The 57,671-nt window shown below is 61.6% G+C and carries 53 protein-coding genes and 1 riboswitch (1 of these 54 cut by a window edge); of the genes, 17 read left to right on the plus strand and 36 right to left on the minus strand.

Annotation, left to right across the window (positions count from 1 at the left end):
• Positions 1-82 precede the first annotated feature (82 nt).
• From rocF to NE851_RS31265, 4 genes are all read left to right on the plus strand, one after another.
• On the plus strand, positions 83-1,018 hold the full coding sequence (gene rocF / locus NE851_RS31250) for an arginase (protein ID WP_028756020.1): 936 nt from the start codon (positions 83-85) through the stop codon (positions 1,016-1,018).
• 74 nt (positions 1,019-1,092) lie between these two features.
• The gene (gene rocD / locus NE851_RS31255) at positions 1,093-2,292 is read left to right on the plus strand and encodes an ornithine--oxo-acid transaminase (RefSeq protein ID WP_028756021.1); all 1,200 of its coding nucleotides are present in this window, start codon (positions 1,093-1,095) and stop codon (positions 2,290-2,292) included.
• 197 nt (positions 2,293-2,489) lie between these two features.
• The gene (locus NE851_RS31260) at positions 2,490-2,966 is read left to right on the plus strand and encodes a chemotaxis protein CheW (protein WP_011427049.1); all 477 of its coding nucleotides are present in this window, start codon (positions 2,490-2,492) and stop codon (positions 2,964-2,966) included.
• Positions 2,967-3,256: 290 nt separating this feature from the next.
• Positions 3,257-5,026 (plus strand): methyl-accepting chemotaxis protein, encoded by a 1,770-nt coding sequence (locus NE851_RS31265; protein ID WP_047615524.1) that lies wholly within the window; start codon positions 3,257-3,259, stop codon positions 5,024-5,026.
• A 116-nt stretch (positions 5,027-5,142) separates the two neighbouring features.
• On the opposite strand, the gene NE851_RS31270 is transcribed toward NE851_RS31265, so the two are convergent.
• The 10 genes from NE851_RS31270 to soxR form a co-directional block, all read right to left on the minus strand.
• On the minus strand, positions 5,143-6,798 hold the full coding sequence (locus tag NE851_RS31270) for an OFA family MFS transporter (protein WP_028756023.1): 1,656 nt from the start codon (positions 6,796-6,798) through the stop codon (positions 5,143-5,145).
• 214 nt (positions 6,799-7,012) lie between these two features.
• The gene (locus NE851_RS31275) at positions 7,013-7,249 is read right to left on the minus strand and encodes a formate dehydrogenase subunit delta (protein WP_028756024.1); all 237 of its coding nucleotides are present in this window, start codon (positions 7,247-7,249) and stop codon (positions 7,013-7,015) included.
• Entirely contained in the window at positions 7,239-8,063 is an 825-nt protein-coding gene (gene fdhD, locus NE851_RS31280) for a formate dehydrogenase accessory sulfurtransferase FdhD (RefSeq protein ID WP_028756025.1), read from the minus strand. The genes NE851_RS31275 and fdhD overlap by 11 nt, the downstream gene beginning before the upstream one ends.
• Positions 8,064-8,100: 37 nt before the next feature.
• Entirely contained in the window at positions 8,101-10,980 is a 2,880-nt protein-coding gene (gene fdhF, locus NE851_RS31285; RefSeq protein ID WP_047615527.1) for a formate dehydrogenase subunit alpha, read from the minus strand.
• Between the two features lie 57 nt (positions 10,981-11,037).
• Positions 11,038-12,594, minus strand: a complete 1,557-nt coding sequence (locus NE851_RS31290) for a formate dehydrogenase beta subunit (RefSeq protein WP_254959696.1) — start codon at positions 12,592-12,594, stop codon at positions 11,038-11,040.
• On the minus strand, positions 12,591-13,070 hold the full coding sequence (locus NE851_RS31295; protein WP_047615529.1) for a formate dehydrogenase subunit gamma: 480 nt from the start codon (positions 13,068-13,070) through the stop codon (positions 12,591-12,593). Before NE851_RS31295 ends, NE851_RS31290 begins: the two co-directional genes overlap by 4 nt.
• 134 nt (positions 13,071-13,204) lie before the next feature.
• Positions 13,205-14,098, minus strand: a complete 894-nt coding sequence (locus NE851_RS31300) for a LysR family transcriptional regulator (protein WP_254959699.1) — start codon at positions 14,096-14,098, stop codon at positions 13,205-13,207.
• Between the two features lie 70 nt (positions 14,099-14,168).
• Positions 14,169-14,510, minus strand: a complete 342-nt coding sequence (locus tag NE851_RS31305) for an ArsR/SmtB family transcription factor (RefSeq protein ID WP_028756030.1) — start codon at positions 14,508-14,510, stop codon at positions 14,169-14,171.
• A gap of 102 nt (positions 14,511-14,612) precedes the next feature.
• A complete protein-coding gene (locus NE851_RS31310) occupies positions 14,613-15,437 on the minus strand; it encodes an SDR family NAD(P)-dependent oxidoreductase (protein ID WP_174824499.1) in 825 nt (274 codons plus the stop codon).
• Positions 15,438-15,516: 79 nt separating this feature from the next.
• A complete protein-coding gene (gene soxR / locus NE851_RS31315) occupies positions 15,517-15,981 on the minus strand; it encodes a redox-sensitive transcriptional activator SoxR (RefSeq protein WP_254959701.1) in 465 nt (154 codons plus the stop codon).
• 83 nt (positions 15,982-16,064) lie between these two features.
• On the opposite strand from soxR, the gene NE851_RS31320 reads away from it, so the two are divergent.
• From NE851_RS31320 to NE851_RS31350, 7 genes are all read left to right on the plus strand, one after another.
• A complete protein-coding gene (locus NE851_RS31320) occupies positions 16,065-16,640 on the plus strand; it encodes an NADPH-dependent FMN reductase (RefSeq protein WP_254959703.1) in 576 nt (191 codons plus the stop codon).
• Positions 16,641-16,828: 188 nt separating this feature from the next.
• Positions 16,829-16,942: riboswitch (TPP riboswitch) on the plus strand.
• Positions 16,933-17,565, plus strand: a complete 633-nt coding sequence (locus NE851_RS31325) for a YkoF family thiamine/hydroxymethylpyrimidine-binding protein (RefSeq protein ID WP_254959705.1) — start codon at positions 16,933-16,935, stop codon at positions 17,563-17,565. (Overlaps the previous riboswitch by 10 nt.)
• Positions 17,566-17,655: 90 nt before the next feature.
• Positions 17,656-18,462 carry an ABC transporter permease gene (locus NE851_RS31330; protein WP_047615999.1) on the plus strand — a complete coding sequence of 269 codons (807 nt, stop codon included), beginning with the start codon at positions 17,656-17,658 and terminating at the stop codon, positions 18,460-18,462.
• Positions 18,459-19,259 (plus strand): ABC transporter ATP-binding protein, encoded by an 801-nt coding sequence (locus NE851_RS31335; RefSeq protein WP_028755835.1) that lies wholly within the window; start codon positions 18,459-18,461, stop codon positions 19,257-19,259. The genes NE851_RS31330 and NE851_RS31335 overlap by 4 nt, the downstream gene beginning before the upstream one ends.
• 80 nt (positions 19,260-19,339) lie before the next feature.
• Positions 19,340-20,350: an ABC transporter substrate-binding protein gene (locus NE851_RS31340; RefSeq protein ID WP_047615541.1), complete on the plus strand. Its 1,011-nt coding sequence runs from the start codon at positions 19,340-19,342 to the stop codon at positions 20,348-20,350.
• Between the two features lie 224 nt (positions 20,351-20,574).
• The gene (locus NE851_RS31345; protein WP_254959709.1) at positions 20,575-21,795 is read left to right on the plus strand and encodes an acyltransferase family protein; all 1,221 of its coding nucleotides are present in this window, start codon (positions 20,575-20,577) and stop codon (positions 21,793-21,795) included.
• A gap of 167 nt (positions 21,796-21,962) precedes the next feature.
• Positions 21,963-22,700, plus strand: a complete 738-nt coding sequence (locus NE851_RS31350; RefSeq protein ID WP_028755838.1) for a sugar transferase — start codon at positions 21,963-21,965, stop codon at positions 22,698-22,700.
• A 148-nt stretch (positions 22,701-22,848) separates the two neighbouring features.
• On the opposite strand, the gene NE851_RS31355 is transcribed toward NE851_RS31350, so the two are convergent.
• The 13 genes from NE851_RS31355 to NE851_RS31415 form a co-directional block, all read right to left on the minus strand.
• Positions 22,849-23,256: a F0F1 ATP synthase subunit epsilon gene (locus NE851_RS31355; protein WP_028755839.1), complete on the minus strand. Its 408-nt coding sequence runs from the start codon at positions 23,254-23,256 to the stop codon at positions 22,849-22,851.
• Complete coding sequence (locus tag NE851_RS31360; protein ID WP_028755840.1) at positions 23,256-23,495, minus strand: hypothetical protein; 240 nt, start codon at positions 23,493-23,495, stop codon at positions 23,256-23,258. Before NE851_RS31360 ends, NE851_RS31355 begins: the two co-directional genes overlap by 1 nt.
• Positions 23,495-24,931, minus strand: coding sequence for a F0F1 ATP synthase subunit beta (gene atpD / locus NE851_RS31365; protein ID WP_028755841.1), 1,437 nt, complete (start codon positions 24,929-24,931; stop codon positions 23,495-23,497). Before atpD ends, NE851_RS31360 begins: the two co-directional genes overlap by 1 nt.
• Before the next feature lie 23 nt (positions 24,932-24,954).
• Positions 24,955-25,839: a F0F1 ATP synthase subunit gamma gene (locus tag NE851_RS31370; RefSeq protein WP_028755842.1), complete on the minus strand. Its 885-nt coding sequence runs from the start codon at positions 25,837-25,839 to the stop codon at positions 24,955-24,957.
• 28 nt (positions 25,840-25,867) lie between these two features.
• A complete protein-coding gene (gene atpA / locus NE851_RS31375) occupies positions 25,868-27,397 on the minus strand; it encodes a F0F1 ATP synthase subunit alpha (protein WP_028755843.1) in 1,530 nt (509 codons plus the stop codon).
• A complete protein-coding gene (locus NE851_RS31380) occupies positions 27,397-27,963 on the minus strand; it encodes a F0F1 ATP synthase subunit delta (protein WP_028755844.1) in 567 nt (188 codons plus the stop codon). Before NE851_RS31380 ends, atpA begins: the two co-directional genes overlap by 1 nt.
• A 255-nt stretch (positions 27,964-28,218) precedes the next feature.
• Positions 28,219-28,608 (minus strand): AGROH133_08824 family phage infection protein, encoded by a 390-nt coding sequence (locus NE851_RS31385; protein ID WP_028755845.1) that lies wholly within the window; start codon positions 28,606-28,608, stop codon positions 28,219-28,221.
• A 78-nt stretch (positions 28,609-28,686) separates the two neighbouring features.
• Positions 28,687-30,903, minus strand: a complete 2,217-nt coding sequence (locus NE851_RS31390) for a primosomal protein N' (RefSeq protein WP_028755846.1) — start codon at positions 30,901-30,903, stop codon at positions 28,687-28,689.
• A gap of 106 nt (positions 30,904-31,009) precedes the next feature.
• Positions 31,010-31,900 (minus strand): ABC transporter ATP-binding protein, encoded by an 891-nt coding sequence (locus NE851_RS31395; RefSeq protein WP_047615555.1) that lies wholly within the window; start codon positions 31,898-31,900, stop codon positions 31,010-31,012.
• The gene (locus NE851_RS31400; RefSeq protein ID WP_028755848.1) at positions 31,897-32,931 is read right to left on the minus strand and encodes an ABC transporter ATP-binding protein; all 1,035 of its coding nucleotides are present in this window, start codon (positions 32,929-32,931) and stop codon (positions 31,897-31,899) included. Before NE851_RS31400 ends, NE851_RS31395 begins: the two co-directional genes overlap by 4 nt.
• Before the next feature lie 4 nt (positions 32,932-32,935).
• Positions 32,936-33,793: an ABC transporter permease gene (locus NE851_RS31405; protein WP_028755849.1), complete on the minus strand. Its 858-nt coding sequence runs from the start codon at positions 33,791-33,793 to the stop codon at positions 32,936-32,938.
• Positions 33,794-33,799: 6 nt separating this feature from the next.
• Positions 33,800-34,804, minus strand: coding sequence for an ABC transporter permease (locus NE851_RS31410; RefSeq protein ID WP_097543616.1), 1,005 nt, complete (start codon positions 34,802-34,804; stop codon positions 33,800-33,802).
• Positions 34,805-34,871: 67 nt separating this feature from the next.
• Positions 34,872-36,773: an ABC transporter substrate-binding protein gene (locus NE851_RS31415; RefSeq protein WP_127431279.1), complete on the minus strand. Its 1,902-nt coding sequence runs from the start codon at positions 36,771-36,773 to the stop codon at positions 34,872-34,874.
• A gap of 349 nt (positions 36,774-37,122) precedes the next feature.
• Between NE851_RS31415 and NE851_RS31420 the strand changes: the two genes are divergently transcribed.
• On the plus strand, positions 37,123-38,748 hold the full coding sequence (locus NE851_RS31420; protein ID WP_254959718.1) for a GH39 family glycosyl hydrolase: 1,626 nt from the start codon (positions 37,123-37,125) through the stop codon (positions 38,746-38,748).
• Between the two features lie 59 nt (positions 38,749-38,807).
• Here NE851_RS31420 and NE851_RS31425 read toward each other — a convergent pair whose 3' ends face one another.
• Entirely contained in the window at positions 38,808-39,479 is a 672-nt protein-coding gene (locus tag NE851_RS31425) for a GntR family transcriptional regulator (protein WP_028755853.1), read from the minus strand.
• Positions 39,480-39,507: 28 nt separating this feature from the next.
• Positions 39,508-40,533, minus strand: a complete 1,026-nt coding sequence (locus NE851_RS31430; RefSeq protein WP_063473451.1) for a Gfo/Idh/MocA family protein — start codon at positions 40,531-40,533, stop codon at positions 39,508-39,510.
• 243 nt (positions 40,534-40,776) lie between these two features.
• Here NE851_RS31430 and NE851_RS31435 point away from each other — a divergent pair, with 243 nt between their 5' ends.
• From NE851_RS31435 to NE851_RS31445, 3 genes are read left to right on the plus strand one after another with little or no spacing between them, the layout of a single operon-like run.
• Positions 40,777-42,486 carry an IlvD/Edd family dehydratase gene (locus NE851_RS31435; RefSeq protein ID WP_097543612.1) on the plus strand — a complete coding sequence of 570 codons (1,710 nt, stop codon included), beginning with the start codon at positions 40,777-40,779 and terminating at the stop codon, positions 42,484-42,486.
• Complete coding sequence (locus NE851_RS31440) at positions 42,486-43,358, plus strand: amidohydrolase family protein (RefSeq protein ID WP_254962466.1); 873 nt, start codon at positions 42,486-42,488, stop codon at positions 43,356-43,358. The genes NE851_RS31435 and NE851_RS31440 overlap by 1 nt, the downstream gene beginning before the upstream one ends.
• A 14-nt stretch (positions 43,359-43,372) precedes the next feature.
• Positions 43,373-44,305 (plus strand): dihydrodipicolinate synthase family protein, encoded by a 933-nt coding sequence (locus NE851_RS31445; RefSeq protein WP_254959722.1) that lies wholly within the window; start codon positions 43,373-43,375, stop codon positions 44,303-44,305.
• Here the strand turns inward: NE851_RS31445 and NE851_RS31450 are convergent.
• Positions 44,286-44,750 carry a GNAT family N-acetyltransferase gene (locus NE851_RS31450; protein ID WP_254959724.1) on the minus strand — a complete coding sequence of 155 codons (465 nt, stop codon included), beginning with the start codon at positions 44,748-44,750 and terminating at the stop codon, positions 44,286-44,288. The genes NE851_RS31445 and NE851_RS31450 overlap by 20 nt on opposite strands.
• 14 nt (positions 44,751-44,764) lie before the next feature.
• Positions 44,765-45,715, minus strand: a complete 951-nt coding sequence (locus tag NE851_RS31455) for a GNAT family N-acetyltransferase (protein ID WP_254959725.1) — start codon at positions 45,713-45,715, stop codon at positions 44,765-44,767.
• A 139-nt stretch (positions 45,716-45,854) separates the two neighbouring features.
• Here NE851_RS31455 and NE851_RS31460 point away from each other — a divergent pair, with 139 nt between their 5' ends.
• Both NE851_RS31460 and NE851_RS31465 read left to right on the plus strand, forming a co-directional pair.
• Positions 45,855-46,790, plus strand: coding sequence for a tyrosine recombinase XerC (locus NE851_RS31460; RefSeq protein WP_097543609.1), 936 nt, complete (start codon positions 45,855-45,857; stop codon positions 46,788-46,790).
• Between the two features lie 102 nt (positions 46,791-46,892).
• Positions 46,893-47,969 (plus strand): TraB/GumN family protein, encoded by a 1,077-nt coding sequence (locus NE851_RS31465; RefSeq protein ID WP_254959728.1) that lies wholly within the window; start codon positions 46,893-46,895, stop codon positions 47,967-47,969.
• Positions 47,970-47,981: 12 nt separating this feature from the next.
• On the opposite strand, the gene NE851_RS31470 is transcribed toward NE851_RS31465, so the two are convergent.
• The 9 genes from NE851_RS31470 to sucD form a co-directional block, all read right to left on the minus strand.
• Positions 47,982-48,482 (minus strand): cytochrome b, encoded by a 501-nt coding sequence (locus NE851_RS31470; RefSeq protein WP_047615571.1) that lies wholly within the window; start codon positions 48,480-48,482, stop codon positions 47,982-47,984.
• Between the two features lie 105 nt (positions 48,483-48,587).
• A complete protein-coding gene (lpdA, locus tag NE851_RS31475) occupies positions 48,588-49,994 on the minus strand; it encodes a dihydrolipoyl dehydrogenase (protein ID WP_047615572.1) in 1,407 nt (468 codons plus the stop codon).
• A gap of 97 nt (positions 49,995-50,091) precedes the next feature.
• A complete protein-coding gene (locus tag NE851_RS31480; protein ID WP_097543605.1) occupies positions 50,092-50,844 on the minus strand; it encodes an SDR family oxidoreductase in 753 nt (250 codons plus the stop codon).
• Positions 50,841-51,368, minus strand: coding sequence for a hypothetical protein (locus tag NE851_RS31485; RefSeq protein ID WP_097543604.1), 528 nt, complete (start codon positions 51,366-51,368; stop codon positions 50,841-50,843). The genes NE851_RS31480 and NE851_RS31485 overlap by 4 nt, the downstream gene beginning before the upstream one ends.
• Positions 51,365-52,114 (minus strand): DUF4241 domain-containing protein, encoded by a 750-nt coding sequence (locus tag NE851_RS31490; protein WP_097543603.1) that lies wholly within the window; start codon positions 52,112-52,114, stop codon positions 51,365-51,367. Before NE851_RS31490 ends, NE851_RS31485 begins: the two co-directional genes overlap by 4 nt.
• 13 nt (positions 52,115-52,127) lie before the next feature.
• A complete protein-coding gene (odhB, locus tag NE851_RS31495) occupies positions 52,128-53,390 on the minus strand; it encodes a 2-oxoglutarate dehydrogenase complex dihydrolipoyllysine-residue succinyltransferase (protein WP_047615577.1) in 1,263 nt (420 codons plus the stop codon).
• A gap of 39 nt (positions 53,391-53,429) precedes the next feature.
• The gene (locus NE851_RS31500) at positions 53,430-53,738 is read right to left on the minus strand and encodes a YciI family protein (RefSeq protein ID WP_047615578.1); all 309 of its coding nucleotides are present in this window, start codon (positions 53,736-53,738) and stop codon (positions 53,430-53,432) included.
• 15 nt (positions 53,739-53,753) lie between these two features.
• Positions 53,754-56,738: a 2-oxoglutarate dehydrogenase E1 component gene (locus NE851_RS31505; protein WP_254959736.1), complete on the minus strand. Its 2,985-nt coding sequence runs from the start codon at positions 56,736-56,738 to the stop codon at positions 53,754-53,756.
• 172 nt (positions 56,739-56,910) lie between these two features.
• A protein-coding gene (gene sucD / locus NE851_RS31510) for a succinate--CoA ligase subunit alpha (RefSeq protein ID WP_063473779.1) crosses the window boundary here: on the minus strand, positions 56,911-57,671 show its 3' portion. 142 nt of this gene lie beyond the right edge of the window; only the last 761 of its 903 coding nucleotides appear in the window; the start codon falls outside the window, past its right edge; its stop codon occupies positions 56,911-56,913.

Here is a 57,671-nt window from a genome sequence, read left to right on the forward strand (position 1 = left end):
TTTCTGACAATTTTCCATCTTTTTGCCGTCAGCCCTTTATCTCACTATCGGTCGAAACAGGCCTGAACACGGAGCCCCAGACATGAATGCCCAATCGCGATCCGTCACCCTCATCGGCGCGCCGCTGGAAGAAGGCTCCGGCCGCAGAGGCGCTGCCATGGGGCCTGCCGCCTTGCGCATTGCCGGCGTCGATCAGACGTTGATCGAGCTTGGCCATGACGTCGCCGATATCGGCGATCTCAGGATCGTGCCGGCGATGGATCTGCCGAACCATCCGAAAGCCCACAATCTGAGGATCGTCGGCGCCTTCACCCGCGCGCTCGAAAGCAGCGTCCATGACGTCGCCGCCGCCGGCCGTTTCCCGCTCATTCTCGGCGGCGACCACAGCCTTTCCATGGGCAGCGTCTCCGGCATGGCCCGTTATGCCGCCAGCAAGGGCCGCCCGCTCTTCGTCCTCTGGCTCGATGCCCATGCCGACTTCAATTCTCCGGCCACCTCGCCCTCCGGCAATATTCACGGCATGCCCGTCGCCTTCTTCTGCGGCGAGGCCGAATTCGCCGAGATCCTGCCGAAGGACCGTCCGTTCGTCGATCCGAAGAATGTCTTCCAGGTCGGCATTCGTTCGGTCGATGCGCGTGAGCGCGAAGAAATCCACGAACATGGCGTCAACGTCTTCGACATGCGCGCGATCGACGAGCAGGGCATCGGCGCCATCATGCGTGAGATCCTGGACGTCGTGACCAAGGCGAACGGCCTGCTGCATGTCAGCCTCGACCTCGATTTCCTCGATCCCGAGATTGCCCCTGGCGTCGGCACGACGGTCCCGGGCGGCGCGACCTTTCGCGAGGCGCATCTGGTGATGGAAATGCTTTCGGATAGCGGCCTCGTCTCGTCGCTCGATCTCGTCGAACTCAATCCGTTTCTCGACGATCGCGGCAAGAGCGCCCGCATCCTGGTGGAGCTGACGGCAAGCCTCTTCGGCCGCCGCATCTTCGATCGTCCGACACGCGCGGCATAGAGCATGTCGCGCAAAACTGTGCAGCAGTTTTGCGATCACGACATGCGGAAACCAAAGACTAAGGGAGAACGGCCATGACCACTTCGGAAAAACTGATCGCCACCGAACAGCGGCTCGGCGCCAACAATTACAAGCCGCTCGACGTGGTATTGACGCGTGGCGAAGGCGTTTATGTCTGGGATACCGACGGCAACCGTTATCTCGATTGCCTCTCGGCCTATTCCGCCGTCAACCAGGGCCATTGTCATCCGAAGATCCTTGCCGCCATGGTCGAGCAGGCGGGCAGACTGACGCTCACCTCCCGCGCCTTCCGCAACGACCAGCTCGCCTATCTCTACGAAGAACTCGCCGCTCTCACCGGCTCACACAAGATCCTGCCGATGAATTCCGGCGCCGAAGCCGTGGAGACCGCCATCAAGGCGGTGCGCAAATGGGGATACGAGGTCAAGGGCGTGCCGGAGGGCAAGGCGGAGATCATCGTCTGCGCCGATAATTTCCACGGCCGGACGCTGAGCATCATCAGCTTCTCCACAGATCCCGATGCCCGCATCGGCTTCGGCCCCTACACGCCGGGCTTCCGCACCATTCCCTTCGGCGATGCCGAGGCTTTTGCCGCGGCAATCAATGCCAATACGGTGGCCGCCCTGATCGAGCCGATCCAGGGGGAAGCCGGCGTCATCATCCCGCCGGCGGGTTATTTCACCCGCATTCGTGAACTCTGCACTGATAACAACGTCACCCTCATTCTCGACGAGATCCAGACCGGCCTCGGCCGCACCGGCAAGCTGCTGGCTGAGGAACACGAAGGCATCGAGGCCGACGTGACGCTGATCGGCAAGGCGCTCTCCGGCGGCTTCTACCCCGTGTCAGCAGTGCTTTCGAATTCCGAAGTCCTCGGCGTGCTGAAGCCCGGCCAGCACGGCTCGACCTTCGGCGGCAATCCGCTCGCCTGCGCGGTGGCACGCACCGCACTGAAGGTGCTGACGGAAGAGGGCATGATCGAGAACGCTGCGGTCATGGGCGATTATTTCCTCGATGGCCTCAGGTCGATCCGCTCGAACATCGTCAGGGACGTGCGCGGCCGCGGTCTGATGATGGCCATCGAACTGGAACCCGAAGCCGGCGGCGCGAGGCAATATTGCCATGCGCTGAAGGAGCGCGGCCTGCTCGCCAAGGATACCCACGACCATACGATTCGTCTCGCTCCGCCATTGGTCATAACAAGGGAGCAGGTGGATTGGGCAGTCTCGCAGATCGAAAAGACCATAGGCTGAGGTAAATCGGGGCTGAAAACCTTCGCAACCCCCCTCCCGATTTAGATTTGGGCAACACTCTTTCGCTAATGTCGTCGTAACCGTAACGATGCTTCGCCGAGCGCAAAGCCATCGCGTGGTGTGAAGGCAAGGCTCGTCAGCGCCAATGGTGGCGCACCCGCTTCTGCTTTGGCTTACGACAGTTGGGAAGAATTCTAATGGCCACGATCAATTCCACTAGCTTCAGCGGCGATACGCTCGAGATCATTGCCTTCCGCCTGCATGATCAGGAATTCTGCGTCAAGACCACGACCATCCGCGAAATCCGCGGCTGGGCGCCGTCGACGCCGATCCCGCACGCCCCGGCCGATGTCATCGGCGTCATGAACCTGCGCGGCTCGGTGATCCCGATCATCGATCTTGCCTACAAGCTCGGCATGAAGAGCACCGTCGCCAACGAGCGCAGCGCCATTGTCGTCGCCGAAGTTCACAGCATGGTCATCGGCATGCTCGTCGACCGCGTCTCGGACATTCTCACCATCTCGTCCAGCCAGGTCCAGCCGGTGCCTGAGGTGACCGCCTCCTTCGACCGCGCCTATTGCGAAGGCATCATCGCTTCAGAAAATGGCATGATCTGCTTCCTGAACCTCTCCAAGATGTTCAAGGAAAACGAGACCGATGATCTGGCGGCCTGATCGGCCTAGGCATTCGTTCTAGACAATTCGCATTTGAAAAACCGCCTATCCGGGCGGTTTTTTTATTATGTACCGCAAGGCTCTTCCGCACGGCTCAATATTAGTTATTTCTTTTATACGAGATATTAACCACGTCCTATCATCATACGACACACAAGGATGATACGTTTTCCGCAAATCTCGGAGGAATGACAGACGATACGGCTGTCATTCCATCACCGGCATTCTTCGTCCGACACGCTTCGTCTTATCAGCCGAAGCAGCAGAACGCGCATTTCAGAGGGGCAAGGATGTTTGGTCTATCTTCCGACTCGAAATATATTCTCAATGCCATTTCCAAATCGCAGGCGATCATCGAATTCGATCTCAATGGAAATATCCTCACGGCGAACGAGAATTTCTGCAATGCGCTTGGTTATCGCCTGAGCGAGATCGTCGGCAAGCATCACAGCATGTTCTGCGAGCCGGCCTATACGGCAACTCCTGACTATCGCGCCTTCTGGGCGCGGCTCGGGCGCGGCGAATATGATGCCGGCGCCTACAAGCGTCTTGCCAAGGGCAACCGCGAGATATGGATCCAGGCTTCCTACAATCCTGTTTTCAAGGGCGGAAAGCCATTCAAGGTGGTGAAATTTGCAGCCGACATCACTGCCGCCAAGAAGCAGGCGGTCGAGGATTCCGGCAAGCTGCAGGCGATCTCGCGTTCGCAGGCGGTGATCGAATTCAGCCCGATGGGCGAGATCCTGACCGCGAACGAGAATTTCTGCAACGCCATGGGCTATTCCCTGGCCGAGATCAGCGGCAAGCATCACAGCATATTCTGCGATCCGGCCTATGTCGGCACAGAGGATTACAAAAGCTTCTGGCGGCGTCTGGCCAATGGCGAATTCATCGCCAACGAATTCGTCCGTTTCGGCAAGGGCGGTCGCGAAATCTGGATCCAGGCAGCTTATAACCCGATCGTCGATGCCGACGGCAAGGTCTACAAGGTGGTGAAGTTCGCCACCGACGTCACCCAACGCATGAGCGCGATTTCTTCGCTCGGCGGCGCGCTGCGTCACCTATCCGAAGGTGATCTGACAAGGACGGTCGACACGCCCTTCGTCCCCTCGATGGAGCAATTGCGCCACGATTTCAACACGACGATCAAAGTCCTTGCCGAGACGATGAAGACAATCGGCGAGAATGCCGGTGCGATCGCCATCGGCTCACGCGAGATCGGCGCATCGGCCGATTCCTTCTCCAAACGGACGGAACAGCAAGCCGCATCGATCGAAGAAACCGCCGCCGCGCTGGAGGAAATCACCACCACGGTCAACGATTCCAGCCGCCGCGCCGATGAGGCCGGCCGCCTCGTCGCCATGACCAAACAGGGCGCCGAGCAATCCGGCACCGTGGTCCGCAATGCCGTTGCCGCCATGGGCCAGATCGAACAGTCCTCGCACGAGATCACCAACATCATCGGCGTCATCGACGATATAGCCTTCCAGACCAACCTCCTGGCATTGAATGCCGGCGTCGAGGCGGCCCGCGCCGGCGAAGCCGGCAAGGGCTTCGCCGTGGTGGCCCAGGAAGTCCGGGAGCTCGCTCAGCGCTCCGCCAAAGCCGCCAAGGAGATCAAGGCGCTGATCAACACGTCGGGCGAGCATGTCAGGAACGGCGTCGGCCTCGTCGGCCAGACAGGCAAGGCGCTGGAGGAGATCGTCGCACAGGTCGGCGATATCGACGGCAACGTCGTCGCCATCGTCGAGGCCTCCAGGGAGCAGGCAACCGGCCTCAAGGAAATCAACCACGCGGTCAATACGCTCGATCAGGCAACGCAGCAGAATGCCGCCATGGTCGAAGAGAGCACCGCCGCCAGCCATAGCCTTGCCAAGGAAGCCGAAACGCTGCGCGTCCTGCTGACACGATTCCGTCTGCCGGGCCAGACCCAGGCCGCCGGCCGGCCGGAGGTGAGACATGAGGCGAGGCAAGCGGGTTCACCGGCGCTGCACCTTATTTCACGCGTCGCAAAGGCGCACGGCGCCGCTGCGACCGCCCAGAGCTGGGAAGAATTCTGATCCCAGCCGCCGCAGCCATCCTATCGTGCCGCCACCAGGCGGCACTCTGATCAGACTGAGGCGGTAGACGAAGATGAAGCGCGTCGCATGAAGCCCGTGCGACGCGCCGTGACGGCTCATCCGAACAGCGCGAACGTCGCCCTCAGCGTCACCCAGACACCCCAGAGCAGCGGAATGCCGACGACGGCCCAGGCAAGCATCGCCTTGGCGTCCAACCCGCCTGTGCCGATGCCAAAGGAACCGGTCGGGCCGGCATTGACCGCCGCAGACTTCGCCTGCAGCGCAGCAACCTCGTCGTCCGACATGAACCATTTGTCCGAAAGCGGCCTGATCAGCGAATTGGCGATGAGGCCGAGCGCCAGCATGCCGGCGAGGATATACATGGTGCCGGTATAGAGGGTTGGACCGGGTGCCACGCCGGCGGCGATCTGCGCTTCGCGGATATAGTTGACGACGACGGGACCGACGATGCCGGCCGTTGCCCAGGCCGTCAGCAGCCGGCCGTGGATGGCGCCGACGAACTGCGTACCGAAAATATCGGCGAGATAGGCAGGGATCGTCGCGAAGCCGCCGCCATACATCGACAAGATGATGCCGAAGGCGAGAACGAACAGCGCCTTGTTGCCCATGCCCGCAAAGGTCGGCGCCAGTGCATAGAGCACAATGCCGAGGATGAAGAAGCAATAATAGGTATTCTTGCGGCCGATCTTGTCGGACAGCGACGCCCAGAAGAACCGTCCGCCGATATTGAAGAGCGACAGCAGGCCGGCAAAACCGGCGGCGATCGTGGCGATCGATGCCTTCTGGCCGGCGTCCAGCTGGGCGAAACCGACATCCGGCAGGCCGATCAGCGAGCCGGCGAAGATTTCCTGCAGCATCGGCGAAGCCATGCCGAGAACACCGATACCGGCCGAAACGTTGAGGCAGAGCACGGCCCAGATCAGCCAGAACTGTTTGGTCTTGTGGGCATCGCGCAGGTGCACATGTTTGGTGGTGATCATCGTGCTCTTGGCCGCAGGTGGCGTCCAGCCGTCAGGACGCCACCCGGCCGGCGGGATGCGATAGCCGAAGGCGCCGCCCATCATGAAGACGAAATAAATCGCCGCCATGACGATGAAGGTTTGCCAGACACCGACCGAACTGTCGGTCTTGAAGGCATTCATCAGCAGGTTGGCAAGCGGCGCGCCGATCATCGCGCCACCGCCGAAGCCCATGATCGCCATGCCGGTCGCCATGCCGCGCCGGTCGGGAAACCATTTGATCAGCGTCGAGACCGGCGAGATGTAGCCGAGACCGAGACCGATGCCGCCGATGACGCCGGCGCCAAGCCACATCATCCAGAGCTGATGGGTGATGACGCCGATAGCGGCAAGAATGATACCGCCGCACCAGCAGCAGGCGGAAACGACGCCCGCCTTGCGCGGGCCGGCGCGCTCGAGCCAGCCGCCCCAGATGGCGGCGGACGAGCCAAGGAGGACGAAGAATAGCGTATAGATCCAGCCGAGGTCGGCAACACGCCAGTCGCAGGTGGTGGTGAACAGCGCCGAGGCGAGTGTCAGATCCGGGCAGGCCGTCGAGGCGGTGATCCCGAGCGACTTGGAAAGTGGCAGCCAGAACACGCTGAAACCATAGGCCATGCCGATGCAGAGGTGGATGGCGAGTGCTGCCGGCGGCACCAGCCACCGATTGAACCCAGGCCGTGCAACGATCCTTTCACGATCGAGCAGGCCCGAGCCCGCCACCCCGTCTGTACGTGTTTCGGCTGCAGTCATGAACAACTCCTCCTTGATTCAGACCTGGCTTGATTCAGACTTGTTATCACCGGCACATGCGCAGGCAGGTTGCTCCTGCCTTCCCTCCCGCATGGACCGATCCTGGCTAATCGGACCGAGAGCAATTCCAGGAAAAGTGGGAAACGGTTTTCCGTCCGAAATTGCGTAAAAACAAAAGGTTTGAAATAAAGACCTAAAGCGCGAGGAACGCGCTTTAGTGTGTCGCAGGCTCCGGCTTTCGGATCAGAGGCGCGGCCTGCAGCACCAGCGCATCCAGGCCGTTCTCCTCATTCTCCAGAATTTCGAACAATTGCCGCCGCATGCGCGGATCCCAGAATTTATTGATATGGGTGGCGACCCCCTGCGCGGCTTCGCTTTCCGGCTGGCTCTTGAAGAAGGTAGCGATTTGATTTGCCATATAGACGAGCTTGGTCTTGGTATCATGCGACATCGGCAATGCTTCCAGGCGAGATACGGTGCGGGTGGGTGAAAATCTCGAAATCCTCGCCGCGCACCAGCGCGACGAGCGTCATGCCGGCCGCTTCGGCCGTGCGGATGGCCAGAGCCGTCGGCGCCGAAATGGCGATGAGCACCGGGCTGCCGAGGATCGCCGCCTTCTGCACCATTTCGACAGAAAGCCGGCTGGTGACGACGACCGCGCCGTCCCCGCCTTTTTCGCCGGCGCGGATGACGGCGCCGCAGAGCTTGTCCAGTGCATTGTGCCGGCCGACATCTTCGCGCACGGCAATCAGTCCCCCGCCTTGACGATAAAAGCCGGCGCCATGCACCGCCCGCGTCTCACGATGCAGCGGCTGTGCCTCGTTCAGAAGCGAAACGGCGCGGACGATATCCGCATGCGACAGCGCCAGCAGTGATGGCGAGACATCAGGCACCGGCCGCACTGCCTGTTCGATCGATTCGATGCCGCAGAGCCCGCAACCGACCGGCCCCGCCATGCTGCGGCGGCGTGCCCGCAGCAGATCGGCGACGTCATCGACAAGGCTTACCTGCACATCGATGCCCTGCTCACCCTCGACGACTTCGATGGCCGATATCTCCGCCGGCCCGGCAATGATCCCCTCGGTCAGGCTGAACCCGACGGCGAAATCCTCGAGATCCGCCGGCGTTGCCATCATCACCGCATGCGAACTGCCGCCATAGGAAAAGGCGATCGGCACTTCTTCCGGGACGATGCGCGAACCGGTCTGCACGATGCCGTTGCGGCGGGCGGTTTCGAGAGCACGGGCAGTGACGGTGAAGGTCATGACGCGCGTTCCTCCTGACAGGGCCACCCCCGCATCGTCACTCCGCTGCCTCGAGATTGCCGGCGATGCGGCGCGATTGCCGCGCCTGCTCGTCATATTCGAGCTGCCATTCACTTGGCCCGTTGGAAGGCGAGACCTGCACCGCCGTCACCTTGTATTCCGGGCAGTTGGTCGCCCAGTCGGAGAAATCGGTGGTGATGACGTTCACCTGCGTATTGGGATGATGGAAGGTCGTATAGACCACACCGGGCGCGACGCGATCGGTGATCAACGCCCGGAGCGTCGTGTCGCCGGAGCGGCTGCCGAGCTTCACCCAGTCGCCGTCGCGAACGCCGCGCTGCTCGGCATCGTGCGGATGGATTTCCAGCCGGTCTTCCGCATGCCAGACGACATTCTCGGTCCGCCGCGTCTGCGCCCCGACATTGTACTGGCTGAGGATGCGGCCGGTCGTCAGGAGCAGCGGGAAGCGCGGGCCGGTGCGCTCGTCGGTCGCCACATATTCGGTGCGGATGAACTTGCCCTTGCCGCGCACGAAGCCGTTGACATGCATGATCGGCGAGCCGAGCGGGTTCTTTTCGTTGCAGGGCCACTGCACCGAGCCCATTTTATCGAGATAGTCGTAGGAGACCATCGCGAAACTCGGCGTCGTCGCGGCGATCTCGTCCATGATTTCCGATGGATGGGTGTAATTCCAGTCGAGCCCCATCGCCTGGGCAAGCTTCTGAGTCACTTCCCAGTCGCCATAGCCGTTGCGCGGCGACATGACCTTGCGCACGCGGTTGATACGCCGCTCCGCATTGGTGAAGGTGCCGTCCTTTTCGAGGAAGGTCGAGCCCGGCAGGAAGACATGGGCGTAATTGGCGGTCTCGTTGAGGAACAGATCCTGGACGACGACGCATTCCATCGCCGCAAGCCCGGCGGCGACGTGTTTGGTATCGGGATCGGACTGAAGAATGTCCTCGCCCTGGATATAGATGCCCTTGAAGGAACCGTCGACTGCCGCATCCAGCATGTTCGGAATGCGCAGGCCCGGCTCGTTGTTGAGCTTCACGCCCCAGAGTTTTTCGAAGATATCGCGCGTCGCATCGTCGGAAATGTGCCGGTAGCCCGGCAATTCGTGGGGGAAGGAGCCCATGTCGCAGGAGCCCTGCACGTTGTTCTGGCCGCGCAACGGGTTCACGCCGACACCAGGGCGGCCGATATTGCCGGTCGCCATCGCCAGGTTGGCGATCGCAATGACCGTGGTCGAACCCTGGCTGTGTTCGGTGACGCCGAGGCCATAATAGATCGCGCCGTTGCCGCCCTTGGCATAGAGCCTTGCCGCACCACGCAGATCCGCCGCCGGCACTCCGGTGAAGATCTCGGTCTCTTCGGGACTGTGGTGCGGTTCGGCAACGAAGGCAGCCCAGTCCTCGAACTCCGACCAGTCGCAGCGCTGGCGGATGAAGCTCTCGTCGTAGAGTCCTTCGGTGACGATCACATGAGCCAGCGCCGTCATGACCGCGACATTGGTGCCGGGCTTCAGCGGCAGGTGATAGGAGGCCTCGACATGCGGCGAGCGGACGATATCGGTGCGGCGCGGATCGATGACAATGAGTTTGGCGCCCTGGCGCAGCCGCTTCTTCAACCGTGAGCCGAACACAGGATGCCCGTCCGTGGGATTGGCGCCGATGACGACGACGACATCCGAATGCTCGACACTGTCGAAATTCTGCGTGCCTGCCGACGTGCCGAATGTCTGGCCGAGACCATAGCCGGTCGGCGAATGGCAGACGCGGGCGCAGGTATCGACATTGTTGTTGCCGAAACCGGCGCGGATCAGCTTCTGCACCAGATAGGTTTCCTCATTGGTGCAGCGTGAGGAGGTGATGCCGCCGATCGCCTCGCGGCCGTATTGATACTGGATGCGGCGGAACTCCAGCGCCACATGCGCGAAGGCCTCGTCCCAGCTCACCTCCCGCCAGGGATCGCTGACCTTTTCGCGGATCATCGGGTTGAGGATGCGGTCCTTATGGGTGGAATAGCCGTAAGCGAAACGTCCCTTGACGCAGGAATGGCCGCGATTGGCCTGGCCGTCTTTCCACGGCACCATGCGCACCAGTTCCTCGCCGCGCATCTCCGCCTTGAAGGAACAGCCGACGCCGCAATAGGCGCAGGTGGTGACCGCCGAATGTTCCGGCTGGCCGATCTCTATCACCGACTTCTCCGTCAGCGTCGCCGTCGGGCAGGCCTGGACGCAGGCGCCGCAGGAGACGCATTCGGATTCGATGAAATGCTCGTGCATGCCGGGGGAAACGCGCGAACCGAAACCGCGTCCTTCGATCGTCAGCGCGAAGGTGCCCTGCACTTCCTCGCAGGCGCGCACACAGCGCGAACAGACGATGCATTTGGAGGGGTCATAGGTGAAATAGGGATTGGACTCGTCCTTCGGCATCCATTTCAGATTGATGCCGCCGTTGTTGCGCGCCTTGACGTGATTATCGCCCTCGTAGCCGTAGCGCACGTCGCGCAGGCCGACGGCGCCCGCCATGTCCTGCAATTCGCAATCGCCGTTGGCCGCGCAGGTGAGACAGTCGAGCGGATGGTCGGAAATATAGAGTTCCATCACGCCGCGGCGAATATCCTTCAGCCGCCCTGTCTGCGTGTGCACCACCATGTTTGCCGCCACCGGCGTCGTGCATGAGGAGGGCGTGCCGTTGCGGCCCTCGATCTCGACGAGGCAGAGCCGGCAGGAGCCGAAAGCATCGACCATATCGGTGGCGCAGAGCTTCGGCACCTTGATGCCGGCCTCCATCGAGGCGCGCATGATGGAGGTGCCCTCCGGCACGCTGATCCGCTGTCCATCAATGGTGAGCGTCACCATGGTCTCGGATGTCGAAGCCGGAGTGCCGTAGTCGATTTCATGGATGAGAGACATGGTCGGTCTCCTTGCTTGAGATGGTGAGGTCAGCGCAGGCGTTCCATGAACAATTCGTCATTCCGCCGCCTCCACCAGAGGTGCCGGCGAAAAATCCTCCGGGAAATGCGTCATGGCGCTCATCACCGGATAAGGCGTGAAACCGCCCAGCGCGCAGAGCGAGCCGAACTTCATCGTGTTGCAGAGATCGGCAAGCAGCACCCGGTTCTTCTCCGGCTCGATGCCCTGAGCGATCTTGTCGGCCGTCTCCACGCCGCGTGTCGAGCCGATGCGGCAGGGCGTGCACTTACCGCAGCTTTCGACGGCGCAGAATTCCATGGCGAAACGCGCCTGCTTCAGCATGTCGGCCGTGTCGTCGAAGACGACGATGCCGGCATGGCCGATGAGCCCGTCCCTGGCGGCGAAGGCTTCGTAATCGAAAGGCGTGTCGAACAGCGCCCGCGGGAAATAGGCACCGAGCGGCCCGCCGACCTGCACGGCCTTGACCGGCCGTCCCGTCGCCGTCCCGCCGCCGATCCTGTCGACGATATCTCCGAGCGAAAGGCCGAAGGCCGTCTCAAAGAGACCACCATATCTGACATTGCCGGCAACCTGCAGCGGGATGGTGCCGCGTGAACGGCCCATGCCGAAATCGCGGTAGAAGGCGGCACCCTTTTCCAGGATGACCGGCACCGAAGCCAGCGAGATCACGTTGTTGATGACGGTCGGACAGTTAAACAGCCCCTTATGCGCCGGCAGCGGCGGCTTGGCACGCACGATGCCGCGCTTGCCTTCGAGACTGTTCAGCAGGGCCGTCTCCTCGCCGCAGACATAGGCGCCGGCGCCGGTGCGCACCTCGATATCGAAGGCGCGGCCGGAGCCGAGCACCGATGATCCGAGAATACCGGCCTGCCGGGCGATGCCGACGGCTTCGGTCATTACCGCGATCGCGTGCGGATATTCCGAACGCGTATAGACGAAGCCCTTGGTCGCGCCGGTGGCGAGCCCTGATATCGCCATGCCCTCGATCAGCACGAAGGGATCGCCCTCCATGATCATCCGGTCGGCAAAGGTGCCGCTGTCGCCCTCATCACCATTGCAGACGATATATTTGCGGTCGCCGGCGGCCTCGAGAACGGTCTTCCACTTGATGCCGGTGGGAAAACCGGCACCGCCGCGTCCACGCAGGCCGGAATCGGTGACTTCCTTGACGATATCGGCTGATGTCATCGAAACGGCGCGGCGAAGGCCGGCAAGGCCGCCATGTGCCTCGTAATCCGCAAGCGAAAGCGGATCGGTAATGCCGCAGCGGGCAAAGGTCAGGCGGGTTTGTTCCTTGAGGAACGGGAGGTCTTCAACCTCCCCGAGACAGAGCCGATGCTCGCCGCCGTTCATCATCCCGGCATCGAACAGAACAGCCACATCCCCGGCCTTTACCGGGCCGTAGCCGATGCGCTTGCCGTCAAGCTCGACCTCAACTAGCGGCTCCAGCCAGAACATTCCGCGCGAGCCGTTGCGCACGATCTCGGCATCGAGGCCGCGGGCGGCGATCTCCTGAGCAATCGCCTTTGCCACCTTTTCGGCCCCGAGCGCCAGCGCTGCGGCATCGCGCGGAACATATATCCTGACCGTCATCGGCGTGCCTCCGCAACGAGTTCCGCCGCCATCTGATCATCGATCCGGCCATAGACGTCGCCGTCGAGCATCGCCGCCGGCGCGCAGGCGCAGAGCCCGAGACAGTAGACCGGCTCCAGCGTCACGCCGCCATCGAGCGTCGTCTGATGAAAATCGATACCGAGCAGCGTCTTGACGCGATCAGCCAGGCCATCGCCGCCCATCGACTGACAGGCTTCGGCACGACAGAGCTTCAGCACATGCCGGCCGGCGGGATGGTCGCGATAATCGTGATAGAAGGTCACCACGCCATGCACCTCGGCGCGGGAGAGGTTCAGTTCCTCCGCGATGACGGGCATGGCCTCCTGCGGCACATAGCCGAATTCTTGCTGGACCTCGTGCAGAATGGGAAGCAGCGGCCCTTCGAGAAAGCGAAGATCGGCGACGATGGCACGTGTGCGCGCTGCAATATCGCCTTCGGCGATATGAATGGTCATAAGGCAGCCCTCCCGGCGGCTCGCTCGTTGCGGAATGGCGGGCTCCCCCGGCCGAGTGCCATTCCGCAAGCAGCATCTCAGGGAAGCAGCCGGCGATCAATAAAGCTATCACGTTGCACGATAGTTTTTTTCTATCAGAGTCCCTCGTCTTGTACGAGCACTCTCGCCTCGTGCAGCAGAGCCGAGACAAGCGGCGTGAAAGGCTCGCGATAAGGGGCAACGAGGCCGACCAGATGATGCGCCTCCGGCTCGACGATCGGGATCATGCGGATTTCCACTGGAAATCCAAAGGATTTGGCGACGTTGCGTGGCATGATGCTGGCCCAGCGTCCGGTCCTGACATGCGAGAACAGCACGATCATCGAGTTGGATTCGAGCGTCGGATGCACGGTGGCGCCGGCTTCCGTCAAGTGTCGGTTGATGATGCGGCGGTTTTGCATATCAGCAGTCAATAGACAAAGCCGAAGATCGCCGACCTCTCGCCAGGTCACGTTGTCGCGATCCGACAGTGGGCTGCCGGCTGCCGTGATCAGATGATAACGCTCGGCATAAAGGGGAACGGTGGTGACGCGGCCGAGCGGCTCGTTTTCGAGATAGGTGATGCCGGCATCGATTTCGAGATTCTCGAGCATGCTCAGCACCTGCAGCGAATTGCGCGAGACGATCGAGAAGGTCACGCCGGGATGCCGTTCCTGGAAGGGCGTGGTGATGCGCGAAAGCATGGCGAGCGCGGTCGGAATGGCGGCAAGACGAATATGGCCGGAAAGGCCGCGGCGTGCGGCGCGCATCTCCTCGCGCATGGTGCGGGCGTCGCCCACGATGCGCCGGGCCCATTCGAGCACGCGCTGCCCCTCCGGCGTCAGCCCCTGGAACCTTGAACCGCGCTGTACCAGCATGACGCCGAGTTGATCCTCGAGCTGCCGGATGGCCGCCGAAAGCGTTGGCTGCGAGATGCCGCACTCCTCCGCGGCGCGGCCGAAATGCTTTTCATTGGCAAGCGCGATGAAAAATTCCAGCTTGTCGATCATCCGGCCTCCCGCGCCATTTCGCGTCCGGACCTATCTTCGACATAGCAGCCGTGCTCCGCAAGGGCGGTCGCTAACAGTTTTCTGCAATCGGAAAAAGCTCGAACAGCGATTCGAGGAAGGCGAGCACGCTGACATTGCCGATGCTGTAATAGACCAGCCTGCCCTGACGGCGCGTATTGACCAGGCCTTCGAGCCTCAAGCGCGCCAGCTGCTGCGAGACCATTGCCTGCTGTATGCCCAGAATATGTTCGATTTCACTGACCGTCCGCTCCTCATTCGCCAATATGCAGAGGATGAGAAGTCGGGTCTGGTGCGCCAGCGCTTTCAGCAGGTCGCTCGCTTCATGGGCTTTTGCAGCGAGTGTGTGCAATTCCTGGCCGGTCATCCCCGGCTTGGGTTTGGGCAACGGCATGCGGTATCTCGGAAGGGAGGCGATGAGGTAGATCAGTACAATAGCATATTCGCACAAGCGAATTGGCCAAAATGACGAAATGCCAAAAAAGGTCCAAGCAAATCAGCAGATAAGCTGACCGCCATTGATCTCGATCACCTGGCCGGTAATGTAGCCCGAGAGGGAGGGAGCCGCCAGGAACAGATAGGCGGGAGCGCAATCCTCCGCCGTGCCGAGCCTTTGCAGGGGGATGGATTTTCTTGTCTGCTCCAGCTTTTCGCGGGAGGAATAGCGCTCATGGAAATCCGTCTCGATCGTTCCCGGTGACACGCAATTGACCCGGATTCCATCCGGTGCGAGCTCACGGGCAAGCGCCTTGGAATAGGTCGCAACGAAGGCTTTCGAGGCCGAATAGATCGAGGAACCGGGGCTGCCGCCGGTCAGCGCCGAAATCGAAACCGTGTTGACGACAGCGGCGCCTTCAGCCGCCTTTAATGCCGGCAACAGTGCGCGTGTCAGCGCCACCACCGATGTCTGGTTGAGCCGCACGATCGCCTCATATTCTGCGTCGGTGAGCGTGGCCGCGGGAAACCGGCCAAGCATGGTGCCGGCATTGTTCACGAGCACATGCACCCTGTCGAAGAAGGCGAGAACGTCTTCGGCAAATTGCGCCGCCCCACCGGCCGCCGAGAAATCGGCGTGCAGCAGCAGCGCCCGTCTTTCGGATTCAGCCGTCAGCAGGAAATCCGGCAGCTCGCGTCCCGGCTTGCGCCCGGTATGGACGATCACTTTTGCGCCGCAGTCCAGGAACTGCCGGGCCACTTCGAGGCCGATGCCGCGGCCGGCGCCGGTCACGACGACATTGCGATTTTCGAACAGTCTGGGATGAAACACGAAGCCGTCCTCCTCGCGGACAGTGCCGCCGGTTGCGTCACTCGCCCTTAACATATGAGCGCGCCGACCGAAAGAAAGGCAGGTACCGATCTTTCCCGGGAGACGCAGCCAAGTCTCCCTCTGGGGAAGGGCTCTAGCTTTCGGTCTCCAGAAGCCGCGCACCCGACCCCTCTTTGCCGAGCCGATCGCAGGGATTGCGCAACGGACAGCTTTCGATCGACAGGCAGCCGCAGCCGATGCAGCCGGTCAGACGGTCGCGCAGCAGGCTCAGCCGCCTGATTCGCGCGTCGAGATCATCCTTCCAGCGCGCCGACAGCACCTGCCAGTCGCCGACGGTGGGCGTGCGTCCCTGCGGCAGCGACTCGAACGCCGCCTGGATTTCCGAAAGCGGAATGCCGACACGCTGCGCCACCTTGATGATGCCAAGCCGGCGCAGCACGTCACGGCCGTATCGCCGCTGGTTGCCGCGGGACCGGATGCTCGAGATCAGCCCCTTGGTCTCGTAGAAATGCAGCGCCGAGACGGCAAGGCCGCTGCGCTCCGCCACTTCGCCAACCGTCAGAAGTCTGCCGAGCGGCGTTGCAGGAATCGTATCCATCGGCTCTTGACCTCAATATTAGTTGAGGTTTTATAACCCGTGCTTCGATAATCGTAAAGTCCAATCGCGACAAGGAGCAACGCATGAAAACACCCACCAGGCTGGCGGTCATCTATGGCAGCACGAGAGAGGGCCGCATCTGCGACCGGGTGGTCAAATGGCTGACGCAGGAGCTCGTCCGCTTCCCGCAATTTGATATCGACATCATCGACCCGCTCGATTTCGCGCTGCCGGTAAGCCGTGACATGGCACACCCCGAAATCGACAGGCTCGCCGGGCGGCTTGGCATGGCCGACGCCTTCATCATCGTCACCCCGGAATACAATCACAGCTTCACGGCCTCGCTGAAGTCGATCATCGATTTCTTCTTCGAGCCCTGGCAGGGCAAACCTGTCGCCTTCGTTTCCTATGGCGGCATATCGGGCGGCCTGCGCGCCGTCGAACAGCTGCGCCTCGTCTTTGCCGAACTCCACGCCGTCACGATCCGCGATTCGGTAAGCTTTACAGCACCTTGGAACCGCTTCGACACCGAGGGACGGCTCGACAATCCCACCGACGCGATGCGTCTGCTCGATCGGATGATGGCGAGGCTGGAATGGTGGACACGGGCGCTCGTCACTGCCCGCAGCGATAGCCCCTATGCCGACATCGCCGCCTGAGGCAGCAAGCTCCGGTTCCGTTCCCGGCAGGTACGGAACCTCGAGGGACACCCGGGCAGGACCTCCGTCCGGGTGTTCTCAACCGTAAGACATATCAGTCGATACCGGGCATGGCAGGCTCATCCCGACCGCATGGACGGGTTCGCAACTTTGCAGTTGCGGGGAGAAAACCCCGGTGATAGTTTCCGCGCCATTAACGGGGGAGCTCCGTATTGCCGGGGCTGAGATGTGAGGTGCAAGCCTCTGGACCCTTCAAAGCTGATCTGGGTAATGCCAGCGGAGCGAGGTTCAGATGTTCTCGGGCGCACAAGTGTCACTCTATCCGATGTCCGGCGATTTCGTCGGCATCATTCTCGATGCCGTCAAGGCGCTCGATCCCTATCGCGACCAGCTGCGCATCGAGACTGATGACATCTCTACGCTGCTGGTCGGCCCGCCTGACATTCTTTTCGCCGCCATGCACGATCTTTTCGTCACCGCCGCAAAGACCGGCGAACATTGCGTGCTGTCCGCCGCCGTCTCACGCGGCTGCCCCGGTGAGCCCGACGAGGCCATCTGCGGCGTCAACCCCTCCTCCGGCCAGGCAGAGCCGCTTGCTGACCGTATAGCGGCCGCCCTTGCCGCCGTTGAAATCACCGCCGAGACCGGACAGCCGACCGCTGCCCAATTCTCGCTCTACGTCATGGGAACCGGCACCCATATGGACGAGATCTATGGCTGCATCGACTTTCTCAAACGCTCCGGCACTTTCGACCGCGCCAAGAATTTCTGCACCAGGCTTTCTGGCGATGCCGGCGCCGTCTTCGCAACCATTCGTGAGGCCTTCTATCGCTTCGGCGACCCCGAGGGGCATGTGACCCTCGATATCACGGTGTCAGCCAATACAGCGCCGCGCGTCTTTTCAGACGCGCAAAGGACGCTGTAACACTTTAAATTGCTGCATAATTTTATCCTTAAATCGATTCCGATTTAAGGAATTATGCAGTGCCCGACGAAAGCCTGAAATCGAACGCCGATGACACCGCTACCACCACTGGGTTCGCGCCTTGCCGCGCTCCGCGCCGCTCTCTACCGGGGCATACCTGCCCTGCTCGCCGGCTGCGCCTTTTTGGCGGCATGGGAACTCTATGTCGATCTTTCCGGGATCAAGCCCTCCATCCTGCCGGCGCCGTCGCGCATCGTCATCCAGGGCTGGCTGAACCGCGAGGCGCTGATATCAAACACCTGGCCGACGCTCGGCGCGACGCTTGGAGGTTTCGCGCTGTCGCTTGCTTTCGCCTTCGCAGCCTCCATCCTCATGGATTTCGTGCCCTTCATGCGCCGGGCATTGCTGCCGATCTTCATCGCCAGCCAGACCCTGCCGCTGGTGGCGATCGCGCCCCTCGTCGTCCTCTGGTTCGGCTTCGGCCTGCTGCCGAAAGTGTTGCTGGTGGCGCTCGTCACCTTCTTTCCGCTGCTCGTCGCCCTGCTGCAGGGCTATGAATCGACCGACCGCGACATCGCCGAATTGCTGAATTCGATGAAGGCGAGTCGCTGGCGGATTTTCTGCCTGGCCCGGCTTCCCTCCTCGCTGCCCTATTTCTTCGCCGGCCTCAGAATCTCGATCACCTATGCCGTCGTTGGCGCGATTTTTGCCGAATATGCCGGCGCCGCCCGCGGCCTCGGCATCTATATCCTCAACGCCAAGAACAATTTCCGTCCCGATCTCGTGCTCGCCGCCGTCGTCGTCAGCGCCGTGCTCACGCTCGGCCTCTTCGGGCTGACGCTGTTGATCCAGCGCCTCGTCATGCCCTGGCAGCCAACCGGGGAGCGGCGCCGATGAGCGATACAATGGTTGAACTCGGTAGTATCTCGAAGTCCTTCGACGGCATGAAGGTGCTGGGCGACATTTCGCTCACCGTCGCAGACGGCGAGTTCGTTTCGATCGTCGGACCGTCCGGCTCCGGAAAATCGACGGTGCTGCGGCTGCTGACACAGGCGCTTCGACCCGATTCCGGCACCATGCTTTTCAACGGCGTGCCGCTGGAACAGGCACCGCATTCCTTCGCCTTCATGCCGCAGCGCGATGCGCTGATGCCCTGGCGCCGGATCATCGACAATGCGGCACTCGGCCTCGAGGTGAAAGGCATGAGCCGCCGCGCGGCCCGCGCCGCCGTCGCGCCTTTGTTCGAGAGCTTCGGCCTTTCCGGCTTCGAACACCACTATCCTTCCGAACTATCCGGCGGCATGCGCCAGCGCGCCGCACTGCTGCGCACCGTCGTCCAGACGCAGGACATGCTGCTGCTCGACGAGCCCTTCGGCGCGCTCGACGCGCTGACGCGCACGCAGATCCAGGAATGGCTGCAGGGCATGTGGACCGAGCACCGCTGGACGGCGCTGCTGATCACCCATGACGTTCGCGAGGCCGTGTTCCTCTCCGACCGGATCTACGTGCTTTCGGCCCGTCCGGCGCGTATCATCCGCGAATTCCGCGTTCCCCTGCCCCGTCCGAGAAGCATCGCCGACCTCGGCTCGCCGGCGGCCCAGGCGATCGAAACCGAAATCCTGCAAACCCTGCTTCATCCGCAAGAACAGGATGATTTTAGGCCGGTCGGCCCAAAATCTGAATCGCTGTTCTAATTTATAGAGTTAGAGCATGATGTCGTCCGAAACCGCCGACACTTTTCGGCATCATGCTCTAGAGACCTGAGGAGGTCACCATGCTGCTTCTCACCCGCCGCCAGACGATTTTCGCCGCCATCGCGGCAAGCCTTGCCGGCCGCACCGCCTTCGCCCAATCGGCGCCCGCAAAGGTTCGCATCGCGCTCGACTGGACGCCCAACACCAACCATATCGGCATCTATGTCGCCAAGGCGAAGGGCTTCTACGCCGATGCCGGACTCGATGTCGAGATCCTTCCCTTCACCGATACCAGCGCCGGAACACTGGTGTCGAACGGCGTTGCCGATTTCGGCATCAGCAGTGAGATCGAGACCCTCACGCAGCGCGCCGGCGGCGGTGACGTGAAGATGGTCTACGGCGTCGTCCAGACAGAAACCGCACGCCTGATCTTCAAGGGCGGACGCGACGACATCAAGAGCCCGAAAGACCTCGACGGCAAGACCTATGGCGGCTTTGGCGGCACCTGGGAGAGCGCGCTGATCTCCGCAATGATCCGCAATGACGGCGGCAAGGGCGACGTCAAGACCGTCACCCTCGGCACCTCCGCTTACGAGGCGCTGGACAATGGCTCGATCGATTTCACGCTGGAGATCTACACCTGGGAAGGCATAGCCGCCGAACTGGAGAACCGGAAGATCGGCCGCTTCCACTATTCCGATTATGGCATTCCCGACGAGCAGACGACGGTCATCGTCTCCAGCGACGCCTATCTCTCGGCAAACCGGGAACACGCCCGCGCCTTCATCCAGGCCACGCGCCAGGGTTATGCCTATTCCGTCGACCATCCCGACGAAGCCTGCGATCTGCTGATCTCTGGAAGCAATGGCGCACTGATGAATACGGAACTGGTAAAGGCGTCTCAGAAGGCATTGATCGAGGGGCACTTCCTGAAATCCGAGGCCGGCGTGATCGGTAAGCTCGATCCGGCAAAGGCCGAAGCCCTCGGCGGCTTCCTGCTCGAGAATGGGATTCTGGTCGACGCCAATGGCGCCGCACTCAAGGAGAAGCCGGACTTTTCCACCTATTATACCAACGAACTTCTCGACTGAGCCCAACGCCTGCCTTGCCCGTCGCGGCTTTCCGCTGCAAAGTCCGAGACCCGGAGCATGATGTCGTGCGAAAACCGCTCACACTTTTCGGCATCATTCTTTAGAGCGCCGCGCGTCCTTTCGGATGCGCAAAGGACGCTCTAACACTTAGAATTTAGGCATCGTGCTTTCCGAAAATCGATTCCGATTTTCGGGCCGATGCGCTAGGCAAGGCGGGGGATAGGATGCGACAACAGGAGAGACTGGCCGGAGCGGACTTTCTGCGCGCGACGGCCTGTCTGCTGGTGCTTGCCCACCACTTCGCGCTGCGGCTGGATATGCGCAGAATCCCCGACGAACTCGGACCGACCGCACATGTCCTCCGCTTCGGCAATTTCGGCGTTGCCGTGTTCTTTGTGCTCAGCGGCTTTCTTCTTGCCCATCCCTTCTGGCGCGCGCTCGACGCGGGCAGCAACCTGCCGAGCCTGCGGCATTACACGATCCGCAGGGCAGCGCGCATCGCTCCGGGCTTCTGGGTTGCCGCCACCATCAGCTTCGCCCTCAGCCTGAAGCTGCTTGCCCTGCCGCTGACACCGGAGCTTGCACTCCGCTATGTCTCCGGGCTGCTGTTCATGAGCCAGTGGCACTGGCGCACCTTCTTTCCTGTCGAAGCCGACGGGCCGCTCTGGTCCATTCCCTTCGAGGTCACCAGCTATGTGCTCCTGCCGGTCTGCTTTCTCCTGCTGTTTCGTTTGCCCATCCTGAGACAACGCCCGCTGCTTGCGCGCTTCGCCTGGCTATGCGTCATCACAGGCGTACTCCTGGCCCATCTGCTGATCCTCACCCTGTTTCCGCTCGGCGACATCGGACGCGGTTGGCAGTACGGCCTGCAGGGTGGGGCGAAGGAATGGATGCCGAGATATAATCCGATCGGCTTCTTCGCCGTCTTCGCGCTCGGTGCGCTCGCCGCCGGCCTCGAGACCATGCTCCCACGAAGACGCTCTTCCTGGTTCGATGCCGCAGCGCTTCTCGCCCTCGCCATTGCCGGCTACCGCCTCGTGATATCGCCCGGCGGCTCCGCCGAGGGTTACGGCTGGCTCGAAATCCCCTATGGCTTTCCGGTCTTCCCGCTGGCGGTCGGGGCGGCCCTCGGGTCGCTCAGCCATTCGCAACGGTTGGGCAGGCTGCTCGACAACGCGCCTGTCCGCTACGTCGCGAAGATCTCCTTCGGCATCTATATCTGGCAGGAGATTATCCTGCTATTGATCCAGAAGCTCGACCCGGGCTCGTTCGGCGCTTCCTCGGAAAATGTTGTGACCGGCTGGCTGCAGTCTTGCGGACTGGCGGCAGCGCTTATCCTTCTGGTAGCAAGCCTCAGCTACCATCTGCTGGAGAAACCGGCGATCGATTTCGGAAACCGGCTGACAGCTCGCCAATCCAATCGGGCTACTCCTTTCAAAGTATAAGTTTCCGGATAGCGCAACTACAGGCATTAAGGTTAACGCGAAATACTCCCATTTTTGGTGTCTTTAGGGTTACGGAATTCTTATTTATACCGATGACAAACGATACGTGACCATGTATCTGTCTCCTTGCTGTTCAGTATCGCATCTAAACTTGTGGACCTTGCGTAATGAATGCTTTTACTTCGAAGACGAATTCACGCTTCGATCCGTCTCAGCGTCAGGACAAAACCAAGACCCTGGTTATCGCGAACTCCAATATTCGCCAGCCGGATAGCTTTTCCCCTGTCGAAAGAAAAATGGCTGTGCGACTGAGCGTGAAGCGGTTGATCGACATCGTCGCCTCACTCAGCGCCCTCGTCGTGCTGGCGCCGATTTTTCTGGCAATCGCTCTTTTCATCAAACTCGATGATGGCGGTCCGGTGTTTTTCCGCCAAATCCGCTGGGGGCTGAACGGCCGGAAGATCACGATCTTCAAATTCCGATCGATGCGCGCGGAAGCTTGTGATCCCAGCGGCGTTCAACAGACCGTCAAGGGTGACAGCCGAGTGACCGGCATCGGCGCGGTGCTCCGCAAGACCAATATCGACGAGCTGCCGCAGCTCTTCAATGTCATCAGGGGCGACATGTCGCTGGTCGGCCCGCGCTGCCATGCCATCAACATGCGGGCAGCCGGCCGGCTCTACGAAGAACTGGTGCCGGACTATCATCACCGCCACATCATGCGTCCCGGCATCACCGGTCTTGCGCAGACGCGCGGCTGGCGCGGCCCGACGGCGCGACGGCTGGAAGCCCGCGCCCGCATTGCCTGCGATATCTATTATGTCAGGAATTTCAGCCTGCTGCTCGACTTGAAGATATTGTTCAAGACGATTGCCATCGAGCTACGCGGCGGCACCGGCTTCTGAGCCGAAGCCGGCCACTCGGTACACATCGGCAAAGCGGCCCCATCGGGCCGCTTCTTCATTTCAAGCCGCCCGCGCTATCGCGACAGCTGAACAGGCACAAAAAAGGGCGGCTGTTGCAGCCGCCCTTGATCGTCGCAGTCGATGGCGATCAATCCTGTTGGACGATGCCGCTCAGATGCGTCAGTTCCATGATGAAATGCTCGAGCTTCGACTTGTGCTCGTGCAGCTCGGCATGCTCGAGCTCCTGGCGGGCAGCCTCGATGCGGCGGGTCAGCTCGTCCTTGTGGAGTTCCTCGACCGGAACCGCGGATTCGGCAAGCAATGTGCAACCGGTCGGCAGGATATCGGCAAAACCGCCGAACACCACATAGTCCTGCTTCTTGCCGGAGGCCGAACGCACGCTCACGACACCCGGCTTGATCGTCGTCATCGTCGGCGCATGATTCGCCATGACCGTCATCTCGCCTTCAGTCGCGGGAATGACGACCTCGGTCACCATCTCCGACAACAGCAGACGCTCCGGCGAAACGAGTTCAAAGTTGAAATTGTCAGCCATCAGTGACTTACCTTCTCGGCTATGGCTTTCGCATCTTGCAATTTGGTCCCGCAGAACGGGCAGTGCATTATCGCTTGGTCGAGATAACCGAGGCCTTCCTCGCTCTGGACCAGACCCACCACCATCATCAGCACGCCGTTATCGGCGCGATAGATAGTCGGCGCGGCTGGTTCCGGAAGATCCACCACGACCCCTTTCAGGGAGTCGCAGCAGAATATCTCGTCTAGCGCGTCGCTCATTAAGCAGCTGTGAGCTTCTTGGCCTTTTCGACCGCTTCTTCCATCGATCCGACCATATAGAAGGCAGATTCCGGCAGGTGATCATATTCGCCGTTAACGAGGCCCTTGAAGCCCTTGATCGTATCTTCGAGAGCAACGAGCTTGCCCGGCGAGCCGGTGAAGACTTCGGCGACGAAGAACGGCTGCGACAGGAAACGCTCGATCTTGCGGGCCCGGGCAACCGCGATCTTGTCCTCTTCGGACAGTTCGTCCATGCCAAGGATCGCGATGATGTCCTGCAGGGCCTTGTAACGCTGCAGCGTCGACTGGACCTTGCGGGCGACTTCGTAATGCTCTTCGCCGACGACCAGCGGGTCGAGCATGCGCGAGGTGGAGTCGAGCGGATCGACGGCCGGATAGATGCCCTTTTCGGCGATCGAGCGCGACAGAACCGTCGTTGCGTCAAGGTGCGCGAACGAGGTTGCCGGAGCCGGGTCGGTCAAGTCGTCGGCCGGGACGTAAATGGCCTGGACCGAGGTAATCGAGCCGGTCGTCGTCGTGGTGATGCGCTCCTGCATCTGGCCCATGTCGGTTGCGAGCGTCGGCTGATAGCCGACGGCCGACGGAATGCGGCCGAGCAGAGCCGACACTTCGGAACCTGCCTGCGTGAAGCGGAAGATGTTGTCGACGAAGAACAGAACGTCCTGGCCCTGGTCGCGGAAATGTTCAGCGACCGTCAGGCCGGTCAGGGCGACACGGGCGCGGGCGCCCGGCGGTTCGTTCATCTGGCCGTAAACCAGCGCGGCCTTCGAACCTTCACCGCCGCCATGCTTGTTGACGTTCGATTCGATCATTTCGTGGTAGAGGTCGTTGCCTTCGCGGGTACGTTCACCGACGCCCGCAAAAACCGAATAACCACCATGCGCCTTGGCGACGTTGTTGATCAGTTCCATGATCAAAACGGTCTTGCCGACGCCAGCGCCGCCGAACAGGCCGATCTTGCCGCCGCGTGCATAGGGAGCGAGAAGGTCAACGACCTTGATGCCGGTGACGAGAATCTGCGATTCCGTCGACTGCTCGACATAGGACGGCGCATCCTGGTGGATGGCGCGCTTGTGAGCGGTGACCAGCGGACCGGCTTCGTCGACCGGCTCGCCGATGACGTTCATGATGCGGCCGAGCGTCTCGTTGCCAACCGGAACCATGATCGGAGCACCGGTATCGGCGACTTCCTGGCCGCGCACGAGACCGTCGCTCGAATCCATCGCGATGGTACGGACGACGTTTTCGCCAAGGTGCTGCGCAACTTCGAGAACCAGGCGGTTGCCGTTGTTGCTGGTTTCCAGCGCATTCAGGATCTTCGGCAGTTCGCCTTCGAAAGCAACGTCGACGACGGCGCCGATAACCTGGGTGACTCTGCCGACAGAGCCGATCTTGGGGGTAGCTGCCTCAGCCATTTTCTGACCCTCTTTTCCTAGCCTCAGAGCGCTTCCGCGCCCGAAATGATTTCAATGAGTTCCTTGGTGATCTGCGCCTGACGCTGGCGGTTGTAGCTCAGCGTCAGCTTATTGATCATCTCACCGGCATTACGCGTCGCATTGTCCATCGCGCTCATCTTGGCGCCCATTTCACCCGCGACGTTCTCAAGAAGCGCGCGGAAGACCTGGACGGAGATGTTGCGCGGGATCAGATCTTCAAGGATCGATGCCGGATCCGGCTCGTATTCGTAGACAGCGCCTGCATGGGCGGCATCTTCGGCCTGCACAGCTCCCGTTGAAGCCGGGATGAGCTGCTGCGCTGTCGGAATCTGGCTGATCACCGATTTGAACTCGGAATAAAACAGCGTGCAGACGTCGAATTCGCCGGCAGCATACATCTCGATAAGGCGTTTACCGATCTGATCCGCATTCTCGAAGCCGACCCGCTTGACGTCCCGCAATTCCTTGCGCTCGATGATCAGCGAAGCGAATTCGCGGCGAAGGATGTCGTAACCCTTCTTGCCGACGGTGAAGATTTTCACCGTCTTGCCCTCGGCAACCAGCTTGCGCACATGTTCGCGCGCGAAGCGCGCAATCTGCGAGTTGAAACCGCCGCAAAGACCGCGTTCGGCCGTGCACACCACCAGCAGATGAACCTGGTCCTTGCCGGTGCCGGTCATCAGCGCCGGCGCGCCATCGGCGTCGGTGACAGCCTTGGCGATATTCGCCAGAACTGCACCCATGCGCTCCGAATATGGCCGAGCGGCCTCGGCCGCCTCCTGCGCGCGCCGAAGCTTCGCCGCGGCGACCATTTTCATCGCCTTGGTGATCTTCTGCGTCGCCTTGACGGAGGCGATCCGGTTTTTCAGATCCTTAAGTGAAGGCATCCGTTATCCGTCCTAACTTAGGGCCCGATTACGAGAAAGACTTTGCGAAGCTATCGAGAGCAGCGGTAAGCTTGCCCCTGGTATCGTCGCTGATTGCCTTTTCCGTGCGGATCGCGTCGAGGATGGCGGAGCCTTCCGAACGCAGATATGAGAGGAAGCCCTGCTCGAACTTGCCGACCGAAGCGACCGGCAGCTTGTCGAGATAGCCGTTGACGCCTGCAAAGATCACGGCGACCTGCTCTTCCGTCTTCAGCGGCGAGAACTGCGGCTGCTTCAGGAGTTCGGTCAGGCGTGCGCCGCGGTTCAGCAGGCGCTGCGTCGCAGCGTCGAGGTCCGAACCGAACTGGGCGAAGGCGGCCATTTCGCGATACTGGGCGAGTTCGCCCTTGATCGAGCCGGCAACCTGCTTCATCGCCTTGATCTGTGCCGCAGAGCCGACGCGGGAAACCGACAGACCGACGTTCACGGCCGGGCGGATACCCTGGTAGAACAGGTCGGTTTCAAGGAAGATCTGACCGTCGGTGATCGAGATCACGTTGGTCGGAATGAAGGCCGATACGTCGTTGCCCTGCGTTTCGATAACCGGCAGAGCGGTCAGCGAACCGGCGCCCTTGTCGTCGTTCATCTTCGCAGCGCGCTCGAGCAGGCGCGAGTGCAGGTAGAAAACGTCGCCCGGATAGGCTTCGCGGCCCGGCGGGCGGCGCAGCAGCAGCGACATCTGGCGGTAGGACACGGCCTGCTTGGACAGGTCGTCGTAACCGATCAGCGCATGCATGCCGTTGTCACGGAAATATTCGCCCATGGCGCAACCGGCAAACGGAGCCAGGAACTGCATCGGCGCCGGATCGGACGCGGTGGCGGCGACGATGATCGAGTACTTGAGCGCGCCGCGCTCTTCGAGCACCTTGACGAACTGCGCGACGGTCGAACGCTTCTGGCCGACAGCGACGTAGACGCAATAAAGCTTCTCGCCTTCCGGACCGTTGTCGTGAATAGCCTTCTGGTTGAGGAAGGCATCGAGAAGGATCGCGGTCTTGCCGGTCTGGCGGTCGCCGATAACAAGCTCGCGCTGGCCGCGGCCGACCGGGATCAGCGCGTCGATGGCCTTGAGGCCGGTCGACATCGGCTCGTGAACCGACTTGCGCGGAATGATGCCGGGAGCCTTGATGTCGACGCGCGAACGGCGCGTCGCGTTGATCGGGCCCTTGCCATCGATCGGATTACCGAGCGCGTCGACCACGCGGCCGAGCAGCTCAGGGCCGATCGGAACGTCGACGATGGCGCCAGTCCGCTTGACGGTGTCACCTTCCTTGATGTCGCGGTCGGCGCCGAAGATGACGACACCGACATTGTCGGCTTCAAGGTTCAGCGCCATGCCGCGGATGCCGCCCGGGAACTCGACCATTTCACCGGCCTGGACATTGTCCAGACCATAGACACGAGCGATACCGTCACCGACGGAGAGAACCTGGCCGACTTCCGAGACTTCTGCCTCTTTGCCGAAATTTTTAATCTGGTCTTTGAGAATTGCGGAAATTTCCGCGGCGCGGATATCCATCAGCCAACCTCTTTCAATGCGAGCTTAAGGGTAGAGAGTTTGGTACGAAGAGACGTATCAATCTGACGGGACCCGACCTTCACGATCAGACCACCAAGAATTGACGGATCAACCGTGACGGCAATCGTCACGTCTTTGCCGGTAACGCTCTTGAGTGCCACCTTCAATTCGGTTTCCTGCGCTTGTGAAAGCGCATGCGCCGAGGTGACCTCGGCGGAGATTTCACCGCGATGGTTCGCGGCGATGATGCGGAAGGCCTTGATCATGCCCGGCAGGGCGAACAGGCGGCGATTGCGCGCCACGACCTTCAGGAAATTGGCGAAGAAACCGCTGATGCCAGCCTTCTCGCTGATGGCGACGATCGCCTTCAGCTGGTCGTCGGCGGAGAAAACCGGGCTTACGACGAAGCGCTTAAGATCGGCGCTCTCATCCAGCATCGCCTGGAAACGGTCAAGATCTGCGGTTACGCTGTCCACGGCGCCCTGCTCGAGCGCCAGTTCGAAAAGCGACGAGGCATAGCGCTCGGCAACGCCAGAAGTAAGCTGGGACGTGTCTGCCACTGGCACAAATTTCCCTGATTTCAACCCAAAATCCGGCTCTCGGCGGGCGCCGAACCTATGATCTTGAATTCGTTTTGATTTCCCCCAGAAATCACAAGAGAAGCCTCTTGCTTCTTCCGAAATTCGGGGTCCGTCTAACATAGGATGTTCGGACTCGCAACACGCGTAATGCCCGAATACGCCTTTCACATGAATTTCTGTCCGCAAAATTGCGCAATGGCCTGAAAGCAGGCCACGGAAGCCGTCTGCCGGCAGCAAGAGTTACGTCTGGGTGAAGCCGAAAACGTAGAGCAGTGGTAACGCGGCCAAAGCGATCTGCACAACCAGGAGTAAATAGTTGACGATATTACTCCCCTTATCGGACAGGATCGAGATGATCCGGGCAAAGGCAGCCATGGCGAAGGAGGCACCGAGCGCCATGTAGATCCAGTCCTGGGCGAGCATGATCGCCGACAGGCCGAAGCCGAGATAAAAGCCGCCCATCGAGCGTCCCTCGCCGAAGCCTTCCGGCCGCCCCTCCTGTGCCTGCAGACCGAGGAGACGGAAAGTTTGGCCCGGGGCGAACATCATGATGAAGCCGGCGAGCGCCGTGAAAGCGGCGGAGCAAAAGGCAAGCTGCTCGCCAAGCTCGGTCGGAAAATAAAACTCCATGCGTCAGCCCCAAATCACCCGGATGAATCAGTGTTTTATGGCATGCGCCGAAAAAGGAGGAAATGGCGACGTTCTGTTTTAGAGAAAACTCTGCGGATCGATATCCAGCTGCACCTGCACCGATCCGCGCTCCTTGGGCGATTGCGACAGCATCACCCGCAAGAACCCCTGCATGTCGGAGTTCCGCCGCCCGTGCACCAGCAGGCGGAAACGGTGGCGGCCGCGCACCAGCGCGAGCGGCGCTTCGGCCGGGCCGAGGACCGAGATGCCCGACACCTGAGGTGCGGCGTTGCGCATGCCGCGCGCATGGTTTTCGGCGTCGTGGCGGGTTTCGGCCGAAACGATAATCGAGGCGAGCCGGCCGAAGGGCGGCAATACGGCGCGTTCGCGTTCGGTGATCTCGCGCTCATAGAAGGCGTCGGAATCGCCTGACACGATCGCCTGCATGACCGGATGCTGCGGCTGGTAGGTCTGCAGCAGCCCATGGCTCTTGAGGCCGGTGCGCCCGGCACGGCCGGTCACCTGCGACAAAAGCTGGAAGGTGCGCTCGGCCGCGCGCGGGTCGCCATTGGCAAGGCCGAGATCGGCATCGACGATGCCGACCAGTGTCATCAGTGGAAAATTATGCCCCTTGGCGACGAGCTGGGTGCCGATGACGATATCGGCCTCGCCCTTGGCGATCGCGTCCAGCTCCAGCCGCAGCCGCTTCACCCCGCCCATGATATCCGAGGAAAGAACGATCGTTCGCGCCTCCGGGAAATGCCGCTCCACCTCCTCGGCGATGCGCTCGACTCCCGGCCCGCAGGCGACGAGATGGTCGAGCGTACCGCATTCCGGGCACGCTTCCGGCGTGCGCTCGGCATGGCCGCATTGATGGCATTGCAGCTGCTTGCGGAAGCGATGCTCCACCAGCCAGCTCGAACATTGCGGGCACTGGAATCGGTGACCGCAGACCCGGCAGAGCGTCAGCGGCGCATAACCGCGCCGGTTGAGAAAGAGCAGTGCCTGTTCGCGCTTCTCCACCGTCTTGCCGATCGCCCGGATCAGCACCGGCGACAGGAAGCCGCCTCGCTCCGGCGCATGCCGGCGCATATCGATGAGATGCAGGTCCGGCAGCGCCGCATCGCCGAAACGCGTCGGCAGGTGAACGGTGCTGTAGCGGCCGCTCTGCCCGTTGACCTGGCTTTCGACCGACGGCGTCGCCGACACCAGAATGACGGGAAAATCGCCGATGCGGCCGCGCACGACGGCCATGTCGCGGGCATTGTAGAAGACGCGATCCTCCTGCTTGTAGGCGGGATCGTGTTCCTCGTCGACGATGATCAGACCGAGATCCTCGAAGGGCAGGAAGAGCGCCGAGCGGGCGCCCGCCACCACGCGCACTTCGCCGGTCACCGCCTGGCGCCAGACCTTTTCGCGCATGCGCGGCGCCAGATCGGAATGCCATTCGGCCGGCTTTGCCCCGAAACGATCCTGGAAGCGCTCCATGAAACTTGCCGTCAGCGCGATCTCCGGCAGCAGGATCAGCACCTGCTTGCCGCGCTTCAGCGTCTCGGCAATCGCCTCGAAATAGACCTCCGTCTTGCCGGAGCCGGTCACCCCGTCGATCAGCGACACCGAAAACTCGCCCTTGCGGACGTCGGAAACGATCTCCTCGGCCGCCTGCTTCTGGGGTCCTTCGAGACGGGCTGCGGCAAAATCCGGATCCGGCATCGCCACCACCGGCGGCGGCGGCAAAAATATCGTCTCGAAGATGCCGAGCGTGATCAGCCCATCGACGACACTCGTCGAAACGCCCGCCGCATGCGCCAGGCCGCTGCGCGTCCAGGAAAAGCCGTCGGAGGCCGTGTCGAGCACCCGGGCGCGCGCCGGCGTCATCCGCTCCGGGTCGCCGCCGACGAACTTCAACCCCTCCACCATCGGTTCCGGCTCGAAGGCGTTCGGCGCCCGCAGCGCCATGCGCGCGACGAGGCCGGGCGGCGAGAGCGTATAGGTGGCCACCCAATCGATGAAATCCCGCATCTCTTTGGAAAGCGGCGGGCAATCGAAGACATGGCTGATCGGCCGGAGCTTCTTCGGATCGACGCCGTCCTCGCCGCCGTCCCAGACGACGCCGATCACCTGCCGCGGGCCGAGCGGCACCTGCACGACCGAGCCGGGCTCGACCGCCATGCCATCCGGCACCGAATAGGAATAGGGCTTTGGCGCCGGCATCGGCACCAGCACCGGAACCGTTCGGTTCGCGGGCGGTGCCTCGAAAAGCGCGCCAAAGAGATCGGACGAATCTGTGCTCATCGGGCGAGACCATGCCCGCAAATCGATGGAATTGGAACCGCAAAGACAGAGCGATGGGTTCCGGGGCGTCGCGACGATTTGACGACCGAAGCTCAGAGCGCCAGCTTCATCTGGCCAAGCGGTCGCCATCGCCGGAATAGGCTTCATTTGTCTCGCCGTTGCGCTGCCGCAGGCGGATGATCGCCGACGCGTCGCGAGGATTGGGCGGTAGCACCGCGTTCTTCAAGGCGATCGAATAGGCGTGTTTCGGATGTTCCAGCACGTCCCTGGCATCTCCGCTCTCCACCACCACACCCTTGCGCATGATCACCACGCGATCGGAAATGTAATAGGCGGTCGCAAGATCATGGGTGATGTAGACGATCGAGACGTTGAGAGAGTCGCGCAGATCGCGGAAGAGATTGACGATCGACATGCGAAGCGATGCGTCCACCATCGAGACGGGCTCATCGGCGACGATCAGCTTCGGCTCCGGTATCAGGGCGCGGGCGACGGCAATGCGCTGCAACTGACCGCCTGAAAGCTCATGCGAGAAACGACCTTTTATCTCCGCCATCGAAAGGCCGACGCGCTGAAGGGCAACGTCGGCAAGCGCCTCTTTCTCGGCGCGGCTCTTCGCGCCCTTGAAGCGATGGGCGGTGGCCAGCAGATACTCGTCGATCCGGGTCAGCGGATTGAAGGCCTCGAACGGATTTTGGAAGACCGGCTGGACCTTTGCCATGAAAGCCTCGCGGTCCCTGCGGGAATGCACCGACTTCACATCAGCGCCGTCGAAGCGGATGCTGCCCCGATCGGCCTTTTCATTACCGAGGATCATCTTTGCCAGCGTCGATTTGCCGGAACCGGATTCACCGACGATCGTGAATATCTCGGGCTTGTCGGCGGCAAGGGCGAAGCTGACATCGTTCACCGCCTTCATCTTTTCGCGCGAGAAGAAACCGCCGATCGGAAAGAGCTTGGTCACATGGTCGAGTTCGAGGAGGAAATGGCTGCTCATTGGATCTGGTACTCCCCGGCGCGGAAGCATGCGACCCGCCCGCCTGTGGCGCTCGGCAGCATGGCCGGCACTTCACGGGCGCATTTGTCGATCGCAATCGGACAGCGTGGATGGAACCGGCATCCTGAAGGCGGATCCGAAAGCGCCGGCGGCTTGCCTTTAAGGCTCTTTCGCGTCGAGACGTCGCCGATGCGCGGCAGGCTGCCGATCAGATGGACGGTATAGGGATGCTGGGGATTGTCGAAGATCGCCTGCGTCGGCCCCTCCTCCGCCAGCCGGCCCGCATACATGATGGCCAACCGGTCGGTGATGGCGGCATGCACGGACATATCGTGCGTCACGAAGATGACCGAGGACTGCATGCGCATCTGCACTTCCTTGATCAGCGCCAGCACGTCCTGCTGGACGAGCACGTCGAGCGCCGTCGTCGGCTCGTCGGCGATGATGAATTCCGGCTCGCAGACAGTTGCAAGGGCGATCGTCAGACGCTGGCGCATGCCGCCCGAAAGCTGGTGCGGAAAGGCATCGAGCACATGGGGATCGAGATGCAGCCGGGCAAGATGTGCTTCGACACGGGCGTGGAAGGCAGCGGGATCGAGGTTCATATGGCGGGAGGCGAAATCGGTGAAGGCGTGTTTGACCCTTCTGACCGGGTTCAGCACGTTCATCGAGCCCTGCATGATGTAGGAAAGGTGGCGCCAGCGTGCCGCCTTCATCTTGTCCGGTTCGGCATAGACATCGATGGGCCCGTCGGCAAAATTGAATTTCACCGTTCCGCCGACGACGCGCATCGGCGGGCGGATGGCGCCGGCCAAAGTCTTGATCAGCGATGTCTTGCCGCTCGAGGATTCGCCGGCAATGCCGTAGATCTCGTTTTTGCGGATGGTCAGGCTGATATCGTCGACGGCGCGGATCTCCCGCCGCACGCCGAAATAATCATTGACGTAGTAGCATTTCAGCCCATCGATCGTCAGGGCGTCCATGGCGTTTTCGGCAAGGGTCAACGGCCGCCTTCTCATCAGATTCTGCATCTCCTTAAGCTCCCATCCGGGCCAGGCGCGAACGCGGGTCGATATATTCGTTCACCGACATGGCGAGCATGAACAGGCCGAGGAACAGGATGACGACGAAGAGCATCGGGAAGGCGACCCACCACCATATGCCCGATACCATTGCGGAATGCGCATTGGCCCAGTAGATCATGCCGCCGATCGTCGGCCGGTTGATGTCGGAAAACCCAAGCACCGAGAGCGTCACCTCGAGGCCGATCGCCCAGATCAGGTTGTTCATCGTCGTGAAGAAGACGATCGGCATCACATAGGGCAGATGCTCGCGGATGAGGATCTGCCGTGTGCGCATGCCCGAGAAGACCGCGTGCCGGGTGAATTCCCGGTGGCGGAGAGACAGGGCGACGGAGCGGATCAGACGACTGTCATGCGTCCATCCAAGCAGCGCTGCGGTGATCGCCAGCATGAACCACGTCATCTGGTCGCGAAGCACGAAAACCAGAAGCAGCAGGATCGGAATATTCGGCAGGGCGCCGAGCGTATCGTTGACCGCCATGATGATCTGGTCTGTCCGGCCGCCGATATAGCCCGAGATCAGCCCCACGGCGATGGCGATGATGCGGCTGACGAAAGCGACGATGATGCCGAAGAACAGCGTGTTGCGCATCGAGGCGGCGATCTGCCAGAAAACCTCCTGGCCGCGCGAGGTGGTGCCGAGCCAGAATTCGGCCGAAGGCGGCATGTCGGGCGCGACGACATAGATGGCGTTCTCGTCATAGGGCGAGAAGAACGATGCCACGATCAACGCCAGGATGAGGCAGATCAGGACGGTTCCGAGCAGGAACTCCTTGTTGTAGCGCAGCAGGTCTCTGAGGACTTTGAACATCACGGATTATCCCAGTTTCACGCGCGGATCGATCAGCGGATAGATGATGTCGATCACGAAAACCGCGGCGGCGACGGCGATGATGGCGATGGTGGTGACGCCGAGCACGAGGCTATAATCGCCGGAATAAATGCCGGAGATCAAAAGCTTGCCGATCCCGGGATAATTGAAGACGAACTCGACGATGACGGCGCCGCCGAAGACGTTGCCGAGACTGAGCGCCAGGCCGGTGACCTGCGGCAGCATGGCGTTGCGCGCGACATATTGTGAAAAGATGCTGCGCGAGCGCACGCCGCCGAGTTCAGCGTAAACGACATGATCGTCGGTGACGATGTTGGATACGAGCGAGCGCATCGAGATGAACCAGCCGCCGACGCCGACGAGCACGAGGGTCAGGGCCGGCAAGATGCCATGCTCGATCACCGAGCTGATGAAGGCCCAGTTGAAGCCGGGCGGGAGATTGACCTGTGCGCCATCGCTGATCGGCAGGATAGGCCAGATGAAACCGAAGAGGATCACCAGGCTGAGGCCGATGATGTAGGTCGGGATCGGCTGTAGCGCCATGATGACGACACCGGCGACCTTCAGCAACTTACTGCTGTGGAAATAACCGGCAAGCGCGCCGAGGAAATTGCCGATGATCCAGGAAATGATCGTTGCGAGCGTCAGAAGCCCGACCGTCCAGGGAAGAGCCCGGCCGATCACGGTCATGACGGGGGTCGGGAAGGAAGAGAGCGATGGACCGAAATCGCCGGTCAGGACGCGGCCCCAGAAGGTGACGTACTGGTCCAGCAACGGCCCGCCGGTGCCGTAGAGTTCACGCAGCGATTCGCGAAGGATCTCGACGGCCTGCGGATCGGTGGAGCCGAAGCTCGTCAGCAGCGACACGGTCTGCTCGATCGGATCGACCGGCGAAAAATGCGCAATCAGGAAGGCCAGCGTGATGCCGGTGAAGACCACGAAGAGAAATTGCAGAAAACGTTTTGCCGCATAGATCAGAAAGCCATTCATGACATCGACCCTTCAATAGCAGAACGGAAACAGCCGGCGGCCGGCTGTCTCCTTTATGGTGCCCCGATCAAGGCTTCGGCGTATCCGGGTTGGCCTTCAGCCCGACCACCATGTAGCGGATGTTCGACCAGTTCGGACCCGAGGCCGAATAGGGATTGTCCGCGCTTGGATAATTGGTCCAATAGGTCGTATCGAGCGGCGCGAACTTGTTGTAGGCCATCAGCGGGATCATCGGCATTTCCTCGACGGCGAGCTTCAGGAAGTCCTGACCGAGCTTGGCGACATCCGGCGAATCGAAGGCGATCGATCGGTTCTTCTCGATGAGCAGGTCGAGACGCGGATCCTGCCAGCGCTGCAGATTGCGCGGCGGCTGGATCTGCCCGAGCGGCTTGATGAACTCCGAATGATAGCTGTCGAGGAAGAAGGAGAGATCGGGATGACCGCCCCAGGTCTCGATGCTCCAGTAGATCGCCGTCTCGAAATCGCCTGTGCTGAGGCGTTGACCGTTGGTTGGGCCGGCGACATCGACCTTGGTCGCGATGCCCGCCTGCGTCCATTGCTGGGCAATCACCGTGCCGGCGCGGGCCAGTGTCGGAATGGCATCGCCTTCCACCTGCAGACGGATCGTAAAGGGCGTTCCGTCAGGCTTTACCCACTGGCGACCGCTCTTCTTGAAGCCTGCCTTCTGCAGCAGTTCGGTGGCGGCCTGAACGTCCTTCTTCCACCAGCCGAAGCCGAATGTACGCTGTAGTTTGGCCGGATCCGTCGGGATCTGATCGGCCCATTGGCTGCGCACCATATTGGCGATCTGCGCCGAGATGTTCGGATCGTAAGGCTTGATCTTGCGGGAACCGGTGTCGAGCTCGAAATTCGTCAGCCAGTCTTGCATCGGTGCGTAATAGTCGTCAGGGGCAGAACCCGTCGGTGGCGTGGCTAGGGCTGCGATATTGGCCGCACCGCGATAGGAGCCAAGCGCCACTTCGCGGATATCGATCAGCAGCGCGAGAGCCCAGCGAACATCCTTATTGTCGAAGGGCGCCTTCTTCGTATTGAAGAGAACGGAAGGCAGCGTCGGATCCGGATGCGCGAAAGGGAAACCCTTCAGCCACGAGGCCGTACTCTTGCTGTCACGCATGATCGAGAACATGCCCTCGGGCGCCATGTCGTTGATGACGTCGAGATTGTGGTTGCGCTGTTCGATAACGCGGGCTTCCGGATTGCCGGCGGCGCGATAGACGACGTATTTGACCTCGGGCGGCTGTTTCGCAGCCAGGCCGATCGACGTGCGCTGCCAGTCGTCGCGCAGCCTCCAGATCGTCCAGTTGCCGCCCTTGTCATAGCTTTGCAGCTGATAGGGCCCGAGCGAGACCGGCGGGTTGTTGTTGAACGACAGCGGATCTGCAGCCTTCTCGAAGACATGCTTCGGCATGATCCAGGCGGCATTCCAGCGAACGGTGAAAAGCGTGTGGAAGCGCGAGTTCGGTTTCTTCAGATGGAAGACGACCGTTTGCGGATCCGGATTTTCCATGCTCGCGACATTGACGGTGAAGGGCGCGCTCCAGGCCATGCCGGGATGATCGATCTGCGTCTGCACGGTATAGACCACATCGTCACTGGTGAATTCGACACCGTCGCTCCAGAAGATGCCCTTGCGCAGCTTCACCGTCATCTCGGTGAAATCGGCGTTGTAGCTCGGGGGCTCGCTGGCAAGGGCGTTCTGCCAGGCGTCCTTGCCGCCTTCGGGATTGATGAACCATAGCGTATCGGTGGTCAGCTGCTGCAGGCCGTTGAGGTTTGCCGCCGCCCCGCCCCCAGGAGCCCAGAGGTTGAACCAGTCGGCATTCTGCTGCGGCGTGCCTTGGATAATCAGCGTTTCGTTGCGCGGTATGCCGGCAATGAAATCCTGCGCAAATGCCGGAAGGGCCATAAGAGACATTAGCGCGATGGCTGCATATCTACGGAACTTCATCGGATGTTCCTCCTCCTCAACTCGCCACGGCGAGCGCTTCCCGTAATCAATTGACGATGCGTCCAGCAAACCCCTGCCTGCGCGTGCCGCAGGGACACATGCACTCCTCGACGGCGGGCGAGCTCACGCCACAGTTATCGACAATTTTTCAAGAAACGGCAACCGATAATTTTGGTGACTATAAAAAATAGCGCATTTTCAGGCATTTTTGACGCTCAATGATAAAGCATATTTTTATATTATTGACAAAGTGAGCATTTGGCTTAGCTTTTGCGGCGAGCGCGGCACCCTCCCAAGAGGCCGTACTTCATCACCAGACAGGTCGGCCGCTTTCGGGAGGGGCTTTGGCATGATCGTTCAAGAGGACACCACGATGAGCAGCCCTTATGACGTGACGATCTCCGTTCACGCCAACCGGCCGACCGGCAAATACGAACCCTTGTGGAACTGGTTCGGCTACGACGAGCCGAATTACACTTACTCCCCACACGGCAGGAAGCTGCTCAAGGAACTCACAGAACTCAGCCCCGAGCCGCCCCGCATCCGCGCGCACAATCTTCTGACCAGCGGCGACGGCCTGCCTGCCCTCAAATGGGGTTCGACCAATGCCTATACCGAGGATGCTGACGGCAATCCGGTCTACGACTGGACGATCATCGACAAGATCTTCGACACCTATGTCGAAGCCGGCAACATTCCGCTGATCCAGATCGGCTTCACACCGGAAGCTCTCTCCGATTTCGACGGTCCTTACCGTCACGAATGGGAGCCGGCCGATAAATACGCGACGATCACCACCGGCTGGACGGCTCCACCGAAGGACCTGAAGAAATGGAGCGACCTGATCGAAGCATGGGCGCGCCATCTCGCCGAAAGATATGGCGAGGCCGTCGTTTCAAGCTGGCCGTGGGAAGTCTGGAACGAGCCGGACGGTCACTACTGGATCGGCACCATCCCGCAATTCTGCGAAATGTATGATGTCAGCGCCAAGGCTCTGAAGCGTGCCTTGCCGAATGCCCGTGTCGGCGGACCGCATACCTGTGGCGCCTTTGCCAACGAAAAGGCCCAGACCTTCCTGCGTGCCTTCCTCAAGCATGTCGTCGAAAACAAGTCGCCAATCGATTTCCTCGCTTTCCACGCCAAGGGCAATCCGGTGATCTATGAGGGTCACGTTCGGATGGGCCTGCACAAACAGCTCCGTGACATCGAGACAAACCTTGCCATCATCAATGAATTTCCGGAACTCCGGCACCTGCCCGTGGTAATCGGCGAATCCGATCCGGAAGGCTGCGCGGCCTGTTCCGCACGCGTCCATCCCCAGAACGGCTATCGCAATGGTCCGCTCTACGGCGTCTATATCGTCGAGAGTATGATCCGCACCTATGAGCTTGCAAGACGCGCCAACATCCATATCGAAGGGGCGGTCACCTGGGCCTTCCTCTTCGACGACCAGCCCTATTTCGACGGTTTCCGCGATCTTGCGACCAACGGCGTCGACAAGGCCGTTCTCAATGGCTTCCGCATGCTCGGCAAACTCGGCGGCGAGTGGCTGGAATCGGAAAGCGATTATCGCCGCGACATCGAGGACATCATGAACCACGGCGTGCGCGGCAAGCCCGATGTCAATGTCGTGGCGACCCGCGACGATAAGGGCGTTTCCATTCTGCTCTGGCATTATCACGACGATGATGAAGCCGGGCCGTCCGCAGACATTTCGGTCAATCTCGACGGCTGGGGCGACAAGTCCGCGTCACTCAGGCATTTCAGAATGGACGAGGAACATTCCAACGCCTTCGGCGTCTGGACGGCGATGGGCAAGCCGCAGAATCCGACCGGCGAAGGTTATGCCAGGCTGGAAGCGTCGGGAAAGCTCGCCGAGATCGACGAGGCATCGGTCAAGGTTGATGGCGGCAAGATCGTCCTCAAGGTCTCCCTACCGCGTCAAGGCGTGTCTCTGCTGCGCCTCGATTGGTGAGCCGGTAGGCGAAGGGAGCGCAATCGAACGATGCGCTCCCCTTCAAACGGCTAGCCGCGTCAATGATCGCTGACATAGGCGAGATAACGTTTCTTGCTGGGCTGCAGATGGTCGACACAGAGCTGGGCGAGAACCCAGTTGTCAGTGCCGCGCAGCATCTCGATCATCAGCCGGTGATGCTCATGCGAGATGCGTAGCGACTCCTTGCTCGACATCGAATTGGCGCGCACGGGCAGGCTGAGACGCATATAAAGCTCGATCGATTGCACGAGATGCGCATTGCCGCAGGCGCCGAAAAGCGTCAGGTGGAATTTGTCGTTGGCCTCGTGCACGCCTCTGAGATAACCGGATTCGACGTGACGGCCATGCTCCTCGTGCAGCGCCAGCAGTTCCTCGATCAACGCTTCAGGTGCCGGCAGCTTTATCCACAGCGCAGCCTGCCGTTGCAGCAACTCACGGACATCGTAGATTTCCTGAACCTGGCGAGCAGTCAGCGAGCGGACGGTCGCCCCTTTGTTGCGCTCCCGAACCACGATACCCATCGTCTCGAGCTGCACGATCGCCTGGCGGGCGAAATGGCGCGTGACGTGAAAGCGGGCTAGAAGCGCGTCTTCGGTCAGACGGGTCCCGGGCGCAAGCCGGCCGAAAATAATGTCCTCCTCCAGCGCGCGGGCAATGCTTAGATCATCATGCTCGATGCCGTCTTCGCGGCTTTCGTTGAGCGTCTGCAATGTCATCTCCTCTGACGGGCGCGCCATGTTACCGTGGATTGCGTTCCGGGTCGAACCGGCTCAAGCGATAGATATCCTCGACAAGAGCAAGCGTCTTCATGTTATCGCCCGGCGATGTTTCCATCGCGACCTTTCCATCGAGACTGTCGAGGAAATGCGCAATGGTCGCGTCATAAGCGCCTTGGTAGGTCTCGTCGAGATCGAAGCTCTCCCGGCGCTGCTCCGCACCCTGCGCTAAGAGCAGATTGCCTTGGAGTTCGAGCGTGCCGCGCGTTCCGAAGATGCGTAAGTGATCACGCGGCACCGGCGGAGCACCATGCGCGGCGAGATTGGCGTTGACGGTGACAAGAACGCCGTCGCCCAGCCGGCGCAGGACGACGCATGCCACATCCTCCGCGACGATATCGCGATTGCTCCTCTCAAGCCGCGCACCGACCACCTCCATCTCGCCCAGAAGATATCTCAGCGTATCGAGATGATGAATCATGACCTCCATGACCAGCAGCCGCTCCTGCGTCCGGAAGAAGGGTTGGCGCACCAGCGCCGGCCTTCGCCCCTCTGCATCCGCTAGCATGCCGCTGGACAGGAATTCGAACTGCGCCTGACGGACATCGCCTGCAAGTCCTTCGTCGAGCCATGCCTTCAGCCGCCGATAATAGGCGCGGAACCGCCAGTTCTCGTGGATCATCAGCCTGCCCTTGCCGGAAAGCTCTGCCAACAGGTGAACAGCCTCGTCGTAGGAAGAGGCGAGCGGCTTCTGGCAGATAATATCGAGCCCCCTTGCCGCCGCCAGCCGGACCAGTTCGGCGTGAAACTCCCGCGGCGCGCAGATATCGACGGCATCGAGCTGCTCGGCTTCCAGCATCGCCTCAGCGCCCGCATAGTTGCGCGCGACCTCGAAGGCGGCCAGCCGGGCCTCGATCGTGCTCCGCGACGGGTCGGCGATCGCCACGACCTCGGCGCGATGCAATTGCCGCCTCCATGCCGATAGATGGTAGGCGCTGACCCAGCCGGCGCCGACCATTCCGATACGCCGTCGTCTCGTCCCCGTCATGGCGCTTCCCTCTGATTCAAGTTCATTTTATCAATAATCTATCCGGCTTCTTCATGAAAGCCAATCATCGACTCATCAAAATGAGGCGACGATCGATCGATATTTCCTTGGAAACTTATGGGTATCGCTGAAGATATCCAAAAATACGATATGGTGACGCCATCTTATTTATTGACAATCCTCCATATCCCACTACGCTGACAGCACATTGGCCATGGTCAAGTTGGCGAGGGAGGAACAGGTTTGTCGAACGGTCTTCGTCGCAAGCTGACGAGTTATGGCGATCAGGGATTCTCCCTTTTCCTGCGCAAGGCATTCATCAAGGCCATGGGCTATTCTGACGATGCACTCGACCGTCCCATCGTCGGCATCGCCAATACTTACAGCGATTTCAATCCCTGTCACGGCAATGTGCCGCAACTCATCGAGGCCACCAAACGCGGCGTTATGCTGGCGGGCGCGATGCCCATGGTGTTTCCGACCATCTCGATCCACGAGAGCTTTGCCTCGCCGACCTCGATGTATCTGCGCAATCTGATGGCGATGGAAACGGAAGAGATGATCCGCGCCCAGCCGATGGATGCCGTCGTGCTGATTGGTGGCTGCGACAAGACCTTGCCGGCCCAGATCATGGCGGCTGCCAGCAGCGAGATACCGGCGATCTTCCTGCCGACCGGTCCGATGGCCGTCGGCCACCACAGGGGCGAACGGCTTGGTGCCTGCACGGATTGCCGCCGTTTCTGGGGGCGCTTCCGCGCCGGAGAGATCGACGAGGCCGAGATCACCGAGGTCAATAACAAGCTGGCCAGCTCGATCGGCACCTGCACGGTGATGGGCACGGCGAGCACCATGGCGAACCTGACCGAAGTCATGGGTCTCTGCCTTCCCCGCGCCGGTTCGGCACCCGCCGTCGAATCCGAACGCGTCCGCCTTGCCGAGGAGACCGGCCGTGTCGCCGCACGGCTCGCCGTGGATGAGGCCGCCCCGACGGTGCGCGAGATCCTGACGCCACAGGCGATCCGCAACGGCCTCGTGGCGTTGCAGGCGATGGGCGGCTCGACCAATGCCGTCGTGCATCTTGCCGCAATCACCGGCCGCCTCGGCCGTCGCCTCGACATGGCCGAACTCGACCGGCTGGGCCGGAGCATACCCCTGCTCGTCGACTTGCAGCCGTCCGGCCAGCATTATATGGAGCAGTTTCACGAGGCGGGCGGCGTCCCGGCGCTGTTGAAGGCGGTGCGTCATGAAATCGATGGCAGCGCCCCGACGGTCTACGGCAGGACGATCGGCGAGATTATCGACAACGTCGTCGACGAACCGGGCCAGACGATCATCCGCACCGTCGAGAAACCGTTAAAGCCGATCGGCACGATCGCCGTCCTGCACGGCAATCTTGCGCCGCGCGGCGCCGTCATCAAACAATCCGCCGCCTCCAAGGATCTTCTCCAACATATTGGCCGCGCCGTCGTTTTTGATTCCGTCGAGGATATGACGCTGCGCATCGACAGCGACGATCTCGACGTCAAGGCCGACGATGTTCTGGTCCTGCGCAATGCCGGGCCGAAAGGCGCGCCCGGCATGCCGGAAGCCGGCTATCTACCCATTCCCCGCAAACTCGCCCGGCAGGGCGTGAAGGACATGGTGCGGATTTCCGATGCCCGGATGAGCGGCACGGCTTTCGGTACGATCATCCTCCACATCGCGCCTGAAGCCGCCGATGGCGGCCCGCTGGCGATCGTCCGTACCGGCGATCGCATTCGCCTCGATGTCGAGGGCCGGCGCATCGACATCGATATCGACCAGGCGGAATTCGATCGCCGCATGCTGGAGATCATCGACCGACCCTCCCCTGCCCCGTTGCGCGGCTATGCAAAACTTTATCAGGAACGCGTGCTCCAGGCTGACGAAGGCGCCGATTTCGATTTCCTGCAAAGCGACGAGCTCGACGCATGATGAGTACCGCTGATATAGAGGCCCCGCTTTGCCTGCCCCGCCGGCAACTGGCGCGCTTGCCGCGGCCGGCACTGCCGCAAGGCACGGTCGATACGCATTTCCACGTCTTTCGCGCCGACGCTCCGCTCAACACCCCGCGCAGCTATACGCCTGACATCGCGACGATTGCCGACTGGATCGAATTCTCAGAAAGCCTTGGCATCGCCAAGGGCGTATTGGTACAGCCAAGCGTCTATGGCCTCGACAATAGCGTGCTGCTGGAAGCGCTCGCCGCCTTTCCGGGCCGTTTGCGCGGCATCGTCGTCATTGATCCCGAAACTGGAGAGACCGAGATCGAGCGGCTCCACCGGCACGGCGTGCGCGGAGTGCGGATCAACACACGCAACAAGGGCGGCCTTCCCTTGGCTACCGCCAGGACACTGGCGGAAAGGATTGCGCCTTTCGGCTGGTCGCTGCAACTGCAGATCAATCCCGAACAGCTTCCCGATCTTCCGGCAACATTATCCGGCATCCGCCTGCCCATCGTTGTCGATCATCTCGGCTTCATTCCGCTTGCCACAGAGACGAGACCACAGCATGTCGATGCGCTGAAAAGGCTGATGGACGCGGCTGATGCCTATGTCAAAGTGACCGCGCCCTATCGGTTGACGAAGGAGACGAACGACCAAGGCTTCGCCGAGGTCACCCGCACGCTTGCCGCGAGCCATGGGGAGAGGCTGCTCTGGGGCAGCGATTGGCCGCACACCGAATTATGGGATGGCATGCCCGATGACGCCGAGTTGATCGAGGCCATGCAGGCCGCCATCGACGATCCCACGGCTGCCGAAAAGATTTTTGTTCGAAATGCCGAAGTGCTGTTCTTCGGCCGCTGAATGGGAGACCACGAATGGCCAGACTGACCGAAGATGCCAAGGGCGTCTATGTGATCGCCGTAACCCCCTTCACCGATGATGGCTCTCTCGATCTCGCCAGCATCGACAGCATGGTCGATTTCTACGAAGGCGCCGGCGTCACCGGGCTGACGGTGCTTGGTCAGCTCGGCGAGGCCCCGAAATTGACCGCCGAGGAATCGAGGGCCGTGGTCGAACGGGTGCTGAAGCGCCTTGACGGGCGCCTTCCCGTCGTTGTCGGCGTCTCGGCGCCGGGACTTGCGCCGATGCGCGAACTCGCCGAAGCCGTCATGGGGGCGGGTGCTGCCGGCGTCATGGTCGCGCCGCCCTGGACCGTCAAGACTGACGATCAGGCTTTCGCCTTCTACCAGTCGGTCGGCGAAGCCCTTGGTGATACGCCCTTCGTGCTGCAGGATTATCCGCTCACCACCAATGTGACGATCGCGCCCAAGGTCATCGAGCGCATCGTCAACGAGGTGCCGAATTGCGTCATGCTCAAGCACGAGGATTGGCCGGGTCTTTCGAAGATATCAGCGCTTCGCGCTGCCAGTGACAAGGGCGCCATGCGGCGCATCTCCATCCTTTGCGGCAATGGCGGACTTTTCCTGCCCGAAGAGATGGGCCGCGGCGCCGACGGCGCCATGACCGGCTTTTGTTATCCGGAGATGATGGTCGGCGTCGTCGAGGCCTATGCGGCCGGAAATCCCGATCGCGCCCATGCGATCTTCGATACCTATCTGCCGCTCGCCCGCTATGAACAGCAGCAGGGCATCGGCCTTGCCTCGCGCAAATACGTGCTTGCCAAGCGCGGCGTGATCAGGTCCGCCGCCCTGCGCAAGCCGGGCGCCGGGCTGTCGGCGCTCGATATTGCCGATGTCGAGCGGCTGCTGGCGCGCCAGGCGATCCGCCTCAACGAGATCGGGGCGTGAAGCTCGACACATGCAGATCGAAACGATGTGTGTGTCCGCACTGTCCGTTGGCCTGAAATCCGAGCGACTCCCAGAATTTCGCAGCACCATCGTTTCCCGCATGAACGGTGACGATGCTGCAGCACGACCGCGCATGGTCGAGCAGCGCCAGGGCAAGCATCCGGCCGATGCCGCGCCCGCGCATTGCCGGACTGATGTAGAAACGCCGCATCCGCAACGCCCCTGACATGGCGACTTCGACGGTCATGCCCCCGACGCCGGCAAGCACCGCATCGACATAAGCGCCAAGCAGCCTTTCGCCGTCCCGCTCGAACCTGATATCGCCGGCCGACCATTCGTCGATAAGGCGCGTGATATGGCGATATCCTTCCCGCCGGGCTGCGCTTTCGAGATCTGCGATCTCCTGCGGCAATCGATCGCGGATCATACGGATATCGATTGCCATGGTGGTGCGCGAATCTAGGCTGCAGGAACCGGAATCTCACGGCGCACCGCCGCATCCGGCAGGCCGACCGGAACGAAGGTCGCATCGCCATCGACCGCCATGTCCCGCACCGTATGTTTCTCCAGCGCCTTCGTCACCTCGGTGAGGTCGCCGTCCAGATGTTCGGCCGGGATGAGATTGCCGATCACGAAATCGAAGCGATCGCCGCGTTTGTTCAGCAGTTCGTGAAACACCGTCATGTCGCGAAGCTCGGTCGACCATTTCGCCAGCCAGTAGAACAGGCCGGAATTGCGTGCCGTCATATGGACGGGAAGGATCGGCAGATTGTATTTGCGCGCCAGCCCGACGGCCGAGGTCTTCCATGGGCGTTCGTTCAGCCGGCCGTTCGCCCAATAGGCGATGCGGCCTGAAGGAAAGAGCACGGTCGCCTTGCCTTCCCTAACCGCATGGTTCGTCAGCTGCAGCGTCTCGCGCGCCTTCAGCTTGCTCTTGTACTCCTCCCGCCATTCGACGGGAATGATCATCTCGGCAAAGCGCGGATTGACGCGGATGGCATCGCGATTGGCAAAGAACATCATATCAGGCCGGCGTGCTTTCAGGAGATCGAACACGGCAACACCATCGGCGATGCCGGTCGGATGGTTGCTGACGAGGATGAAGCCGCCGGTTTCCGGAATGCGTTCGCCATTGACGATGCCGATGTCGAGTTTCAGCACGTCACTCAGATATTCGAACGACTGGAAGCCCGGCATTTTCGCAACCGCATTGGCGAATTCGAGCGCCTTGTTGTAGCGCAGCAGCGTGTAGAGGAACGGTCGCATGACCGGCCAGAGCGGATTTTTGACGATCCTCTGGCCGCGTTCGGCAATCAGCGTATCGACGATATGACCGGGCTTTCCCTGTGAAACGAGAGCGATCGCTTCCGCGAGCTGTCCGAAAGCCGTCATGGAATCGCGCCGTGCCATGAAAGATCCTGTCTATGGGGTATAAGCTATCGCAGTACAATATGATCGAAGGATGACAAAGGCTTGGCCGGCATTAGCAATTCCATAACCGTTCCTGCTTCAAATTGGCGGACTTGAAGGCAAATTCAAGGCTCGCGACGTGAACGAACTGCTTGTTATCGCCGATCCGCGCCTGATGGCGGAGCGGGCCGCATGGCTCGAAAATCTCGCCCGCGAACGCCGTCTTTCCGAGCACACGCTCGACGCTTACGAACGCGACACCCGCCAGTTTCTGACCTTTCTGACCGGCCACCTCGCCGGACCGGCCACACTTGGCGATATCAGGGAATTGCGCCCCGCCGATTTTCGCGCCTTCCTGGCCGCCCGGCGCAAGCAGGGTTCCGGCGCCCGATCGCTCGGCCGCAATCTTGCCGGTCTTCGTTCGCTGCTGCGCCATCTTGAAAAGAAGGGCCTGGTCAATGCCGCCGGTGCTGCCGCGATACGCTCGCCGAAACAGCCGAAATCATTGCCCAAACCGCTCTCGGATACCCAAGCGATTACCGTCGTCAGCGACGAAGCCCAGCTGCATGACGAACCCTGGATCGCCGCGCGCGATGCGGCCGTGATGACGCTGCTCTACGGCTGCGGCCTGCGCATCTCCGAAGCGCTGGATCTCGTTCCCGCCGACCTGCAGAAAGGTGCGACGACACTGCGCATCACCGGCAAGGGCAACAAGACACGGCTGGTGCCGCTGCTGTCCGTGGTCTTCGACGCGGTCGAGAAATATCGCGCGCTCTGCCCATATCACCTCGAAAGTAGCGAGCCGCTGTTTCGCGGCGCCCGCGGCGGCAGGCTGCAGCCGGCGATTATTCAGCGGACCATGCAGAAGATGCGCAGCGCCTTCGGCCTGCCGGAGACGGCGACACCGCATGCATTGCGCCACTCCTTTGCCACCCACCTGCTTGCCGGCGGTGGCGATCTGCGCACCATCCAGGAATTGCTCGGCCATGCCAGCCTTTCCACAACGCAGGTCTATACCGGCGTCGATGCATCGCGGCTGCTGGAGGTGTATGATCGGGCGCATCCGCGCGCGTAACTTTTCGTTCGTAACTTTTCGTTAACGCATCCTCTTAAAGGAATATGCGCAAGCCGGGCGTAGAGCATGAAGCCTATAGAGCATGTGATCGGAACACCCATCATGACGACATCAATCGGCCGCCGGACGTCCTACCTCGCAGTGCCGGCCCATCTGTTGCTCTGGCTGATTGCAGCCTTTCATATGCTGCTGCTTGCCGCGCTGTTTGTCGCCTTCCTTACCGCAAGGCCGGCCGCGGCCGAAGAGGCGGCCTGCACCGGCCGCAACCTGATGGTCGATCTGCAGCAGAACGACCCTGCCCGCTATGCCGAGGCGCTGAAGGAAGCCGATGCCACGCCGAACGGCAAGGGCATCTTCTGGAAGATCGAGAAACCCGGACTTGCCCCCTCGTGGCTGCTCGGCAGCATGCATGTCACCGATCCGCGCGTGCTGGCCCTGCCGCCGCGCGCCCAGGCCGCCCACGACGCCGCCGGCACGATCATCATCGAATCCGACGAGATCCTCGACGAACGAAAGGCGACCGCGGCCCTGCTTGCAAAGCCTGAATTGACGATGTTTACCGATGGCACGACGATCGACAAGCTGCTTTCTCCCGAAGATTACAAGCGCCTTGAAGCCGGGCTGAAGCAGCGCGGCATTCCGCTCGGTGCCGTTTCCCGCATGCGGCCCTGGATGATTTCGAGCGCCGTCGCCCTGCCGGCCTGCGAAATCGCCCGCAAGGCGAAAGGCGTGCAGTTCCTCGACCAGAAGATCGCCACCGACGCCGTTGCTCAGGGCAAACAGGTCAAGGGGCTGGAAACCCTTGCCGAGCAGATCCAGGCCATGGCCGATCTGCCGATCGAATTCCATCTGAAGTCGCTGATCGAGACGTTGGAACTCGGCGACAAGATGAGCGATGTCGTCGAGACGATGACCGACCTCTACCTCTCCGGCGACATCGGCCTGACGATGCCGATGTTGAAAACCATAACACCGGAAGACAAAGGCGAAACCAACGATTATGCGGCCTTCGAGCAGCGCGTCATCCTCGACCGCAACAAGGTGATGGCCGAGCGCGCCACTCCCATCCTCGACGGCGGCAACGTCTTCATGGCCGTCGGCGCCCTGCACCTGCCCGGCAAGGACGGCGTCATCGAACTGCTGCGCCAGCAAGGCTTTACCGTCACCGCGATAAACTGAACCCGCCGACGGTCAGCCGAGCGTCATGCGGCGCAGCACGTTGCTTTTCCAATAGAACTGATGGACGAGGGCGCCGGCGACATGCGCCACGATCAGCGCCCAGAGAATAACCTTCATGATATCCGCGTGGAACGAACCGGCGGGAACGATGCCGAAGTAGTAGGCGGCGATGCCCGAAAGCGGCATCGCGAAGATCAGGATGTAGAGGCCGGCATGGGCAAGCCTGGCGGCAAGACGGAAGATCGCCGGCTCCTGCGCGACCTCGGCCGGCACGCCCTTGCTAAAACGCAGTCCCAGCCTGAGAACGGCAAGCAGCAGGATGGCGATGCCGACATAGGCGTGGATATTCGCCGACGAAATCTGTTCCGGCGTCGGCACCTCGCCTCTGCGTATCAGCCGACGCCAGGTATTCATGCCATCGGGAAACAGCAGGTTGAAGAAAATCAGCAGCGCGATCGCCCAGTGAAGAAAACGCTGGCTCAGGCTGTAACCCGCAATGGACGGCTGCTCCATTTTTCCTCACCTTCGTCCGATATTTGAATTCTGCAATGCGCAACAATTAAAACAGCCGCCTGCCTCACGGCAAGCGGCTGCATGCTTTGTTACGAATATGTAAGATTACATATGGATCGGCTTGAAGAAGGTCGCGAGCGCAGCCTCCTTGACCGCTTCCGACATCGTGGGATGCGCATGGCAGGTCCGGCCGAGATCTTCCGACGAACCGCCGAACTCCATCAGCACGGCAATCTCGTGGATCATCTCGCCGGCGCCGAAGCCGACGATATGGCCGCCGAGCACCCGGTCGGTTTCCTTGTCGGCAAGGATCTTGACGAAGCCGTCGGTTGCCAGCATCGCGCGGGCGCGGCCGTTCGCAGTGAAGGGGAACTTGCCGACCTTATAGGCGACGCCTGCCGCTTTCAGCTCTTCCTCGGTCTTGCCGACGGAAGCGATTTCCGGCTGGGTGTAGACGACGCTCGGAATGACCTCGTAGTTCACATGGCCATGTTGCCCGGCGAGGATTTCGGCAAGCGCCACGCCCTCGTCTTCCGCCTTGTGCGCGAGCATCGGACCCTTGACCACATCGCCGATCGCATAGATGCCGTCGATATTGGTCTTGAAGTGACCGTCGATCTCGACGCGGCCGCGATTGTCGAGCACGACACCGGCCTCTTCCAGCCCGAGACCCGCCGTATAGGGCTTGCGGCCGGTGGCGATCAGCACGACTTCGGCGTCGAGTGTCACCTTGTCGCCGCCCTTGACCGGCTCGAACGTGACCTTGGCGCCCTTGTCGCCCTTTTCGACGCCGGTGACCTTGGCGCTGAGATTGAAATCGATGCCCTGCTTGGCGAGCATGCGCTGGAACTGCTTGGAGACTTCGCCGTCCATGCCGCCGAGGATGGTGTCGAGATATTCGACCACCGTCACCTTGGCGCCGAGGCGCGACCAGACCGAACCGAGCTCGAGGCCGATGACGCCGCCGCCGACGACGATCAGCGTTTCCGGCACCTTCTCCAGCGCGATGCCGCCGGTGGACGAGATGATGGTCTTTTCATCGATCTCGACCTGCACACCGGGAATGCCGGCGACGTCCGAGCCAGTGGCGATGACGATGTTCTTACCCTCGATCTCCTGCACCTTGCCGTCGTCGGCGGTGACGGAAACCTTGCCGGCCGAAACGACCTTGCCGGTGCCCTGGAAGGCATCGATCTTGTTCTTCTTGAAGAGGAAGGCGACGCCGTCGACATTCGCCTTCACCGTCGCATCCTTGTGGGCCATCATATTGCCGAGGTTGAGCGTCGGCGCCGAGACGTCGATGCCGAGAGCGCCCATCCCGTGGCCGGCTTGATGGAACATTTCGGAGGCATGCAGCAGCGCCTTCGACGGAATGCAGCCGACGTTCAGGCAGGTGCCGCCATAGGTCGCCCGCTTTTCGACGACGGCGACCTTGAGGCCGAGCTGGGCTGCCTTCACAGCGCAGACATAGCCGCCCGGGCCGGTTCCGATAATGATCACATCGTAGGACATTGTTTCTTTCCCTTTGGATTTTTCGTTTAATCGGCCGCGCGCGACGTCAGGCCGAGGAATTCGAGAATATGCTGCATGCTGTTTTCACCCTGTCGCTCTAACGGCCGCCGCTCACATTGAGGATCGCGCCGGTGATATAGGAAGCCGAAGGTGACAGAAGATAGAGGATCGCATCGGCCACCTCCTCGGGCGTGCCCGCCCGCTGCATCGGGATCGACGGCGCCAGCTCGCGCGGGCGATCCGGCAAACCGCCGGAAGCATGGAGGTCGGTTTCGATGACACCCGGCCTTATGGCATTCACGCGGACGCCCTCGGCGGCAACCTCGCGCGCCAGCCCGACGGTGAACGTGTCGATCGCCGCTTTCGAGGCGGCATAATCGACATACTGCGTCGCCGAACCGAGCACCGCCGCCATCGACGAGATATTGACGATCGCGCCGCCCTGGCCGCCATGCCGGCTCGACATGCGGCGTATCGCTTCTGCGGCGCAGAGGATGGAGCCGGTCACATTGACGCGCAGCATGCGCTCGATCCGCTCCACCGACATCTCGTCGATCCGCTGGGGATAGTCGACGATGCCGGCATTGTTGACGAGCCCGTCGAGGCGGCCGAAATGCCGGTCGACCGCCGCAAATATCGAGACGATATCCGCGGCCTTGCCGACGTCACCCTGGATCGCCACGGCCTCGCCGCCGGCCCCCGTGATCGAAGCCACGACGGCATCCGCGGCTTGACGGTTGGCGGCGTAATTCACCGCGACACGCCAGCGCTGGCGCGCGGCGAGCCGTGCGGCGGCAGCACCGATACCCCGACTTCCGCCGGTAATGAGAACAACAGGGGCATCGCTCATGTCGCACACTCCTTGAAAATCAGCACGTCCCAGGGGGCCACCATAGCCTTGCCCTCGCCCCAGGCGCTGGATTCGCGAATGGCGGGACCAAGGCCGGGGAGAACGACCTTTTCGGCCGCCGCGGCGCCCTCGGGCTGCAGATTGTCCATCTCGCCCTCGGCATCCATGCCATAGACGGCGCCCTGCCAGACCGTGCAGGCATTAAGATCGGCGCCGGTCGCATCACCCTCTGGGCAGTTGAACATCAGGATGCCGATGGCCCGCACCGGATCCTCCGATGGCATGACATAACCTTCCATCACGACTGACGTCTTGAGCGCGCTGATCTTGAATTGGTTGCTGGCGGCAGCCGACGGAGAATTCAGCGGCGCAAAGCGCAATTCATAGGCGCCGTCGCGATCGACGTAGACGGCTCGTTCCTGCTTGCAGGCGGCAGCAAAGGCGGACACCGGAGCGGCGAAAAACGCTGCGGCTGCGATTGCAGCCACGCCTTTCCCCGCCGTGATCCCGACCTTTCCGCTCATTGCAGCTTCGGCTCCTTCCGCCCGTCGGCATTCTCGACAACGCTGAAATCCGTCAGCAGCACCAGCGCGCGGCCGTCCTTGTCGAGGCCCCAAAAGACCGGATAAAAACCGTCGCCCCAGCCGCTCCAGAACACCGCGACATTGCCCTTCTTGCCGGCAACCGGCCGATGCAGCGCATAGGCGCCCTTGTTGGCATCGAGGTCCGAGGCCAGCACGTCGTCGTAATAATTGACGTCGGCATCGGTTTTTTGCGCCTGCGCCTGCGCTTCGCGCTCTCCGATCAGATCAAGCGTATCGGCATCCATGTAGCAGCCGAGGCCGGCATCGACGGGATAGCCGAAAATCTCTCCGTCCTTCAGCGTCGCCGGATCCTGCCCGGCCAGGACCGCAAGCTCCCAATGATCCGGCTTGCCCTCGGCAAACCGCATGCTGGCGGCAGCGATGCGCCCGAACGCCTGGTAGAGCGTCACCGGATATTCGCCCGGTGCAACCGTTCTGGCGAGCGCCGGACGATCGGGCTGGGCGAGCGGATCGGCCGCGACGATGCGCCCCGACGTCAATTCGACATTGCCCATATGGATCACGCCAATCGATCGGCCGGAGAGTTCGGCATCGGTGAGCGCCACCAGGTCGAAATTGCTGCTTGCCTTGCTGATGTCCCAGCCGGCGGCCGATGCGGAGACCGGGACATGCGCGGCGGCAGCGCAAAGAAGAAGGCGCGCCGCTCGCATGATCCGGTTCCGCATCGAAAGCGCTCCCTTAGAGATCGAGAACCAGACGTTCCGGATCTTCCAGGCTTTCCTTGACGCGCACGAGGAAGGTGACCGCTTCCTTGCCGTCGACGATGCGGTGATCGTAGGACAGCGCCAGATACATCATCGGACGGATGACCACCTGGCCGCCGATCGCGACCGGCCGCTCCTGGATCTTGTGCATGCCGAGAATGCCGGACTGCGGCGCGTTGAGGATCGGCGAAGACATGAGCGAACCGTAGACGCCGCCATTGGTGATGGTGAAGGTGCCGCCCTGCATGTCGGCCATGGAGAGCGAGCCATCACGGGCTGCCTTGGCAAGACGGCCGAGTTCCTTCTCGATTTCGGCGATCGACATCTGGTCGGCGTCGCGGATGACAGGAACGACGAGGCCCTTGTCCGTGCCGACGGCCATGCCGACATGGCAATAGTTCTTGTAGATGACGTCGGTGCCGTCGATCTCGGCATTAACAGCCGGCAGTTCCTTCAGCGCATGCGTCACCGCTTTGGTGAAGAAGCCCATGAAGCCGAGCTTGACGCCGTGCTTCTTCTCGAAAATGTCCTTGTACTTGTTGCGCAGATCCATGACCGCCTTCATGTCCACCTCATTGTAGGTGGTGAGCATGGCGGCAGTGTTCTGCGCGTCCTTGAGGCGCTTGGCGATCGTCTGGCGCAGGCGCGTCATCTTCACGCGTTCTTCGCGCGAGGCATCCTCGACCGTCGACGGGCCGCGTGCAGCAGCAGGGGCGGCGGGTGCGGCCGCCGGAGCGGAAATGCCCTTGGCGACGGCGGCGATGACATCGCCCTTCAGCACCTGGCCGCGCTTGCCGCTGCCGTCGACCTGGTCGGCGGAAAGATTGTTTTCAGCCAGCATCTTCGAAGCCGCCGGGGCCGGCGGCATGGTGGAGACGGAGGCGCTTGCCGACGATGCCGCCGCAGCGGCAACCGGTGCCGGCTGAGCGGGAGCAGCCGGGGCCGGCTGAGCAGGCGCGGCGGCCGGTGCAGCAGCAGCCGGCGCGGCAGCAGCGGCAGCGCCTTCGGCGATCTGGCCGAGCAGTGCGCCGAGACCGACGGTTTCGCCGGCGGCGGCGACGATTTCCGAAAGCGTGCCGGAGGCGGGTGCCGGAACTTCGATGGTCACCTTGTCGGTTTCAAGCTCGAGAATCGGCTCGTCGGCCTTGATGGCGTCGCCGACCTTCTTGAACCAGGTGCCGACGGTTGCCTCGCTGACGGATTCACCGAGAGTTGGAACGCGGATTTCTGTGGCCATTGTTCAAATCCTGATTTCGTGTGTTTTCGTTTATGCGTTTCAGACGGCGGGTGGCCGCGAGATGATCGAGGGCATCGGCAGGATATCGAAACGGAAACCGAAACCGGAAGCGATGATCGGATCGCCGTCGGCGAGGGCCTGTGCCGCCGCCTGATCCTCGACTTCGACGATTGCCATGCCCCAGGCGCCTTCACCCTCGAAGACGGGGCCGACTATAACAGCCGATCCCGCAAGGGCGTGCCGATGCCAGTATTCGACATGGCGTTTCATCGCCGCCATTTCCTCCCCGGTCCCGTCATGCGGGAAAGTGGGGCGCGGCGGCAGCAGTCTCAGAAAGAAATAAGCCATTGCGCCCCCCTAATTTTAGCCGCCCAATGCATCCTCGAGGAATGCGGCGAGCTGCGACAGATGCTTGGACATCAGGCCCGTCGCCGGCGAGGCGGCGGCCGGACGGCCGGTATAACGAACGCGCTGATACTTCGCGTCGATATGGGCGAGCACCCATTCGAGGAAGGGGTCGATGAACGACCATGCGCCCATGTTTTTCGGCTCTTCCTGGCACCAGACCATCTCGGCATTGCGGAAGCGCGACAGCTCGTTGATCAGCGCCTTTGCCGGGAACGGATAGAGCTGCTCGACACGCAGGAGATAGATGTCGTCGATGCCACGCTTCTCACGCTCTTCCAGAAGATCGTAATAGACCTTGCCGGAGCACATGACGACACGACGGATCTTGTTGTCCTTCTGCAGCTTGATCGGGCCGTCTTTGATCACCTCGGCATCATCCCAGAGCAGGCGATGGAAGGCGGATTCGCCGGCCATTTCGGCAAGGGTGGAGACTGCCCGCTTGTGGCGCAGTAGCGACTTCGGCGTCATCAGGATCAGCGGCTTGCGGAAGTCGCGCTTCAGCTGCCGGCGCAGGATGTGGAAGTAGTTCGCCGGCGTCGTGACGTTGGCGACCTGCATGTTGTCTTCGGCGCAAAGCTGTAGGAAACGCTCGAGGCGGGCCGAGGAGTGTTCCGGACCCTGGCCCTCATAGCCGTGCGGCAGCAGGCAGACGAGGCCCGACATGCGCAGCCACTTGCGTTCGCCCGACGAGATGAACTGGTCGAAGACCACCTGCGCGCCGTTGGCGAAATCGCCGAACTGCGCTTCCCAGAGCGTCAGCGCATTCGGGCGGGCGAGCGAATAGCCGTATTCGAAACCGAGCACGGCCTCTTCCGAAAGCATCGAATTGATGACTTCGTAGCGCCCCTGCGTCGGCGAAAGATTGGCGAGCGGGATGTAGCGCTCTTCGGTTTCCTGATCGTAGAGAACCGAGTGGCGCTGCGAGAAGGTGCCGCGTTCGCAATCCTGGCCGGACAGACGGATCTTGCTGCCTTCGACGCAGAGCGCGCCGAAAGACAGCGCTTCGGCCATCGCCCAGTCGATGCCCTCGCCGGTGGCGATCATGTTGGCGCGGTTTTCCATGAAGCGCTGGATCGTCCGGTGCACATTGAAGCCGGCCGGGATCTCGGACAGCTTGCGGCCAATCTCCTTCAGAGTCTTCATCGGCACGGCGGTCTTGCCGCGGCGCTGCTCGTCGGCATTGTCGGCCGTGCGCAGGCCCGACCACTCGCCGTCCAGCCAGTCGGCCTTGTTAGGCTTATACTGCTGGCCAGCCTCGAACTCCTGCTCGAGGTGGAGGCGCCAATCAGCCTTCATCTTCTCGACTTCGCCTTCAGTGAGCAGGCCCTCGGCGACGAGGCGGGCTGCATAGAGCTGCAGCACGGTCTTGTGGGCGCGGATCACCTTGTACATCTTCGGCTGCGTGAAGGACGGTTCGTCGCCTTCATTGTGGCCGTAGCGGCGATAGCAGAACATGTCGAGCACCACAGGCTTGTGGAACTTCATGCGGAATTCGGTGGCGATCTTCGCGGCATAGACCACCGCTTCCGGATCGTCGCCGTTGACGTGCAGGATCGGCGCCTCGATCATCTTGGCGACATCGGACGGATAGGGCGACGAGCGCGAGAAGGCCGGGTTCGTGGTAAAGCCGATCTGGTTGTTGATGATCACATGCATGGTGCCGGCGACGCGGTGGCCGCGCAGACCGGAAAGGCCGAGGATTTCGGCAATGACACCCTGACCGGCAAAAGCCGCGTCGCCGTGGATCAGCAGCGGCAGAACCTTGGCGCGTTCGGAAAGCGGGATGATGTCACCGTCCCAGACCGCGGCATTCATGTCCTGCTTGGCGCGGGCTTTGCCCATGACGACGGGATCGACGATTTCGAGATGCGACGGGTTCGCCGTCAGCGAAACGTGGATCTTGTTGCCGTCGAATTCGCGGTCTGAGGAGGCACCGAGATGGTACTTGACGTCGCCCGAGCCCTCGACCTCGTCGGGAGCGGCCGAGCCGCCCTTGAATTCGTGGAAGATCGCCCGGTGCGGCTTGCCCATGACCTGGGAGAGCACGTTCAGGCGGCCGCGATGGGCCATGCCGAACACGGCTTCCTTGAGGCCGAGATGGCCGCCGCGCTTGAGGATCTGTTCCAGCGCCGGGATCAGCGATTCGCCGCCATCGAGGCCGAAACGCTTCGTGCCCTTGAACTTGACGTCGAGGAACTGCTCGTAGCCTTCGGCTTCGACAAGTTTGGCAAGGATCGCCTTCTTGCCTTCCGGCGTGAAGGCCACGCCCTTGTCCGGTCCTTCGATGCGCTCCTGGATCCAGGCCTTTTCTTCAGGATTGGAGATATGCATGAATTCGACGCCGAGCGTCGAGCAATAGGTGCGCTCGAGGATTTCGATCATCTCACGGATGGTCGCGTATTCCAGGCCGAGCACGTTGTCGATGAAGATCTTGCGGTCGTAATCGGCGGCCGTGAAGCCGTAATTCTCCGCCGACAGCTCGCGATAATCGTCAACCGGAGCGGCGATGCCGAGCGGGTCGAGCTTGGCATGCAGGTGGCCACGCATGCGGTAGGCGCGGATCATCATGATGGCGCGCACGGAATCGCGCGTCGCCTGCAGCACCTCGGTGCTGTCGGCAGGCTTGCCTGCAGCTTCGGCCTTGGCCTTGACCTTGGTCTCGATCACCTTCTCGACGATGCCCCAGTCGCCATCGAGCGCCGAGACGAGATCGCCGCTTGCCTGCAGCGGCCAGTTCTTCTTGCGCCAGGAAGCGCCCTTGGCCGCCTTCTTCACATCGTTCGGATCGTCTTCCAGCGCCTTGAAGAAGGACCGCCACTGATCGTCGACCAAGTTGGGATCGTCTTCATAACGGGCGTAGAGCTGCTCGATATAGGCAGCATTGGCGCCATCCAGAAACGAGGTGATCTGAAATTGCTCGTTGGCTTCTTGCCGTGCCATGGTGATATGCGGACGCTTCCGTCCGCCTCCTGACTTTGATGAATTTGCCGGCTCGATCGCCGGCTGCCGCATTCCGATTGCCGCCTGTCCGCGGCGCATCTGCTGGTCTCGTACCGTCAAGGCCGGGCGGAAGGCGCAGATGCCGTTCCTCCGCCCGGGTCTTTAAGTGGTTTTAGCCCTTGAGGACTTCAACCAGCGTCTTGCCGAGGCGGGCCGGAGACGGCGACACTTTGATGCCTGCCGATTCCATCGCCGCGATCTTCGATTCCGCATCGCCCTTGCCGCCGGAAACCACAGCACCGGCATGGCCCATGGTGCGGCCCTTCGGCGCCGTACGGCCAGCAATGAAGCCAGCCATCGGCTTTTTACGGCCCTTCTTGGCTTCGTCCTTGAGGAACTGTGCAGCATCCTCTTCAGCCGAGCCGCCGATTTCGCCGATCATGATGATCGACTGGGTGGCTGCGTCGGCCAGGAACATTTCCAGGACGTCGATGAACTCGGTGCCCTTGACCGGGTCGCCGCCGATGCCGACGGCCGTCGTCTGGCCAAGGCCTTCGTTCGACGTCTGGAACACGGCTTCATAGGTCAGCGTGCCCGAGCGGGAAACGATACCGACCGAACCCTTGCGGAAGATCGAGCCCGGCATGATGCCGATCTTGCACTCTTCCGGCGTCAGGATACCCGGGCAGTTCGGGCCGAGCAGGCGCGACTTGGAGCGGTCGAGGCGCGCCTTGACGCGCACCATGTCCATGACCGGGATGCCTTCGGTGATGCAGGTGATGAACGGGATCTCGGCGTCGATCGCCTCGATGATCGCATCGGCGGCACCTGCCGGCGGAACATAGATGACCGTCGCGTCGGCGCCGGTCTTTTCCTTGCCTTCGGCAACGGTTGCGAAGATCGGCAGGCTTTCGCCCTTCGCGCCGGTCCAGG

The organism is Rhizobium anhuiense bv. trifolii (assembly GCF_024346605.1).
In the GTDB taxonomy this organism is placed as follows: Bacteria; Pseudomonadota; Alphaproteobacteria; order Rhizobiales; family Rhizobiaceae; genus Rhizobium; species Rhizobium anhuiense.

Bases quoted from the DNA above. Each gene is read 5' to 3' on its own strand.
- rocD (WP_028756021.1), top strand. From the start codon at position 1,093: ATGACCACTTCGGAAAAACTGATCGCCACCGAACAGCGGCTCGGCGCC.
- NE851_RS31415 (WP_127431279.1), bottom strand. From the start codon at position 36,773: ATGAAGTTCCGTAGATATGCAGCCATCGCGCTAATGTCTCTTATGGCC.
- NE851_RS31410 (WP_097543616.1), bottom strand. From the start codon at position 34,804: ATGAATGGCTTTCTGATCTATGCGGCAAAACGTTTTCTGCAATTTCTC.
- lpdA (WP_047615572.1), bottom strand. From the start codon at position 49,994: ATGTCCTACGATGTGATCATTATCGGAACCGGCCCGGGCGGCTATGTC.
- NE851_RS31360 (WP_028755840.1), bottom strand. From the start codon at position 23,495: ATGAGCGACGCGCTAGACGAGATATTCTGCTGCGACTCCCTGAAAGGG.
- NE851_RS31290 (WP_254959696.1), bottom strand. From the start codon at position 12,594: ATGACGGTCAGGATATATGTTCCGCGCGATGCCGCAGCGCTGGCGCTC.
- NE851_RS31295 (WP_047615529.1), bottom strand. From the start codon at position 13,070: ATGACCATTCATATCGCCGAAGGCGATATTGCAGCGCGCACACGTGCC.
- NE851_RS31405 (WP_028755849.1), bottom strand. From the start codon at position 33,793: ATGTTCAAAGTCCTCAGAGACCTGCTGCGCTACAACAAGGAGTTCCTG.
- NE851_RS31370 (WP_028755842.1), bottom strand. From the start codon at position 25,839: ATGCCTTCACTTAAGGATCTGAAAAACCGGATCGCCTCCGTCAAGGCG.
- NE851_RS31260 (WP_011427049.1), top strand. From the start codon at position 2,490: ATGGCCACGATCAATTCCACTAGCTTCAGCGGCGATACGCTCGAGATC.
- soxR (WP_254959701.1), bottom strand. From the start codon at position 15,981: ATGGATACGATTCCTGCAACGCCGCTCGGCAGACTTCTGACGGTTGGC.
- NE851_RS31335 (WP_028755835.1), top strand. From the start codon at position 18,459: ATGAGCGATACAATGGTTGAACTCGGTAGTATCTCGAAGTCCTTCGAC.
- NE851_RS31310 (WP_174824499.1), bottom strand. From the start codon at position 15,437: ATGTTAAGGGCGAGTGACGCAACCGGCGGCACTGTCCGCGAGGAGGAC.
- atpA (WP_028755843.1), bottom strand. From the start codon at position 27,397: ATGGATATCCGCGCCGCGGAAATTTCCGCAATTCTCAAAGACCAGATT.
- NE851_RS31270 (WP_028756023.1), bottom strand. From the start codon at position 6,798: ATGACTGCAGCCGAAACACGTACAGACGGGGTGGCGGGCTCGGGCCTG.
- NE851_RS31395 (WP_047615555.1), bottom strand. From the start codon at position 31,900: ATGAGCAGCCATTTCCTCCTCGAACTCGACCATGTGACCAAGCTCTTT.
- NE851_RS31325 (WP_254959705.1), top strand. From the start codon at position 16,933: ATGTTCTCGGGCGCACAAGTGTCACTCTATCCGATGTCCGGCGATTTC.
- atpD (WP_028755841.1), bottom strand. From the start codon at position 24,931: ATGGCTGAGGCAGCTACCCCCAAGATCGGCTCTGTCGGCAGAGTCACC.
- NE851_RS31390 (WP_028755846.1), bottom strand. From the start codon at position 30,903: ATGAGCACAGATTCGTCCGATCTCTTTGGCGCGCTTTTCGAGGCACCG.
- NE851_RS31445 (WP_254959722.1), top strand. From the start codon at position 43,373: ATGGCCAGACTGACCGAAGATGCCAAGGGCGTCTATGTGATCGCCGTA.
- NE851_RS31470 (WP_047615571.1), bottom strand. From the start codon at position 48,482: ATGGAGCAGCCGTCCATTGCGGGTTACAGCCTGAGCCAGCGTTTTCTT.
- NE851_RS31345 (WP_254959709.1), top strand. From the start codon at position 20,575: ATGCGACAACAGGAGAGACTGGCCGGAGCGGACTTTCTGCGCGCGACG.
- rocF (WP_028756020.1), top strand. From the start codon at position 83: ATGAATGCCCAATCGCGATCCGTCACCCTCATCGGCGCGCCGCTGGAA.
- NE851_RS31430 (WP_063473451.1), bottom strand. From the start codon at position 40,533: ATGACGGGGACGAGACGACGGCGTATCGGAATGGTCGGCGCCGGCTGG.
- odhB (WP_047615577.1), bottom strand. From the start codon at position 53,390: ATGGCCACAGAAATCCGCGTTCCAACTCTCGGTGAATCCGTCAGCGAG.
- NE851_RS31480 (WP_097543605.1), bottom strand. From the start codon at position 50,844: ATGAGCGATGCCCCTGTTGTTCTCATTACCGGCGGAAGTCGGGGTATC.
- NE851_RS31305 (WP_028756030.1), bottom strand. From the start codon at position 14,510: ATGCCGTTGCCCAAACCCAAGCCGGGGATGACCGGCCAGGAATTGCAC.
- NE851_RS31465 (WP_254959728.1), top strand. From the start codon at position 46,893: ATGACGACATCAATCGGCCGCCGGACGTCCTACCTCGCAGTGCCGGCC.
- NE851_RS31355 (WP_028755839.1), bottom strand. From the start codon at position 23,256: ATGGCTGACAATTTCAACTTTGAACTCGTTTCGCCGGAGCGTCTGCTG.
- NE851_RS31330 (WP_047615999.1), top strand. From the start codon at position 17,656: ATGACACCGCTACCACCACTGGGTTCGCGCCTTGCCGCGCTCCGCGCC.
- NE851_RS31265 (WP_047615524.1), top strand. From the start codon at position 3,257: ATGTTTGGTCTATCTTCCGACTCGAAATATATTCTCAATGCCATTTCC.
- NE851_RS31400 (WP_028755848.1), bottom strand. From the start codon at position 32,931: ATGCAGAATCTGATGAGAAGGCGGCCGTTGACCCTTGCCGAAAACGCC.
- fdhD (WP_028756025.1), bottom strand. From the start codon at position 8,063: ATGACCTTCACCGTCACTGCCCGTGCTCTCGAAACCGCCCGCCGCAAC.
- NE851_RS31275 (WP_028756024.1), bottom strand. From the start codon at position 7,249: ATGTCGCATGATACCAAGACCAAGCTCGTCTATATGGCAAATCAAATC.
- NE851_RS31450 (WP_254959724.1), bottom strand. From the start codon at position 44,750: ATGGCAATCGATATCCGTATGATCCGCGATCGATTGCCGCAGGAGATC.
- NE851_RS31300 (WP_254959699.1), bottom strand. From the start codon at position 14,098: ATGATCGACAAGCTGGAATTTTTCATCGCGCTTGCCAATGAAAAGCAT.
- fdhF (WP_047615527.1), bottom strand. From the start codon at position 10,980: ATGTCTCTCATCCATGAAATCGACTACGGCACTCCGGCTTCGACATCC.
- NE851_RS31455 (WP_254959725.1), bottom strand. From the start codon at position 45,715: ATGGCACGGCGCGATTCCATGACGGCTTTCGGACAGCTCGCGGAAGCG.
- NE851_RS31385 (WP_028755845.1), bottom strand. From the start codon at position 28,608: ATGGAGTTTTATTTTCCGACCGAGCTTGGCGAGCAGCTTGCCTTTTGC.
- NE851_RS31505 (WP_254959736.1), bottom strand. From the start codon at position 56,738: ATGGCACGGCAAGAAGCCAACGAGCAATTTCAGATCACCTCGTTTCTG.
- NE851_RS31500 (WP_047615578.1), bottom strand. From the start codon at position 53,738: ATGGCTTATTTCTTTCTGAGACTGCTGCCGCCGCGCCCCACTTTCCCG.
- NE851_RS31490 (WP_097543603.1), bottom strand. From the start codon at position 52,114: ATGCGGAACCGGATCATGCGAGCGGCGCGCCTTCTTCTTTGCGCTGCC.
- NE851_RS31440 (WP_254962466.1), top strand. From the start codon at position 42,486: ATGAGTACCGCTGATATAGAGGCCCCGCTTTGCCTGCCCCGCCGGCAA.
- NE851_RS31340 (WP_047615541.1), top strand. From the start codon at position 19,340: ATGCTGCTTCTCACCCGCCGCCAGACGATTTTCGCCGCCATCGCGGCA.
- NE851_RS31420 (WP_254959718.1), top strand. From the start codon at position 37,123: ATGATCGTTCAAGAGGACACCACGATGAGCAGCCCTTATGACGTGACG.
- NE851_RS31320 (WP_254959703.1), top strand. From the start codon at position 16,065: ATGAAAACACCCACCAGGCTGGCGGTCATCTATGGCAGCACGAGAGAG.
- NE851_RS31350 (WP_028755838.1), top strand. From the start codon at position 21,963: ATGAATGCTTTTACTTCGAAGACGAATTCACGCTTCGATCCGTCTCAG.
- NE851_RS31485 (WP_097543604.1), bottom strand. From the start codon at position 51,368: ATGAGCGGAAAGGTCGGGATCACGGCGGGGAAAGGCGTGGCTGCAATC.